The 47,234-nt window shown below is 58.2% G+C and carries 31 protein-coding genes and 1 pseudogene; 25 read left to right on the forward strand and 7 right to left on the reverse strand.

Going from position 1 to position 47,234, the window contains the following annotated elements:
* Positions 1-52: 52 nt before the first annotated feature.
* Entirely contained in the window at positions 53-304 is a 252-nt protein-coding gene (gene tusA, locus NPS56_RS28185; protein WP_274077684.1) for a sulfurtransferase TusA, read from the reverse strand.
* 196 nt (positions 305-500) lie between these two features.
* Positions 501-1,574, reverse strand: a complete 1,074-nt coding sequence (rlmM, locus tag NPS56_RS28190) for a 23S rRNA (cytidine(2498)-2'-O)-methyltransferase RlmM (RefSeq protein WP_274077685.1) — start codon at positions 1,572-1,574, stop codon at positions 501-503.
* A gap of 222 nt (positions 1,575-1,796) precedes the next feature.
* Here rlmM and acnA point away from each other — a divergent pair, with 222 nt between their 5' ends.
* The 6 genes from acnA (at position 1,797) to NPS56_RS28220 (ending at position 10,176) form a co-directional block, all read left to right on the forward strand.
* Complete coding sequence (gene acnA, locus NPS56_RS28195) at positions 1,797-4,538, forward strand: aconitate hydratase AcnA (protein WP_274077686.1); 2,742 nt, start codon at positions 1,797-1,799, stop codon at positions 4,536-4,538.
* A gap of 888 nt (positions 4,539-5,426) precedes the next feature.
* Positions 5,427-6,218 carry a CPBP family intramembrane glutamic endopeptidase gene (locus tag NPS56_RS28200; protein WP_274077687.1) on the forward strand — a complete coding sequence of 264 codons (792 nt, stop codon included), beginning with the start codon at positions 5,427-5,429 and terminating at the stop codon, positions 6,216-6,218.
* Positions 6,219-6,559: 341 nt separating this feature from the next.
* Entirely contained in the window at positions 6,560-7,252 is a 693-nt protein-coding gene (locus NPS56_RS28205) for an ABC transporter permease (protein WP_274077712.1), read from the forward strand.
* 13 nt (positions 7,253-7,265) lie between these two features.
* Complete coding sequence (locus tag NPS56_RS28210; RefSeq protein WP_274077688.1) at positions 7,266-7,919, forward strand: ABC transporter ATP-binding protein; 654 nt, start codon at positions 7,266-7,268, stop codon at positions 7,917-7,919.
* 48 nt (positions 7,920-7,967) lie between these two features.
* On the forward strand, positions 7,968-9,074 hold the full coding sequence (locus NPS56_RS28215) for an ABC transporter permease (protein WP_274077689.1): 1,107 nt from the start codon (positions 7,968-7,970) through the stop codon (positions 9,072-9,074).
* A 40-nt stretch (positions 9,075-9,114) separates the two neighbouring features.
* Positions 9,115-10,176, forward strand: a complete 1,062-nt coding sequence (locus tag NPS56_RS28220) for a polysaccharide biosynthesis/export family protein (protein WP_274077713.1) — start codon at positions 9,115-9,117, stop codon at positions 10,174-10,176.
* A gap of 218 nt (positions 10,177-10,394) precedes the next feature.
* Here NPS56_RS28220 and NPS56_RS28225 read toward each other — a convergent pair whose 3' ends face one another.
* Positions 10,395-11,501 (reverse strand): right-handed parallel beta-helix repeat-containing protein, encoded by a 1,107-nt coding sequence (locus tag NPS56_RS28225; RefSeq protein WP_274077690.1) that lies wholly within the window; start codon positions 11,499-11,501, stop codon positions 10,395-10,397.
* A gap of 582 nt (positions 11,502-12,083) precedes the next feature.
* On the opposite strand from NPS56_RS28225, the gene NPS56_RS31450 reads away from it, so the two are divergent.
* From NPS56_RS31450 to kdsB, 6 genes are all read left to right on the forward strand, one after another.
* Positions 12,084-13,037, forward strand: coding sequence for a CatB-related O-acetyltransferase (locus NPS56_RS31450; RefSeq protein WP_274077691.1), 954 nt, complete (start codon positions 12,084-12,086; stop codon positions 13,035-13,037).
* 191 nt (positions 13,038-13,228) lie between these two features.
* Positions 13,229-13,624, forward strand: coding sequence for a pantoate--beta-alanine ligase (locus NPS56_RS28235; RefSeq protein ID WP_274077692.1), 396 nt, complete (start codon positions 13,229-13,231; stop codon positions 13,622-13,624).
* An 88-nt stretch (positions 13,625-13,712) separates the two neighbouring features.
* Positions 13,713-14,750 (forward strand): CDP-glycerol glycerophosphotransferase family protein, encoded by a 1,038-nt coding sequence (locus NPS56_RS28240; RefSeq protein WP_274077693.1) that lies wholly within the window; start codon positions 13,713-13,715, stop codon positions 14,748-14,750.
* The gene (locus NPS56_RS28245; protein ID WP_274077694.1) at positions 14,750-17,002 is read left to right on the forward strand and encodes a capsule biosynthesis protein; all 2,253 of its coding nucleotides are present in this window, start codon (positions 14,750-14,752) and stop codon (positions 17,000-17,002) included. Before NPS56_RS28240 ends, NPS56_RS28245 begins: the two co-directional genes overlap by 1 nt.
* A 112-nt stretch (positions 17,003-17,114) precedes the next feature.
* Positions 17,115-17,957 carry a 3-deoxy-8-phosphooctulonate synthase gene (gene kdsA / locus NPS56_RS28250; protein WP_274077695.1) on the forward strand — a complete coding sequence of 281 codons (843 nt, stop codon included), beginning with the start codon at positions 17,115-17,117 and terminating at the stop codon, positions 17,955-17,957.
* A 31-nt stretch (positions 17,958-17,988) separates the two neighbouring features.
* On the forward strand, positions 17,989-19,275 hold the full coding sequence (kdsB, locus tag NPS56_RS28255) for a 3-deoxy-manno-octulosonate cytidylyltransferase (protein WP_274077696.1): 1,287 nt from the start codon (positions 17,989-17,991) through the stop codon (positions 19,273-19,275).
* 406 nt (positions 19,276-19,681) lie between these two features.
* Here kdsB and NPS56_RS28260 read toward each other — a convergent pair whose 3' ends face one another.
* Positions 19,682-21,349, reverse strand: coding sequence for a glycosyltransferase (locus NPS56_RS28260; protein WP_274077697.1), 1,668 nt, complete (start codon positions 21,347-21,349; stop codon positions 19,682-19,684).
* A gap of 214 nt (positions 21,350-21,563) precedes the next feature.
* On the opposite strand from NPS56_RS28260, the pseudogene NPS56_RS28265 reads away from it, so the two are divergent.
* A pseudogene (locus NPS56_RS28265) lies at positions 21,564-21,763 on the forward strand (IS66 family transposase); the annotation flags it as partial.
* 261 nt (positions 21,764-22,024) lie between these two features.
* Here NPS56_RS28265 and NPS56_RS28270 read toward each other — a convergent pair.
* A complete protein-coding gene (locus NPS56_RS28270) occupies positions 22,025-22,957 on the reverse strand; it encodes a KpsF/GutQ family sugar-phosphate isomerase (protein WP_274077698.1) in 933 nt (310 codons plus the stop codon).
* Positions 22,958-23,212: 255 nt separating this feature from the next.
* Between NPS56_RS28270 and NPS56_RS28275 the strand changes: the two genes are divergently transcribed.
* The 8 genes from NPS56_RS28275 (at position 23,213) to NPS56_RS28310 (ending at position 33,299) form a co-directional block, all read left to right on the forward strand.
* Positions 23,213-24,274 carry a phosphotransferase family protein gene (locus tag NPS56_RS28275; protein ID WP_274077699.1) on the forward strand — a complete coding sequence of 354 codons (1,062 nt, stop codon included), beginning with the start codon at positions 23,213-23,215 and terminating at the stop codon, positions 24,272-24,274.
* A gap of 348 nt (positions 24,275-24,622) precedes the next feature.
* Complete coding sequence (locus NPS56_RS28280) at positions 24,623-26,650, forward strand: capsular polysaccharide biosynthesis protein (RefSeq protein WP_274077700.1); 2,028 nt, start codon at positions 24,623-24,625, stop codon at positions 26,648-26,650.
* On the forward strand, positions 26,587-27,909 hold the full coding sequence (locus tag NPS56_RS28285) for a capsule biosynthesis protein (RefSeq protein WP_274077701.1): 1,323 nt from the start codon (positions 26,587-26,589) through the stop codon (positions 27,907-27,909). Before NPS56_RS28280 ends, NPS56_RS28285 begins: the two co-directional genes overlap by 64 nt.
* Positions 27,906-28,682 carry an SDR family NAD(P)-dependent oxidoreductase gene (locus tag NPS56_RS28290; protein ID WP_274077702.1) on the forward strand — a complete coding sequence of 259 codons (777 nt, stop codon included), beginning with the start codon at positions 27,906-27,908 and terminating at the stop codon, positions 28,680-28,682. Before NPS56_RS28285 ends, NPS56_RS28290 begins: the two co-directional genes overlap by 4 nt.
* 4 nt (positions 28,683-28,686) lie before the next feature.
* The gene (locus NPS56_RS28295; RefSeq protein WP_274077703.1) at positions 28,687-30,195 is read left to right on the forward strand and encodes an LTA synthase family protein; all 1,509 of its coding nucleotides are present in this window, start codon (positions 28,687-28,689) and stop codon (positions 30,193-30,195) included.
* Positions 30,185-30,781 (forward strand): GNAT family N-acetyltransferase, encoded by a 597-nt coding sequence (locus NPS56_RS28300; RefSeq protein WP_274077704.1) that lies wholly within the window; start codon positions 30,185-30,187, stop codon positions 30,779-30,781. Before NPS56_RS28295 ends, NPS56_RS28300 begins: the two co-directional genes overlap by 11 nt.
* On the forward strand, positions 30,778-32,220 hold the full coding sequence (locus tag NPS56_RS28305) for a capsule biosynthesis protein (RefSeq protein WP_274077705.1): 1,443 nt from the start codon (positions 30,778-30,780) through the stop codon (positions 32,218-32,220). Before NPS56_RS28300 ends, NPS56_RS28305 begins: the two co-directional genes overlap by 4 nt.
* Positions 32,221-32,840: 620 nt before the next feature.
* Positions 32,841-33,299, forward strand: coding sequence for an REP-associated tyrosine transposase (locus NPS56_RS28310; RefSeq protein WP_274077706.1), 459 nt, complete (start codon positions 32,841-32,843; stop codon positions 33,297-33,299).
* Between the two features lie 1,185 nt (positions 33,300-34,484).
* Here NPS56_RS28310 and NPS56_RS28315 read toward each other — a convergent pair.
* Together NPS56_RS28315 and NPS56_RS28320 are read right to left on the reverse strand one after the other, a co-directional pair.
* A complete protein-coding gene (locus NPS56_RS28315) occupies positions 34,485-35,834 on the reverse strand; it encodes an aminotransferase class I/II-fold pyridoxal phosphate-dependent enzyme (protein WP_323609446.1) in 1,350 nt (449 codons plus the stop codon).
* A gap of 9 nt (positions 35,835-35,843) precedes the next feature.
* The gene (locus tag NPS56_RS28320; protein ID WP_274077708.1) at positions 35,844-43,391 is read right to left on the reverse strand and encodes a type I polyketide synthase; all 7,548 of its coding nucleotides are present in this window, start codon (positions 43,389-43,391) and stop codon (positions 35,844-35,846) included.
* Positions 43,392-43,752: 361 nt separating this feature from the next.
* Between NPS56_RS28320 and NPS56_RS28325 the strand changes: the two genes are divergently transcribed.
* The 4 genes from NPS56_RS28325 to NPS56_RS28340 all read left to right on the forward strand — a co-directional run.
* Positions 43,753-45,318: a methyl-accepting chemotaxis protein gene (locus tag NPS56_RS28325; protein WP_274077709.1), complete on the forward strand. Its 1,566-nt coding sequence runs from the start codon at positions 43,753-43,755 to the stop codon at positions 45,316-45,318.
* 326 nt (positions 45,319-45,644) lie between these two features.
* Positions 45,645-45,788, forward strand: a complete 144-nt coding sequence (locus NPS56_RS28330; RefSeq protein ID WP_272605283.1) for a hypothetical protein — start codon at positions 45,645-45,647, stop codon at positions 45,786-45,788.
* A 6-nt stretch (positions 45,789-45,794) separates the two neighbouring features.
* Entirely contained in the window at positions 45,795-46,214 is a 420-nt protein-coding gene (locus tag NPS56_RS28335; protein WP_274077710.1) for a type II toxin-antitoxin system YafO family toxin, read from the forward strand.
* A gap of 753 nt (positions 46,215-46,967) precedes the next feature.
* The coding region (locus tag NPS56_RS28340; protein ID WP_274077711.1) for a hypothetical protein at positions 46,968-47,234 on the forward strand (267 nt) is incomplete at its 3' end.

A 47,234-nucleotide genomic window follows, 5' to 3' on the forward strand; every position in this document is an offset into this window, starting at 1 on the left:
TGGCTGATAGGCCGTCTTCGCTGGCAAGCCAGCTTCTACAAGGTTTTGTGGCTCAATCGGATTTTTTGCGGATCCAGTAGAGGTAGGTGCCGGCGTCTTCATGCTGCCCCACCAGCTCATGGTCGAGAAACACGCAGAACTTGGGGATATCGCGGCGGGTCGACGGATCGGTGGCGATCACCTTGAGCAGGCCGCCGGGCACCAGGTCACGGATGTGCTGGTGCAGCATCATCACCGGCTCCGGGCAGTTGAGGCCGGTGGCGTCGAGGGTGCCGTCTACCGGCGTATCAAGCAATTCACTCATGATTCACTCCTGAAACTTACCGGCATTGTCGCCCATTGCCGGGTGTTCGGTCATCTGTGGCATTACGCCGCCCTTGTGGAATTACCACGGTCCTGTGGGAGCGGGCTTGCTCGCGAAAGCGGTGTGTCACCAGCGTTGATGTCGACTGACACGACGCCTTCGCGAGCAAGCCCGCTCCCACATGGGGCCGCGTGTATCAGCGGGATTTCGCTTTTTTCACGTCCAGGCGGCGCAGGTGGCAGGTCACTTCCTCACGGTCGTGGTACAGCTGTTTGCAGCCGATCTCGACCTTGATCCCCCGCGCCTTGAAACCATCGGCAATACGCTCCAGCAAACGCTTCACCTCGGCATACCGCTGCTTCATCGGCAACTTGAGGTTGACTACCGCCTCGCGGCAATGCCCCTCACCGATCCACTCCTCCAGCATCGCCGCGTTACGAGCCGGTTTTTCGACAATGTCGCAGACCATCCAATCCACCGGCTGCTTGGGCTTGAAGGTGAAACCGTCGGCCATAAGGTGCTGCACCAGGCCGGTGTCCATCAGGCTTTCAGCCATCGGGCCATTATCGATGGCGGTCACCAGCATGCCACGGTTGACCAGCTGCCAGGTCCAGCCGCCGGGCGCCGCGCCCAGGTCGACACCGGTCATGTCGCTGTGCAGGCGCTCGCCCCACTGGTCCCGCGGGATGAAATGGTGCCAGGCCTCTTCGAGCTTCAAGGTCGAACGGCTCGGCGCCTCACGGGGGAATTTCAGGCGCGGAATGCCCATCGGCCACATCGCCGAGTTGTTCGACTCCGCCAGGCCAACGAACACTTCACGGCCGCTCTTGAACGTCAGCAACAAGCGCGGCTTGGTCGCATCGTCCACCAGCTTGCCGGCGCCGGTCAGCGCCTTACGCAGCGGGCCTTCGAACTTCTTGCAGAAATTCGACAGCTCCTTGCCATCATTGGTGTCGACCACTTCCAGCCACAGGCTGCCGCAGGTCGGGAAATCCGCCAGGTGCGCGAGGATCACGCTGATGCGATCGCTCTCCGGCAGGTCGATGAAGATCCCCCGGGCCCACTGGCGCGGGAAGATCAGGTTGGTAAAACGCTGCCCGCGCATCAGGCGCTCGGCGCCGTCTTCCTCGGTGCAGACAAACTCGGCGCAGGCGCTGGCCGCCTTGGCCTTGGCATAACCGGCCACGTTCAGTTGTGCGGCGAGGTCGGAAATCTCGGAACAGACTTCACCTTCGAAGCCCGGCCGGCAATGCATGAAAAGGGTGTTCATTCTTACTCCTGGGCAGATGGCGAGACATTCAACCACTGCGCGATGCCCAGACTTGCGCTAACGCAAAGCCTGTCACGAAAACCGGCGCATGATAGCCGACTTCGGAACCTCGGACTTGCCCATAGAGTCCAGTTATTAGCCAGCTACTTAAAACAGGGCTAGGTTTAGTGCTCTGCCCGTTCCCTCAGTCCGTACCCGTGCGGACTCCAAGGAGTGACCGTAATGCCGTCCCTCGATAGCCTGAAGACCCTTAAAACACTGCAAATCGACGACAAGACCTACCACTATTACAGCCTGCCTGAGGCCGCCAGGAGCCTCGGCGACCTCGACGCGCTGCCCATGTCGCTCAAGGTGCTGCTGGAAAACCTGCTGCGCTGGGAAGACGCCAAGACCGTCACCGGCGCCGACCTCAAGGCCATTGCCGCGTGGCTCAAGGAGCGCCGCTCCGACCGCGAGATCCAATACCGCCCGGCGCGGGTGCTGATGCAGGACTTCACCGGCGTGCCCGCCGTGGTCGACCTGGCCGCCATGCGCGCGGCCATGGCCAAGGCCGGCGGCGACCCGCAGCGCATCAACCCGCTGTCGCCGGTGGACCTGGTGATCGACCACTCGGTGATGGTCGACAAATTCGCCACCAGCAGCGCCTTCGAACAGAACGTCGACATCGAAATGCAGCGCAACGGCGAGCGATACGCCTTCCTGCGCTGGGGCCAGAGCGCCTTCGACAACTTCAGCGTGGTGCCGCCCGGCACCGGCATCTGTCACCAGGTCAACCTGGAATACCTGGGCCGCACCGTCTGGACCAAGGACGAAGACGGCCGCACCTACGCCTTCCCCGACACCCTGGTCGGCACCGACTCCCACACCACCATGATCAACGGCCTTGGCGTACTCGGCTGGGGCGTCGGCGGCATCGAAGCCGAAGCGGCGATGCTCGGCCAACCGGTGTCGATGCTGATTCCCGAAGTGATCGGTTTCAAGCTCACCGGCAAACTCAAGGAAGGCATCACCGCCACCGACCTGGTGCTGACCGTCACCCAGATGCTGCGCAAGAAAGGTGTGGTCGGCAAATTCGTCGAGTTCTACGGCGACGGCCTGGCCGACCTGCCCCTGGCCGACCGCGCGACCATCGCCAACATGGCGCCGGAATACGGCGCCACCTGCGGCTTCTTCCCGGTGGACGACGTGACCTTGAGCTACCTGCGCCTGTCCGGCCGCCCCGACGCCACGGTCAAACTGGTCGAGGCCTACAGCAAGGCCCAGGGCCTGTGGCGCCTGCCGGGCAAGGAACCGCAATTCACCGACAGCCTGGCCCTGGACCTGGCCAGCGTCGAAGCCAGCCTCGCCGGGCCCAAGCGCCCGCAAGACCGCGTCTCGCTGCCGAACGTCGCGCAAGCCTTCAGCGACTTCATCGGCCTGCAACTCAAACCCACCAGCAAGGAAGAAGGCCGCCTGGAAAGCGAAGGCGGCGGCGGTGTGGCGGTGGGCAATGCGGACATGGCCGGCGAAGTGGACTACGAATTCGAAGGCCAGACCATTCGCCTGAAAAACGGCGCGGTGGTGATCGCCGCCATCACCTCCTGCACCAACACCTCCAACCCGAGCGTGATGATGGCGGCCGGGCTGCTGGCGAAAAAAGCCGTGGAAAAAGGCCTGCGGCGCAAACCCTGGGTGAAAAGCTCGCTGGCCCCAGGCTCGAAAGTGGTTACCGACTACTACAAGGCCGCCGACCTGACGCAGTACCTCGATACCCTGGGTTTTGCCCTGGTCGGTTATGGCTGCACCACCTGCATCGGCAATTCCGGGCCACTGCCGGAGCCCATCGAAAAAGCCATCCAGAAAGCCGACCTGACCGTGGCCTCGGTGCTGTCGGGCAACCGCAACTTCGAGGGCCGGGTCCATCCCCTGGTGAAAACCAACTGGCTGGCCTCGCCGCCGCTGGTGGTCGCCTATGCCCTGGCCGGCACCGTACGCATCGACCTCAGCCGCGAGCCCCTGGGCGTAGACCAGAACGGCAACCCGGTGTACCTGCGCGACGTCTGGCCCAGCAGCCAGGAAATCGCCGAAGCGGTCGAACGGGTCAACACCGCCATGTTCCACAAGGAATATGCCGAAGTGTTCGCCGGCGACGAACAATGGCAAGCCATCGAAGTGCCGCAAGCGGCCACCTACGTCTGGCAGGACGACTCGACCTACATCCAGCATCCACCGTTCTTCGACGACATCGGCGGCCCGCCACCGGTGGTCAAGGACGTCAGCAGCGCACGCATCCTCGCCCTGCTCGGCGACTCGGTGACCACCGACCACATCTCCCCCGCCGGCAACATCAAGGCCGACAGCCCCGCAGGCCAGTACCTGCGGGAAAAAGGCGTGGAACCGCGCGACTTCAACTCCTACGGCTCACGCCGCGGCAACCACCAGGTGATGATGCGCGGCACCTTCGCCAACATCCGCATTCGCAACGAAATGCTGCACGGCGAAGAAGGCGGCAACACCTACTACATCCCCACCGGCGAAAAACTGCCGATCTACGACGCCGCCATGCGCTACCAAGCCTCCGCCACCCCACTGGTGGTCATCGCCGGCCAGGAATACGGCACCGGTTCCAGCCGCGACTGGGCCGCCAAGGGCACCAACCTGCTGGGCATCAAGGCCGTCATCGCCGAAAGCTTCGAGCGCATCCACCGCTCCAACCTGGTGGGCATGGGCGTGCTGCCGCTGCAGTTCAAACTCGACCAGAACCGCAAGAGCCTGAACCTGACCGGCCGCGAAACCCTGGACATCCTCGGCCTGACCGGCGTCGAACTGACCCCTCGGATGAACCTGACACTGGTCATCACCCGGGAGAATGGCAGCCGGGAAAAAATCGAAGTGTTGTGCAGGATTGATACGCTCAATGAGGTGGAGTACTTCAAGTCGGGAGGAATCTTGCACTACGTGTTGCGGCAGTTGATTGCGTCGTAAGCGCGGGACAATCAGTGTTGAGGCTTCAGGCGCTGTTGCATCGGTAACGGCGCCTGAAGCCCTCCCTTACAACCTGCCATCCAAGCACCTTGCCGGCGAAGGCATCCTTACAACCAACTAATTACTTGCGAATGCACTCAATCCACTGTGGGAGCCAGCCTGCTGGCGATAGCGCCCTAACAGCCCACCATTCACTCGCGACTGCACCAAATCCCCTGCAGGAGCCGGCTTGCCAGCGATGGCACCCTCAAAGCCGACCATTCCCTCACGACTGCACCCAACCCCCTGTAGGAGCTGGCTTGCCAGCGAAGGCGCCCTCACAGCCAACCATTCCCTCGCGACTGTACCCAAAACCACTGTAGGAGCTGGCTTGCCAGCGATGGCGCCCTCACAGCCAACCATTCGCCCCCGGATGCACCCGATCCACTGTGGGAGCCAGCCTGCTGGCGATAGCCGCCTGAAAGCCAACAACAATGGCCAAGCCATATTCTGAAAGACCGTATTTGCGGGGGGACCACATCCCTGTGCTCAGTGTTCGCGCTAATGAAAGGACCGGAGCTTCGTCAAACCGCGACTAGTACTCGGTATCGCCTTCGATTTTGAAATGTTGAACCCAACCTTGTATCGATGTAGCAAGAACCATCAACGGTACCAGCATCAACAATGTCACGGTAATCATGGGCCAAGTAGTCATGTGCGTTCCCTGATTCAGGATAATCCGCCAGCTCGCCTTCCAAGTGAATGTCAGGCACCTATAAACATAGTCACAGCCACAGTTCTACACAGCCCATGTTAAGGAAAAAAGTCTGGTGGTTTCTTGCTGCTCCTCGGGTAAATCTGCCTAAATGCACCACTAAAGGTAGTTTCGCCAGTCAACAGGATGACCCCATGCTCGTACTGCCCTGGCCGTACCTGACATTACTCTCTGCCGGTTATGTTCTCGCGCTCACCTACGGTTACCTGACAGCTCAGGCGATCATTGCAATTATTCTGTTGGGACTCGCCGGATACGCCGTTCGGCAACACCGCTTTCGTTATGGCCCCTACCTCGGCCACGCCCTGTTCATCCTCGTGGCACTCGCCTTGGCCCTCCATTGGTGGCCGGGATTTCATAACGCCCGGATGATCGACCAGCAACGCTTCACCGAGAACGCCATACCCTTCTCGATGAACCTCAATCTGGATAAGCCGCTGATAGGCTTCTGGCTGTTGCTCGTATGCCCATGGATCATCGGCCGCCACTCGTTGTTGCAAGCATTAAATGTTGGAGCTTTGACACTTAGCCTGACGGTACTCGTCACGCTTGGAAGCGCATGGCTGCTAGGGATTGTCGAGTGGTCACCGAAATGGCCGCCGCAGGCCTGGCTGTGGATAAACAACAATCTGCTGCTAGTGACGCTGGTAGAAGAAGCGCTGTTTCGCGGCTACCTGCAAGGCGGCCTGAGCCGACGCTTCCAGCATCTCCCCTACGGCGAACACCTTGCACTGCTGATCGCTTCTATATTATTTGGGTTGGCACATTGGAGCGCGGGTTGGGAATGGGTATTACTGGCGACCCTGGCAGGCGCTGGCTATGGCGTAGCCTATCGATTCGGTGGATTGGCAACCGCCATTGCTACCCACTTCGGGTTGAATCTGCTGCATTTCGGACTGTTCAGTTACCCGATGCTGGCCAGCTGAACCATCATTCGTCGAACAAACCGAGCCGCCACCGAATGGTTGAACTCCGACAAAACACCCTGAACGTTGGCAAGAACAACCGACTATCGGTAGGGAACTACACAGCTTGACTCCTGTCGGGCCCAGCGTTTACCCTCCCGCCCCACGAATGGAAGCGATCTGTCCTACATCGACAGTTAGTCCTCTGAAAATGAATTCAAGCAACGCGTTTACCGCGTCGTTGTGCTGTGCGGTAAACCATCTTGAAGCCTCGTTCCTCTCTGCAAATCAAAAAATCGGTCATCTTTGCCCTGGTGTTGCGCGAAGCGCGCGCGCGTATAGGCGCGAGCCGTTTGGGCGCAGTGTGGACGCTGCTGGAACCGATCGCTCACCTTTTAGTCTTGAGTGTTCTGTTTGCACTGGTTCGCGGTAGATCGGTAGCCGGCCTCGAATTTCCTGTCTTCGTCCTGGTTGGACTCGCACCCTTCCTGCTGTTTCGCAACACAGCGTTGCGCTTGATGGACAGCCCCAAGGAAAACCGCTCGCTGTTTGCCTACAAGCAAATCAAACCCCTCGACACCTTCATCGCCCGGGTCCTGGTGGAATTCAGCATCTCCGCCCTGGTCTACGCCATCCTGGTATTCGGCTTTGCCTGGTATGGCTTCGACATGTCGATAAAGTCACCTATCCAATGGGTACTGACTATCCTGCTCGGCCTGCTGTTTGCCTTCGGCCTGGGCATGCTGCTGGCGCTGATTGCCCATGCGATCCCAGGCAGCAAGATATTCATCCGCATGATGTTCTTCCCGCTGTATTTCATTTCCGGCGTTCTGTTACCCGCGGCCTATCTGCCTCACGCCATGCTGCCACTGCTATTGCTCAATCCGTTCCTGCACTTGCTGGAACTGATCCGCGCCGAGATCTTCCCCTACTACGTGCCCGTCGATGGCGTCTCTCTTGAGTACGTAATCGCTGTCACCCTGGTTTTGTTGTTCGTATCGCTCGGCACATACCGGGTTCGTCGACTGCATTTGATCTCCACCAAGAACGGCTAACCGCAGGCTTACCGTGTTCGAGCTCAGAAATATCACCAAGTCGTACCTGACCCCCAAAGGGCGTCGCCACGTGTTTCGTGACCTGTCACTGAAGATCCCCGCCGATAAAAACATCGGCCTGATCGGCCGTAATGGCGCGGGCAAATCGACCCTGGTTCGTCTGTTGGGCGGTGCCGACGTGCCGGACTCCGGCACCATTGCCACCAACAAGAGCATCTCCTGGCCCGTCGGTTTGTCCGGTGGTTTCCAGGGCAGCATGACCGGCCGCGAAAACATCAAGTTCGTCAGCCGCGTCTACGGCGCGGTCGGCGACGCCATGCGTGCAAAGGTCGCCTACGTCGAAGACTTTGCCGAGATCGGCAGCTGGATCGACGAACCCGTAAAGACCTACTCCTCAGGCATGCGTTCGCGCCTGGCGTTCGGCCTGAGCATGGCCTTTGACTTCGACTACTACCTGATCGACGAAGTGATGTCGGTAGGTGACGCGCACTTCAAACGCAAGTGCGCCAACGTCTTCGAAGAGCGCCTGCAGAAATCCAAGGTCGTGCTGGTTTCCCACAACATGAATGAAATTCAGAAGCTCTGCGACGTCGTACTGCTGGTGCGTAATGGCGGAGTGCAGATCTATGACGATGTCGCCGAAGGCATCAAGGCCTACAACACCTGATCGCCCTGACCGTGGCGTGATTGTTTTATTTCAAGGATGCGTGTGCATATGAGCAGTACGGGTAAATTCAAGGGCTGGCGCCTGACACTGGGGCTGATCGTGCTTCCAATGGTACTGGCCATCGTCTACTACAGCTTCTTTGCCGTGGACCGCTATGTCAGCTCCGCGCAAGTGGTGGTGCGCCAGGATGGCAACAATCCAGCCGCCCAAATGCCGGGCCTGGGCATGCTGCTCAGCGGCGCCAACCCGGCCTCCCGCGAAGAAACCCTGTACCTGCGCGAATACATCGTGTCGATGGACATGATGCAGCTGCTGGAAGACCGCCTGCACTGGGTCGAGCAATACAGCAAGCAACGCAACGACCCGTTCTTCTGGCTGAGCACCGACACCGAGCGCGAAGACTTGCTCAAGTACTACCAGCGCATGGTCACCGCGCACTATGACGAAACCACCGGCCTGCTAAAAGTTGAAGTACAAGCCTTCAGCCCGGAACTTGCCGAGCAAATGGTCCAGGTCATTCTCGAAGCCAGCGAGCACTTCGTGAACGAAGTCTCCCACAGCATCGCCCGCGAGCAGATGCGCTTCTCCCAAGGCGAACTGGAAGGCGCGAAAGCCAACTACACCCTGCGCAAGGAAGAGCTGCTGAGCTTCCAGAACCGCAACAAGGTACTGGATGGCAAAAGCTCGGCCCAAGGCCGCGCTAGCATCATCGACACCCTCGAAGGCGAGCACTCCAAAGAGCGCGCCGTGCTCACCCAGATGCTCTACAAGCTTCGTGCGGACTCACCGCAGGTCAAGCAGCAGCAACAACGCGTGAGCGCCATTCGCGAACAGCTGAATGCCGAAAAACGCCTGCTGGTATCCGCACCCGATGGCGACCAACTCAACGTTGTTGCCTCGAGCTTCCAGCAATTGACCCTGGACGCCGGCATCGCTGAAGAAACCTACAAGACTGCCGTCGCCGCACTCGACAATGCCCGTATCGAAGCCAGCAAGAAGATTCGCACCCTGGTCACCGTGGTCAGCCCGAACACTCCACAGCTGGCCATCTACCCGGAACGTCTCTACAACCTGGCAACCATCTTCCTGGCACTGCTGCTGCTCTACGGCATCACCCGCTTCCTAATTGCATCGATCGAGGATCATCGTGATTAAATCCATTACTGGCCTGCCCCTTCGCCCCCTGAACGTGAGCATGCGAAACAGCGCTGTAGCGGGTTTGATCCTCGCGGCCCTGACCCTGGCAGGTTGCGGCGGCACCCTGTCCGGCGCCGGTCCTTACAAAGGCGATATCGAAAGCAAAAACCAGCCATACAACCTGGTCGAGATCAACGCCAACACCATCGCCCCGTACATGCGCGGCGCGGTGCGTCCGGTACAGGCCAGCATCGCCAAGCCGGTCGCCCCTTCGGCGCGACTGATGGCCGGTGACATCCTCAACGTGCTGATCACCGACAACGCACCAGAAGGCTCGGCGCTGTTCGCCCCGCTGTCCGCTGGTGGCACCCAACTCAAGACCCGCATCGACGATCAGGGCATGATATCCCTGCCCTACGTCGGCCGTCAGTTCGTCGCCGGCATGACGCTCAACGAAGTTGAGAACATGATCCGCAAACAGCTCAAAGGCGTGACCACTGACGTGCAGACTCACGTTGAACTGGTCGGTGATCTTTCGGGCTCGGTACTGGTAGCAGGCGCAGTTAAAGCCCCTGGCCGTTTTAGCACCTTGCAAGGACCATTGACGCTGCTTGATGCCATTAACCAGGCCGGTGGACCTGTGCTGGAACCACACTTGGTCAACGTCACAGTACGTACTGGTAGTCAGGTTCAGCAGTTCAACTATGAAGACATACTGGCCGGCAACAATATGGTTCTGCGTCCGAACTCGGAAGTAGTACTGGACCGGGCACGCCAGCGCTTCGTGGCAATGGGTGCTGTTGCCGAACCTGGCTTAAAAGACATGCCAGCGCAATATACAAGTCTACTGGACGCCCTGAGCAGCGTAGGAGGACTTAAAGAAGGTAGCGCGAATCCGGAAGGCGTCTTTGTATTCCGCATGGGAACTGATGGCAATCCAAAGCCGACAGTCATGCGACTGGATATGCGTGATCCGGCGGCCATTTTTTATGCCCGTCAGATAATGATCAAGCCGGACGATACGATTTATGTAACCAATGCCGCAGTATACGAATGGCAAAAAGTCATTAGTCCAATTGTTCAAACAATGTTGCTAGGGCGCGCCACTGGCATTCAGTAATGTAACGAAACCAGACTTGCGAACCAATCAAAATGCAGTCTGAGAAGCTGAACGCAACACCGCTACCAGGACCGTCCTGCACGCCCGTACGTGCAGGACCATCCTCCTGCATAATTTACCGAGGAGCAAATACCAAATAGGATCTCAACTCTCGACAAATTCAGCTCCAATGAAAGATACATTCAAGAGAGATATCGAAGGAAATTCACAAGTACGACTTAAGGAGCGCACTTATATAGAGTATTGCCCTTAACAATGTTACCTTGAGTTTTTTGCCCATCGGGTTTATTTAGATTTTGGTATGGCTCAAATACACGTCTACGACTGGCGCTATCAATACGATTTTTCATAATTGTATTATTATCCCCTTCAACACGTATCGCAGTGTTTGTACCACAAAAATCATTCCTCTGAACAACATTGTTATTGGCATGGTCCGCGTAGAACCGACCACTCTCATCTACAGAGGGATCACCACACCCCCACTTACTCAAATCCCTGCTTTGTCGCGACGCGATCCAGACACCCACGGACTCACCCATAAAGATATTTTCCTCTATAATATTAAAGTCACTTGACTGCCAACGAAGCGCCGACTTCCCTGACAAAAAATTCTCTCCACAGTTCTTATAAATAAAAATTCCACCCGCAGCATTATTGATAAAATGATTGCCCTTGATTGTATTATACGCAGACGAATCGATGGCCAATCCTTCACGGCGCCTATCCATACCACTAGTGCGAATTGTATTATTAATAACCTTAATACGCTGTGATCCTTGCTCCAAGTAGACCCCCACCTTGCCAGAACTCTCAATTATCGAATTACTAAGAGACGAGTCCGTTACGTAACTGTCAAAATAAACACCGCCGCGCCCGCTCCCCGATACCGTAACACCATCAATAAGAATTTTTTTCGGCGCCAATACGTAGTTCGCATCTTTATCCGCGGAAAAATCGTGTAATCGAAACCCTGACGTTATATTGATGCCGCGATTTTTAAAATTCTGGATTCGGCAGTTTTCTACCGTCACATTCTCAATAAGCTTTTTTTTACCATCAATCTGAATTCCAACCGCCCGCTTACCTTCGCCCTCCAGCGTCGCACCATTACAATCGAGATGCGTATTACTCTCAACGATCCGTACACTTTGAAAATAGGTACACGCAGAGTTCAACTTTACGTTACCACGAAGCACACCCTGATGCGGCAACACACACACACCATCATCAACGGCCGATGCAACCAAAGGGAAAATAGTCAACAAAAAAAATAAGCTAGGAACACGCGAAGACAACCGTTCATTATTTTTAACTTTCAACATTTCTAATCTCTTTTAAATGCTTCCAATATCTCATCGACCACTAGACCACACCAAGGTTCAAGCATTCATAAAAAGAGTGAGCGTTTAGACTTGCACTCGCCAGCGGTGCGATTATCGCCAAAGAAAACCTGAGCAGCCTAACTCCCTGCAACGAACAATAGCGATAGTGCGCCTCATAAATTCGAATCTCTATTTTGCCAATGCGCGGAGCTCCCCCCTTACACAATGATTAGAGGTGGACGCCTCCCATCATCTGAATTTTGACGTCAATAATCCATTACTCGCATTTACCTCACCTCACAATCCTAAAAGCCGTAAAAATCGTAAAAAAAGCACCTAACATCGAACATTAAATCAAAAATTGACGCCAACTATCCCTACTCAAACCAACGCGCAATGTAAGAAGCACAACTTATTTTCAGCGAAGTCACCTATCTAGCCGCTTGACACAATTTTGACATATAGCTAAAATCGCTGGTTTGATTGACACTGCACTGAAAAACGCGTGACCAGCATAAATCTGACGACTTGTGCTGCTACAAATTTAGTGATTGCATAATGACATCATGGAGCGTTGTAATCTTGGACGACACATTAGTATCGAAACTCGCGAGCGTTTCTAAAGACGCTGTCTTGATGAGCCCTGTAAAGTTGTATGGCGCGGTTACAGTCAACGCCAAAGCGCAAATCGGCAAATATACATATCTTGGTCGCGATGGTTATGTCGGAAAGGGCGCCATTATTGGAAACTATTGCTCCATTGCACGCAACGTGGATATCAGCCCTATTAATCATCCGACAGATTATCTGAGTTGCCATCCCTTCCAATACAATACAAATCATTTTACTGATGTTGAAGGATATCAGACACATCAACGAGTTAACGGTCCTACTTCCAATCCAGCGGTGATTGGTCACGATGTCTGGATTGGCGCAGGCGCGATGATTTGTCAAGGAGTTACAGTAGGTACCGGAGCAGTGATCGCTGGCGGTGCCGTGGTTACAAAGGATGTTCCCCCTTACGCTATCGTTGGCGGCATTCCCGCTCAAATCATTCGCCACAGATTTGACGACGAAACCATTGAAAGACTCCTGGCCAGCCAATGGTGGGAACTCGAACCGCAGGACATGACAGGCGTTGACTTCGCAGACGTATCTGAAGCGCTTGACAAGATCAATGCCATCAAACTGCATATGGGACTGAAAAATCGTACGGCCTTGTCCGGCACAGTTACCAACGCAGCAAGCGGCACCAACTCTGGCATCGTATGGTTTACCACGCCTACCGCCCATGCTGACATGAATGCCTTGGATCGCTTCACATCCATTGAAGTAGTCGCTCATGAGACAGGCCCACACGACAACTCTCCACTCGTGGCACCAGGGATTTATCCAATTCTAAGTTCCTCGTTCGACGCCAAGCGCGGCTGGTATCGACTGGTATTCACGGTAGATGGCGCACCTTACAAAGGTAAGCTTTTCAAGAAAAAATTCAGCTTCAAGCTCGGTACAGCTCAACCTCGGGCAAATGCCTGACAACGCGCTCATAGACAACTGTGAAGCCCTCTCGCACTAGATGGGCTTTACGGTTTGCACAAGCGACAAGCCGGAAAATCGACGTCCAATCAGATCTAACGCAGCGTACACCAGCCACCCGCTATCGGGTCTGAGCTGAACCCCAAGCTCGACTTTCATACAGCGCAAGCATTCAAAAATAGGGATATTTCATGAGAACCATCATCACCTTCGGCACTTTCGACGTCCTTCACATTGGCCACGTCAAAATCCTGCAACGTGCCCGCGCACAGGGTGACAGACTGGTGGTAGGTGTCTCGTCCGACGCGCTGAACTTCTCGAAGAAGCAACGTAACCCGGTTTATCCGGAAACCGAGCGTCGCGACATCATCGCGTCACTTGCCTGCGTTGACGAAGTATTCATTGAGGAATCGCTTGAACTCAAAGGTCAATACATCCAGGAATTCGGCGCCGACGCACTGGTCATGGGTAACGACTGGGAAGGCCGTTTTGATGAGTTCAAGTCGTTGTGCGAAGTCATTTATCTTCCTCGCACCGAAGGCATTTCCACTACCCAACTGATTGCAGAGATCAAAAAGTATGGGTAATACACCCAGGATAGGTTTTGTTGGATGGAACCCTTTTCAGTTCCTCCATATACAAAAGTTAGCCAGCACTTTTCCTGGTGCCTGCTTCGTGATTGAAAAGCGCCAGGACTTCATTTCCGAGTTCAGCGATGACATCCTGAAGAATCCCGGCACCCCGATCATGGTGTGGGACCGCGCGCAAATGGCCAATCTTGATGGCGTCTTCGACATCATCGTGTGCCAGACACCCTTCTCTCGCATTGAAGCTTTCGAAAAGTCGAAAATAGCCATGATCCAATATGGTTATGCCAAGGAACCCCATAATTATGGCCCGTGGCGTGCTTTTGCAGACCTGTGCCTGACTTATGGCCCTTATGCTTCGGAAAGGATCGACTACTTCAGCCCGACCGCTTCCGTTGGAAATCCGCGTTACGATGACTGGCACTCCGACGCTTTTCACGAGGCAGCCAAAAGCAAGCATGCCGCCAAATTGAATCCGAATCGCAAAACGGTACTGTATCTGCCGACCTGGGGCGATCTATCCAGCGTCGATCAGTATGTGAACGCGATTTACGATCTGGCGGAAAACTTCAACGTTCTGATGAAAATGCACCACAACACAGAGCTTCTTGAAAGTGCTCGCAAAGATAAAATGGACATGGGCGCAATTTGTCACTTCGGTGCGAATGATGACCTGCTGGAGCTACTGTCCATAAGCGACGTGGTCATCTCGGATTACAGCGGCGCCATCTTTGATGCCATGTACTGCAGAAAGCCCATCGCACTGCTCGACACAGACCTGGCTGAGCAGATGGGTGGCAAGAAAATCGACGAGTACAGCCTGGAATATTCTCGACGCAGCGAACTGGGCCTGTCGATTAAAACTCCGGTAGCCCTGGCTGATGGAATCGCCGAACTGGCTGACAATTCGCAAAAATATGTCGACTTGTATGAGCCTCTGCGAAGCTCTCTGTTTACCGACACCAAAGACTCGTTAAGCCTGGCCCATGAAGCGCTGGTAAAGCTGTGGAAAGGGGAGTTTGTGCCGAACCAGCCTCAGTCTTACGTACGCAAAGAATTGAAAGAGTATTACAAGACGAAGCGTCAGCTGGCAATTGCCAAGAAAAAGCAGAGCGTAAAAAAATAATGCTATCCATCCAGCGACACATCATTGTAAAAGCGATTTTTCTGCTTTCTAAATTTGGTGCACATCGCGCAAGCCTGGCTTGTACAGATAGACTGCTGCGGCTGAATGTATCACTAGGTCAGCTGCGCCAGGCCGTTAGTGCCGCCAATGCCCATAATAACCATGAGTCAGCACTACGCTACTCAAATTACGCAATTGAAAAATACCCATCAAATTCTTTCGGCTACATTGAGGCGGCCAAGATCCTTGCTGCGCGAGGCGCCAAGGAAGAAGCCGTTGAGACGCTGCTACGGGCCCCATCCTGCAGTCAAGTGTCGGAAGTCCTGGCTCTTTTTCGTCCGGCCAAATCACCACAACAAAAACCGACACTCTCCAAGCCAAAGGCCAAACCACTGGTATCAAGCAGCGAGCTTGAGCAGGCTTTCCTGATGGCGGGCAACGACTCTTCCTGGCTTAACATTATCGTTGACCAGGCACACCAGGCGATCAAGACCGACCCGAGCAATCTGACAAACTTCAACATCCTGGCACGCGTTTACAGTCAGCTGGATCAACACCATAAGGTCATCGAAACTATTAATTCGTTTCCGGTAGAAATCTCATCACTACTGAACTACCGCCTGATGCTATCAAAAGCCTATCAGACGACTCGCAACCAGGAGGCTGCGCTCGAGGTTCTGCTGGCCGCACAAGTTGATTTTCCATCCGAACGCAAACTGCTCATGCGGATCAGTGATATGTTGCGCGATGATGCTCAGGTTGCCAGAGCCTACTCTTACCTCTGTGCGGCTCAGGCTTGCTACCCTGTATTTGGCTCCGTAAAGCGCCTGTCCTTTGAGATTGATAATGCGCTGTACAATGACGCGCGCAACACCTTATTGCATATCTTGAACTTTCCGCGCGAGACGCTGATGAAGTTCATGCCAATGATCAATCGCGCAACGCCGTTCTTCCCGGACTTGCATGAAAAGACTCAAACCGCACGCAATCAGGCACGTGAACTTATCGCATCCGAAAAGGGTAAAAAAGGCATCAATCCGGACGATCAAGTCAAAGTCGCCGTGAAGTGTCGCTGGCTTCACGAAGCGCAGCAAATCATCAACCGGAACAGAACCGGTACTCAGCCTGTATCGGAAGATAACCAGCGCTGGCTGGAAACCGTCATTCGCAATCTTGGTAAAGCCCGCGCGTTAGTAGAAGTCGCCAGCGCCAATGAGATTTCATCTCACCTTTGCGGATTGCGTAATGGAGCGATCGTAGACATTGACCTCAATCATGTCGATCTGTCTAAAACCGTGGAGGTTTTCATCCCTACGGTATTTTTTGCAGCCCCCAATGAAGAAAAACCCAGCTATGCCACCGTTCGCGAGTTTCTTTCGAACGTGTACAGCTATTTGATTGATCGTAGCGATCTGATACTGGTGCCTAGACATCAATGGAACTGGAGGAACTGCGATCCACGAATTCCAGGTGCACGCGTCGTCAGTTACCACACCAATGCCCCACTGAACAGTAACCACCTGCACATCCAGGAAGTCCCCTTGGCTGGCCGCTGCAGCATGGATCACCAAGGTTTTGCAGGGTATTCCTCGCTTGCTACCATTCATGAGCCGATTGAACGCTCTAGCGAAAATTTCTCCTGCGAAGCATTAGCAGAGAATGAACGCGAACTGCGTGATACTTACATTCATAACAATATCTCCAAGTATTCGCAAAAAGCAGAACGTATTACATTCCAGGATGACTACGTCTTCGTCGCACTGCAAATACCAACTGACACTGTAGCTGCCCTGGCAGAAATTACCGGCATCGAACTGGTCCGCACTGTTGCAGAGCACTACTTCGGCAGCTCGACTAAAGTCCGCGTCAAGCGTCACCCCTACTGCAACAGCATGTCCGTGCAAAAAACACTAAATTCGCTTACCGCCTCCGGCGCTATCGAGATGTCCGATGCCTCGGTACATGACCTGATTGCCGGTGCAAAAGCAGTTTTTACTGTGAACTCCGGTGTGGGTCTGGAAGCATTACTACATGGTCGACCTGTGATTGTGACGGGCGAGTGCGACTATTCGTATGCAGTTCACGCCTATCCGCGCACTGTTAGCGAACTTCAAACCCGCCTCGATGAAGAATTTGTTTTTGATCAACAACGCACACAGAAACTTCTGCATTACTACGTAAATTCGTATTCGATGGCAGCAAATGACGATGTCGCAATTCAAAAAAGACTTGCGACATGGCTTAATGAATAACGACACTCAACACGTAACTGGATAAGAAAAGCGGATGATGCCACTACGCACCTATCGCGATGCGGCATCGACAAAACGCGCTTTTCATTATTTACAAAGAGGACTTGTAGACATGATTAAAATCACTCCCAACATTGAATGCTCTAACACCAAACCTTTCGTCCTCTTTGGCGGCGTCAATGTCCTCGAATCCTTGGACCTGGCCCTGACTGCCTGCGCCGAATACGTGCGCGTGACCGACAAGCTGGGCATTCCTTACGTCTTCAAGGCCAGCTTCGACAAAGCCAACCGTTCGTCCATCCACTCCTATCGTGGCCCAGGCATGGAAGAAGGTCTGCGGATCTTCGAAAAAGTAAAAGCTGAATTCGGCGTGCCGGTGATTACCGATGTCCACGAGATTTATCAGTGCGCGCCTGTCGCCGAAGTGGTCGATGTCCTGCAGCTGCCTGCGTTCCTGGCTCGCCAGACTGACCTAGTGATGGCTCTCGCCAAAACCGGCAAGCCAGTGAACATCAAGAAACCCCAGTTTCTGAGCCCATCTCAAGTGCAGAACATCGTGCACAAGTTCAAGGAAGCCGGTAACGACCAGTTGATCCTGTGCGATCGCGGCACATGCCTGGGTTACGACAACCTGGTAGTAGACATGCTGGGCTTCGGCGTGATGAAGCGTACCTGCGCGAATCTGCCGATCATTTTCGACGTAACCCACGCCCTGCAACAGCGTGATCCGTCGGGCGCTGCATCGGGCGGTCGCCGTGAGCAGGTCGTTGAACTGGCACGCGCCGGTATGGGCGTTGGCCTGGCTGGCCTGTTCCTGGAAGCTCACCCGAACCCGGATCAAGCCAAGTGCGATGGCCCAAGCGCCCTGCCGCTGGATCAACTGGAGCCGTTCCTGGCGCAGATCAAGGCACTGGATGACTTGGTCAAATCGTTCCCGCCATTGAACATTGCGTGAAGCCAAGTCTGTTGAAACAAGGATTGTGAACATGGCAAGTACAGAACAACGGGTCGCGATTGTCATTCCGGCTCGCTACGGCTCGACTCGCCTGCCGGGCAAGCCGCTGGCTGATATTGCCGGCAAGCCGATGGTGCAACACGTTTATGAACGCGCCCTGCAAGTTGCCAATGCCCATGTGGTGGTGATCGCCACTGACGACGAGCGCGTTGCAAAAGCAGTGCGGGCGTTCGGTGGTGAGTGCGTCATGACCTCGCCGGATCACCCCTCCGGCACCGACCGCCTGGCCGAAGTCATGGCGCAGATCGACGCCGACATCTACATCAACCTGCAGGGTGATGAGCCACTGGTGCGTCCGGCGGACATCGAAGCGCTGGCTGCGGGCATGCTCGCTGATGCGAGCGTGAAGGTTGGCACTTTGTGCCACCCGATCGAAGCGCACGAAGCTGGCAACCCCAACACCGTGAAGGTGGTGCTGGCCAATAACGGTAACGCGCTGTACTTCAGCCGTTCGCCGATCCCCTACCCTCGGGATGGCGAAGTCGCTCACTACCTCAAGCATGTCGGTGTCTATGGCTATCGTCGTGACGTGCTGGCCGATTACAGCAGCCTGCCACAGCCGATGCTTGAGCACGCGGAGAAACTCGAGCAACTGAGGCTGATGGCCGCGGGTTACTGCATTCGGGCCTACCAGGTCGAACCGACTGGCCCGGGCGTGGACACCCCAGAATGCCTGGAGCAGGTGCGGGCGTTGATGAGCGGCCAGGCCCCTGCCCCTCGGCCGACCCTTAACGACATTCGCTTGGTGATCACCGATGTGGATGGCGTACTCACCGACGGCGGCATCTATTACGATGCTACCGGCGAATGCCTGAAGCGCTTCCATGTGCGTGATGGCATGGGCATGCGGCTGCTGGAAGAAAATGGTGTGCGGGTGGCAGTGTTGTCCGGGCGTGATTCGGCAACGTTGCGCAAGCGTGTGGCCGACTTGGGTATTACTCTTTGCCAGTTCGGCGTGAAGGACAAGCAGGCGGCCTGCAACCAGTTGATGGCGGAAGCCGGTGTCAGCGCTGAGCAAACGGCGTGCATTGGTGACGATTGCATTGACCTGCCGGCCTTTGCAGCGTGTGCCCTGTCCTTTGCCGTGGCGGATGCGCCGGCGTATGTGAAAGCGGCGGCCACTCATATGCTGAATGCAGCGGGCGGTACCGGTGCGTTCCGTGAAGTGGCGGACAGTATTCTGTTTGCTCAGGGCAAGGATGCGGTACTGGGCACTGCGGCGGGTTATGCGCAGGTGATGGCGAAGATGGCGCAGTAAGCCGACGAGTCGTTCATCGAAGAGAGAAACGGGGCCAATGTTGGGCCCGTTTCTCTCTTCGATGAACGATATTTGACCGATCTTTTTCACGAGCAGTCATGACTTCTCCAGGCACAAAAAACACGTGCGCGGCGAGCTAGATGCTGAATTTAAATATTGGACGACCACGATATGTTCGCTACCCACAAAGGGGCATTTTGCTAATCTTAATTTTATGGCTTGGTCATCTCCCGGCGGTAGCAGGCGCCGCTCCAGAGACGTGCCGTAGTAGGGTGACTAAAAAAGCATGGCTCTATGGCAAATCGGAAGCTACGTCACGACAGTTCATTAAATTCTATTTGCACATCAGCGACAAAAAAGTTAATTAAGGATCCGCATTACGAACCCTTAAGCTAATTAATGACAATCAAGCAAGAACAAACTTAACCGCCCCACCGGCAACCACACCCTTGTAAGTAGATCCATTCCTCATAAGCCTAAACCTAAATACTTCTTTCGGCGCATCAAAAACCATTTCGTCAACTTCGTATATATTAGAAGCCAGATCGGTTGACTCACCCAAAAACTTTCTATCAGCGGAAACTCCAATGATCGCCGCCACCTTTGCTTGCTTATAAAAATCTACAACTTTTGGATCGTTTGTAGCAGGAAGATAAATCCAGCCAAATTTGCTTGCAGCGGTATTGTGGATTGTTGGCCCGTTCGGGACCGCATAATCCAGCCGGTTAGAGCCCGTACTTTCTAGCCGCTCGAAGAGTTCAAGCCATAGCCTTGTGATGGACTCGTTAGAGAATCGCTGCACATTTGCCTTCCCCTTTGCCCCCATGGAAATTACTAAATCTTTTTGATTGAGCAGCAATGTTGTTTTCTCAACGAACTCCTTCTCTGATTCAACAATAAAACCATCCTCTCCATTGGTTACGATCTCCCTAGGGCCGTAGTTGGTGTTAATGGATACCAAGGGGGTACCGTACGCGAGAGATTCTGCAAAGCTGACACCAAATCCTTCAGTAGCAGACATGGCGAGGCTTACGCTTGCGCGCCTGAAAATACTGGAAACGTCTGTGGCGAAACCCATCAATTTTATGGATTCTTGCATTCCGAGGCAATTGATCTCATTTTTCAATTCTTCTTCCTGCTCGCCCGACCCCCAAATTTCTAGGCATGCGTCTTGCTTTTTTTCCACAACCTTCGCAAAGGCACGAATTATGTTTTTAATCCGTTTGACTGAGTGAAGTCTCGCAACAACCACAGCTAAATTTTCTTCGCGAGCAACATCCTCGCCACCTGAATCGACGCTTACAGGATTGCCAATGGCTGTATATCGGTCGAAGGGGAATTGCTCGTTTAGATCCTTCAACTGAGCCTCAGTCAGAACCACAAGGCTGTCACAGTGTGGTATGCCACGAATAACACCATCATATTTTGGCGCAACAGAAGAGCCTACAGTGTGCGGCCTCATCAGATGATTACTGTGCATCATTAAGATTCTATAAGTTCGATCAGAGTCAACCATACAAACGGTATCTGCGCTTTGAATAGCATCAGCAATCAAAAAAGAAGGGAGGCATTCCTCAGAGAGCAACTTCAACCAGTACGCATGAGCAGATTCGAGCGAGTTAAACTTCAGAACCGGCTTCCCAGGACAAAGTATAGTTACCATGGCGACCGTATCATCCCCATTATAGAACTCTTCAAGAAACACATAATCAGTAGCGGTCAGATACCTAACAACCTTAACTCCAAGGTTATTTATATAGTCCACTCGCTTCTTTACCTTAACTTTCAAGTGCTCGAGGGTGCTTTGCGTCTTTTCTTCGATCTGAAATTTAGCGACTTCAGCTTTATGAGCAAACCACCTTTGAAAGTTAACAATATTTGTTTCGCTAGAAATTCGACCCTGAGCCACAAGGTTTTCGTAGGTCCTGTCAAGCTTGTCATCATTCAAAAACAGCGCGATTCGCGACAAGGTCCTTGTACTGGCTAAGGCCTGGGTTCTTGCCAGCGAAACTCGTGTAACCCCGCCGCCTTGCTCAAAAAGGTTATACATAACAGAAATGACTTGCTTCAACACGGAGTCGCGCCCTTCTTCAGGTTGGCGGTATTTTTCCCAATTGTTGCATGAAGTGCCTCATTGGGCCAGACGAGATAGTCAGTTACAGCACCAACGCCAAAAATCGCAAAATTTCGGGCTATTCGTTCTTGTCACGCTGCAGCCTTAGGTACGGGATTTTCCTACAGAATATCCTTACTGATTGACCCACGCGTCTAGAGAACACCTAGCGGATGACGTCAGCTACCTGGCAAACAACTGGAACAAACTTGAACGGTACGCCGAAGAAGGCCACTTGCGCATCGACAATAATGCCGCCAAATGCGTAGTACCGCCATTCCTTATCGGAAGAAAAAACTGGCTGTTTAGCGAAGCGCCAAAAGGGCAACGGCAAGTGGTCAACTTTATAGCCTGCTCGAGGCCGCCAATGCCAACGATTAAAATGCGAATCCTTGTTGCCGCGGAACTGCTCGCCGCTAACACCTAGCTGAGCGCGCTGCCTATCCTGAAGTGAGTAGGCATATGACTGCTTACTTTGAACTAATGAAGGTATAGCGCTCCCACGCCGTTGGGTAAGAGCATCATGATGACGAAGGCGCCCTTGCGGGCGCTTTCGTTGAGAAGCTGGGCCCCCTACTGAGATCGTCGGGGATCGCATGGGACCTCAAGAGCTGGCGGAGTCCGTAGGTGGCAGTATCAGTCGAAGATCTCGACGATACCCACGACAACGTTGTCGCTGTTGGTGACAGCCAGGGCACGAATCTTGTTGTCAAGCATGTAGGTTTCCGCTTCGGAAAGCTGCGCATCATCCTTAATGGTGTGCGGGTTGGCGGTCATGAAGTGGGCAACGGTGGTGTGGATCACACCTTCGTCTTCGAGCAGTGCGCGACGCAAGTCGCCGTCGGTAACTATACCGACAAGGACGCCCTCTTCCATGACCACGGTCAGGCCCATGCGGCTTTGAGTCATCACCAGCAGGCAATCGTGGAAGCTGGTGGCCGGGGTGACGATGGGTGCCGGGGAGTGCATGACGTCGCTGACGCGAGTCAGCAGTTTACGACCCAGGCTGCCCCCGGGGTGGTAGCGGGCGAAGTCCATCGGCTTGAATTGAATGGCTTCGATCAAAGCTACGGCCAAGGCATCACCCATGGCCATGGTCGCCAGGGTGGAAGTAGTCGGTGCCAGGTTGTTTGGGCACACTTCTCGCTCGACGGAGATGTCCAGCCAGATGTCCGCGTGCTTGGCCAGGGTCGACTTTCCGTTGCCGGTCATGGCGATGATTTTGTTGCCGAAGGATTTCAGGCTCGGAATCAGCTTGATGAGTTCTTCTGTCTCGCCGCTGTAGCTGATCAGGATCAGCACGTCAATCGGCTTGAGCATGCCCAGGTCGCCGTGGAAGGCTTCAGCCGGGTGCAGGAAGAAACTCGGGGTACCGGTAGAGGCGAAGGTCGCGACCATCTTTTGCCCGATCAGGCCGGATTTGCCCATGCCGCACACGACGGTGCGACCTTTGCAACCGAGGATCAGCTCGACTGCACGCTGGAATTCGCCATCCAGGCGCTCCGCCAGCTGACTGATTGCTTGCGCCTGCGCATAGAGCGCTTCTTTGGCAATTGGAAGGTGATTCATGGGGACCTTATCGCTCCTTGATTTTGAAGGCGCGTATGGTAACGGCTCAATGTCAGGGAGGGAACGAGGAAGTCCCTCAGTCTGTAGGAAATTTCCCAAATCAGGCGCGTTGCGCGCCACATAATTGGCAATCAGTGGACGGAATCCGTACTATCGCGCCCCTTCTGGTCAACTGTTACGGAAAGTGGGCAAGGATTGCGACGCCTTCACTTATGTGTCAGGCAGAAAATGGATTATTGCTTACAGTTGGAACGCATGGGTACCGAATCGAATAGCACAACACTCGCCAGCAGCAGGAATACCTTCTGGTTAAGTCGCTCCACGCTGGAAAAACGCTTGAGCTTTTCCCTGCCTGTTTACCAAGCTGATGATTTCAGCATCGTCACCACCGACCTGGCATCCAATGCATCGTTCGTGAATTACGTTCGCCATCACCGGCTGACGCATCTCGCTACCGGGGCCACGGTGGATGTGATCGAGAAATCGATTCGCAAAATTCTCTTTATCACCAGCCTCGAGTCGCGCTTCTATCGGGAGCGCTACGTACTGAGCGAAAGCGTTCACTTCAAGCATCCAACGTGCCTGGGCGTGATTGAGACGCCGTGGGAAAGTCTAATATTTACCAGCTACATACAGGGCCGCCCGCCCCGCATGTCGTCTATCGCAAAGACCGTGGCACCGGGCATTGCCGAGATCGAAGCACTGTCCAGTCTTCATCTGAACCTTGCTTCCTCGTGGCAGGCACCCAAGTTTTGGACCATGGATTTCTTTCGGCCCTGGTATATGCTGCGGTCGCGCTTCAATTACGAGCGCTATTTGCATTCCCTTGAAGAACTGGCCCGAGACGATGACCGTTTTGCCGACCTGCCCCGCCGACTTCGCGCGTTGCGGCCAATATTGCGCCGTGAGGCCAATGGGGCAAAAAGGGGTCAGCGCTGTTTTTGCCACATGGATTATTTGCGCAAGAACTTTTTCCTGTCGCCTCAGGGTCTACAAATGATCGACTGGAGCGAGTTCAAGGTTGGGCGTGTCGGATTTGACGGTGGCTCCTATCTCAGCGCGGTGTTTAGACGCAGTGACATGGAACGCTTTATGACAGTGCGCGAGGAGTTCCTCGCGACCTATCTAGAGGTACTGGACACTCGATTCGACCAGCAGCAGGCATTGCGCAACCTCAATTATTTTTTCCTGCAGAATTCCCTTTGGCATTTCCTACGCCCCAAAACGATTGCTGACTATCAGCGACGGGGCAAGTTGGATCTGTTGCATGAGAAGTATGAATATTTGTTGGCGATGCCAGTGACATCGGGCCGTTAGGCGATTCGGTACGCACGCTCTAGGTTCCACGTTCGTCGTTTGACGTGAAGACGCCTCCGCTGGCAAGCCCGCTCATACAAGGTAGGAAATTGATTTTCTGCGGTTGTCAATCGCGCTGTGAGTGCCACGAATGCCGCTCATCGGGCGGATGGTTAGCGGGCCTGCAGGCGTTGAGCGCAATTTCAATCTATGTACAAAAGCGATCAGAAATTACCTACATTTTTGTGAATGCCACCCTCCATTTGTATTATCATTCGCGCCAAATTTCATTGAGCATTTCCTGCAGGCACACGCAATGATGCATGCCTGACTGATGAGTGCGCCCGATATGGATATCCGCTGTTTTTTATGGACTATACCGCTCCACCGCGTCGCTCTTTGCTGATTTTGTCCAAAGGTGCACAACAGATCCCTACCCTCCCCGCCTTGCTGCCCGAGTATCGGCTGCTGTGTGGAACGGTCGGCGACATTGCCCGGGCCGATGACGTGTTGGCGTGGGGACGCAAACCCAGCGCGCTACGTGCAAAGGCGGCTGCCGACGCTGCCGGGTTGCCGCTGATTACGGTCGAAGACGGTTTTTTGCGCTCGGTGGGCCTGGGTGCTGAAGATCCGCCGCTGTCGCTGATCGTCGATCCGCTGGGCATCTACTACGACGCCAGCGGTCCTTCTCGTCTCGAACAATTGATTCCGCTGCCGCTGACCCAGGCACAGGTGCTGCGTGCCCGCTCCTTGCAGGCGGGCTGGTGCGAAGAGCGTGTGTCGAAGTATAACGGGGCGCGGATCGAGGCCTGTGTATTGCCGCAGCCATGCGTGCTGGTCGCTGATCAGACCCACGGCGATGCCTCGTTGCAAGGTGCCAGCGCCGCCGATTTCCAGCGCATGCTCGACGCCGCGCTGACCCGCCACCCGCAGAGTACGGTGATGGTCAAGGTCCATCCGGACGTGGTGGCCGGGCGCAAGCAGGGGCACTTCGACCTTGCGGCGTTGCGCAAGCAGCCACGGGTGCAGGTGATCAGCGATAACGTGCACCCCGCTGAGCTGCTCTCAGCCGTCCAGGCGGTGTATGTGATGACCTCGCAATTGGGCTTCGACGCCCTGTTGTGGAACGTGCCGGTGCACACTTTTGGCATGCCGTTCTATGCCGGCTGGGGTTTGACCCTTGATGCGCTGCCCGCCCCTGAGCGACGCCGACCAGTCAGTCTTGAGCAATTGCTGCATGCCGCGCTGGTGGAATACCCGCGTTACGTCGACCCGGAGACAGGCACGCCGTGCCAGGTCGAGACGGTGCTGGCGTGGCTGGGTCTGCAGCGACGGATGCGCAGTCGCTTGCCGCAAAGCCTGCACATGGTCGGGTTCAGCAAGTGGAAACATCCGTTGGTGGAGGACTTCTTCAACGGATCACTCACTCAGTTTGCTCCACTGCCCGCAGACTCGAATGCGGACGTGGTGACCTGGGGCTGTCAGCATGACCTGGCAATTGCCCAACAGAACAACGTCAGCCACCTCGGCCGCGTCGAAGACGGCTTCCTGCGCTCCGTCGGCCTCGGCGCGAAAAAAACCCGCCCGTTGTCCTGGGTGTTCGACGACCTGGGTATCTACTACGACGCCACCCGTCCTTCCCGTCTGGAACACATCTTGCAAAACGAGCCGTGTGAACCGGGCTTGTTGCAGCGCGCAGCGGCCTTGCGCGAAGCGATCTGCGTGGCCGGCGTGACCAAGTACAACCTGCCCGGCACCCCGTGGAAACGCCCCGCCGGGGTCGAACGGGTGATTCTGGTGCCGGGCCAGGTGGAGTCCGACGCGTCGATTCGTTATGGCGCGCACCGGATCCGCCGCAATCTGGATTTGCTCAAGGCGGTGCGCAAGCGTCATCCGCTGGCGTGGCTGTTGTACAAGCCGCACCCCGAAGTACTGGCCGGCACCCGCGAGGCCGGCGAAGACGAAGAACGCACCAGCGACTGGTGCAACCAGGTGGTGGGCGATGTGCCTTTCCACTCACTGTTGTCCGAGGTCGACGAGGTGCATGTGCTGACTTCGCAATCGGGATTCGAAGCTTTGTTGCGCGGCGTGCCGGTGACCACTTACGGCCAGCCGTTTTATGCCGGTTGGGGGTTGACCGTGGATCGCGACCTGAGCCCGGACGTCCAGGCGCGCCGCACCCGGCGCCTGAGCCTGGATGAGCTGGTGGCCGCGACCCTGATCCGCTACCCGACTTATGTCAGCCGCATCACCCGAAAATTTACCACTCCTGAACGTACGTTAATCGAGATCCAGAACTGGGATGAAGTACCAACGCAAGGAAGAACTCCAACATGGCGAGAGATGATTCAGCGTTTGCTCCTTACGGTTTTGAAACCACGCCTCAGGAAATCCTAGTTCCCCGTCAGCGCTCCCTGCGCCCGGTGCCGGCCAAACCGCGCAACTCGTTCCTGTTTTTGCAGGGCGTCAGTTCGCCGTTTTTCGCGCGACTGGCCCAAGCCCTGCGCAACGAAGGACAACGGGTCAAGTCCGTCAGTTTCAACATGGGCGATACCCTGTACAGCAGCGGTGCGCTGGAGTTTTATTCGGCGCGCCCCGAGCAGCTGGCGGATTTCTATAGCCACTGCTTCAAGACGGAGAACATCACTGATGTTGTGCTGTTCGGCGATTGCCGTCCGGTGCATCAACCGGCGGTGGAGCTGGCCAGGTCGCTGGGCATTCGCGTGCACGTGTTCGAGGAAGGTTACTTCCGCCCCTACTGGATCACCCTTGAGCGCAACGGCGTGAACAATCACTCGCTGCTGCCCCGGGATCCGGAGTGGTATCGGGAGGTGGGCAAGTACATCCCGCGTTATCACAACGGCAATGCATTTCGCCTGTCCTTTGCCTCCCGGGCCCTGCACGACGTGATGTATCACGTCGGCGGCGCGCTGAACAAAGTGGTGTTCCCCCATTACAAGACCCATGCGCCGTTCAACGCGGCGGTGGAGTATGCGGGATACATTCGCCAGGGCATTCGCCTTTTGAGTGCCAAGGGCCGCGACTCCGAGGTGATCAGTGAGGTGGCGCGCAACCGCCACCGCACCTTCCTGTTGCCCCTGCAACTGGACAGCGATGCGCAGATCCGCGACCACTCGCCGTTCCGGCACATGAAGGATGTGCTCAAACACGTGATGGGTTCGTTCGCCCGCCATGCCGGCAGCGATGCGCGGCTGGTGGTGAAGAACCATCCGCTGACCCCCGGCATCGTCAATTACCAGCGCATCACCCGGCGCATTGCCCACAAGCTGGGCATCGCCGACCGCGTGGACTTCATCGAAAGCGGGCACATGCCGACGCTGCTGTCCCATGTCGCCGGCGTGGTCACGGTCAACAGCACCGTGGGTGGCTCGTCGCTGATGCACAACGTGCCGACTATCGCCCTCAGCGACCCGATCTACAACCTCAAGGGGCTGACCCACCAGGGCGGCCTCGACGAATTCTGGAACCACCCGGAACCACCTGACTCCACGCTCTTTCAACGCTTCCGCAGCACGGTGATTCACACCACGCAGGTCAACGGCGGCTTCTATACCCGCTGTGGCATCGACATGGCGGTGAACAACTCCCTGGAAGTGTTGATGGCCAAAACCTCGAAAATCGAACAGTACCTATGACGCTGCACAAGTCTCCACGCTGCATTCTCATCACCGGTGCCACAGGCGGCATCGGCGGTGCCCTGGCGCCGGCCTATGCGGCGCCGGGAGTGACCCTGATCCTGCAAGGCCGGCGCCTGGATCGCCTGGAAGAAATGGCCGCGCAATGCCGCGCCCTTGGCGCCCGGGTGTTGCTGCAACCGCTCGACGTGCAGGACCTGAAGGCGTTGCGGCGCTGGATCGGCGAGATCAGCGTGAGCGAGGCACCGGACCTGATCATCGTCGGCGCCGGGGTCAACACCTCCACCGGCGACAATGGCGAGGGCGAAGTCTGGGAGTTGTCCCAGGCGCTGATCGAAATCAACGTGCTGGCGGCATTGGCCACGGTGCAGGCCGCGCTGCCGTTCATGCGTGCGCGCAAGTCCGGGCAGATCGCCCTGTTCAGTTCGCTGGCGGGCTGGCGCGGGCTCCCCGCGACCCCGAGCTACAGCGCCAGCAAGGCAGCGATCAAGGCCTACGGCGAAGCCATGCGCGACCTGGTGGCGGCGGACGGGGTGAAGATCAACGTGATCATGCCCGGCTACGTCGAATCGAAAATGTGCTTTGAAATGCCCGGGCCCAAACCCTTGCTCTGGGCCCCGGATAAAGCCGCGCGACGGATTCAGCGTGGCCTGGCGGCGAACCAGGCGCGGATCAGTTTTCCGTTCCCGCTGAACCTTGGATGCTGGGCCCTGGGGGTTATCCCGCCACGGCTGTCGTCGATCATTTTGCGGTGGCTGGATTACGGTGCCTGATGTGTTGAGTAGTGCGTTTGGTCTGGTGCTGGTGTTCGGATTTGTCCTGTCGTGCGCCTTCGAAAAACTCCTGGTGCCCTGCCCCGGCTGGCGTCGCCCGTTGCGCGCCTGGCTGTTGCATGCCGGCGCCTGGGCGTTCGCCGTCGGCTTGCTGTACCTGATCACCGGCCGCGCCTGGTTCAGCGCGGTGAACGTGCTGGCCCTGTGGCTGTTGATCGTGCTGGTGAGCAATGCCAAATACCATTCGCTGCGCGAGCCCTTCGTCTGCGCCGACTTCGAATACTTCAGCGATGCGGTGCGCTATCCGCGCCTGTACCTGCCGTTCTTCGGTATTGGTAAAGCTATTGGCCTGGCCTTGCTGTTTGTCGTCTATCTGGCTTGCGGGCTGTATTTCGAACCGGTTGGCGCCAACGCCCGCGCCGTGGCGACGGGCACTTTGCTGGGCGGGTTGGCACTGCTCTGGCTGGGCGGATTGAAACCTCTGCAACCGACCTTCGACGCTGCACTTGACCTGGGGCGCTGGGGCCTGGCGGGCAGTTTGTGGACGTACTTTTTTGCTGCCCGGCGTCCGGTGGCGCTGGCGTCATTGAACTCGCCGTTTCTTGGCGAGGAGGCACTCCCCATGGCCGATGCCACCCTGGCGGACCTGGTGTCGGTACAGAGCGAGTCGTTTTTCGATGCGCGCCGACTGTGGCCCGGCATTCGTGGGCAGGTCCTCAGCCAGTTCGACACCTTGCGCGATGAAGCGCTGGCCCAGGGACGGTTGCAAGTGGCGGCCTGGGGGGCGAATACGGTGCGTACCGAGTTTGCTTTCCTGACCGGGATCAAGGTCGACCAGCTCGGTGTCCACCGTTTCAACCCTTATCGCCATCTGGCGCGCCAGGGCGTTGCCAGTATCGCCCTGGAACTCAAGAGCCGTGGTTACCGCACGGTATGCGTGCATCCTTATGTGGGCAGTTTCTACGGTCGAGACAAGGTGTTGCCGGCGCTGGGCTTCGACGAATTCATCGATGTGCGCAGCTTCACAGAGCAGCAGAAGGCCGGGCCGTTTATCGGTGACTGCGCGGTGGCCGACAAGATCAGCGAACTGCTCGATGCCCCGGACCGCACGCAACCGTTGTACATCCATGCCATCACCATGGAGAACCACGGGCCGCTGCACCTGGAAAGCGTGGCGGCAGCCGATCTCGGGCAATGGTTCGACCGCCCTCTGCCGGAAGACCTGCGCGACCTCGCCCCGTATGTGCGCCACCTGAGCAATGCCGACCGCATGCTCGGCCAATTGCGCGAGCATATGCTGGCGCGCGGCACCCCGACCGGGCTGTGTTTCTTCGGTGATCACGTGCCGATCCTGCCCGACGTCTATGGCGCTCTGGGTGAGCCGGATGGCGATACCGAGTACTTCATCTGGTCCAATACCGCGCGTAGCGGTAGTGCCCCTGCGGACCTGGGTGTCGAGCACCTGGCCAAGGCGTTCATCGACCACCTGGCGGCGGCGCGCGATGCAGCGTGAGCCGGTGCAGATCGTCCTTGCCTCCAGTACCTCGGAGCGCACGCCTGCGATTGCACGGTGGATCAGCTCCGGGCGCGGCTCGCTGGCGTTCATCCTTGGCGACGAAGATTGCCGTTTCCGCCTATTGGCGGACGGGATCAATTGGGACCGGGTGTTGCTTGCCTATCGCAGTGATGGCGCCGTCGGTTATGCGACGTTCAAACACCATCGACGCGGGCCGTTTTCACCTGGGTTGCGGCCCTTCGTGCGTGAGTTCGGCCGGTTGGGCGGCACGCTGCGCTACGGGCTGTTCATGATCAGCGAGTGCCGCGAGTGGTCCTATGGGTTTTACCTGTACGGCTTGCGCGTGCACAAAGTCGCCCGCCGCCAGGGCGTCGCCAGCACCTTGTTGCAGGCGGTGTTCAAGCAGGCGCTGGGCAGCGGCCATGAAAAGATCGAGCTGGAAGTGCAGGCGAAAAACCTCGCCGCCCGGGCGTTTTATGTCCACCACGGCTTTGTGTCGATACGTACCAAGAGCTGGCTCAGCCGCCTGATGCCCATCCCCACGGTCATCAATCTGCGCCGCAGGTTGTCGCCCCGCCCATGAGTGCCCACGAAATGCATCGACCCGTCGCCCTTGAGTCTCTGGTGGAAGGCCCCGGCTGGGTGGGCATCATGTCGCAGTGGGTGATGTGGAAGGTCTTTCACCTTAGCGAATTCCTGGACCCTGAAGGGACGCCGCAGTGGCTGTGGCGACGCGGTCAAGAGCGGCCGGCGGGATTGAAGGCGATTTCCGGGATCGGCTACAAAAGCTCGTCCGACCATGCCCGGGTGTTGTGCAAGCGCTGGGGTATTCCCTATGTGGCGCTGGAGGACGGCTTCTTGCGTTCTTCGTCGCTGGGGGTGGAAGGCGATACGCCGATGTCGATGGTGGTCGATCCGATCGGTATTCACTACCTGGCCGATCGGCCTTCGTTGCTGGAAAACATTCTGCAGGCGCCTCACAGCCTGAGCGCAGAGGACCTGGCCACCGCGCAGGAGTTGATTGCGCTGATGCGCAGCAGTGGCATCGGCAAGTACAACAATGCGCCGGACCTGGGCGATGACGATCCGCTGGGTCGGGATCGACCGTTGGTGCTGGTGGTGGATCAGACCTACGGCGATTTTTCGATTCCCGGTGGCGGGCTGTGTGAAGCGGATTTTGTTCGGATGCTCGATGCGGCCCTGGCGGAAAATCCCGAGGCGGATGTGCGGGTGCGGATTCACCCGGATTGCGTCAACGGCCATAAGAAGAGCTGCCTGCTCGATGCCGCGCTCGAGCGCGGTCTGGTGCTGGAGAGTCGTCATGTGTCCTGGGCCTCCCTGGCGCGCCGGGCCCAGCGGGTGTATGTCGGCACCAGCCAGGCTGGGCTTGAGGCCTTAATCCAGGGCATCCCGGTGACCTGTTTTGGCTTGCCGTTCTATGCCGGCTGGGGTTTGACCGATGACCGCCTGGCCATCCACCGGCGCCAGGCACGCCCGACCCTGGAGCAATTGGTGGCAGCGGCGTATATCCGCTATTGCCGTTATGTCGACCCTTTGACCGACCAGCGCTGCGACGTCATGACTGTGGCCCGGCAATTGGCTCGGCAGAAGCAGCAGGACAGCCGGTTTGCCGGGAGCGTGACGGTGGTTGGCGTGCCTCGGCGTGAGCGGTCGGCGATGCGCAGGTTGCTGAATAGCCGCTGGGGGGTGTTGACGTTTGCTCGCGATAACGCCGAGTTGCTCCCGGCGGTGGCTCGTGAAACGGGCAAGTTGTTGGTGTGGCATACCTTTGAATCGAGCGACCTGAAAGCCCGGGCCGAGGTCCATGGCGTGCCATTGTGGCGTATTCGACCGGACTCGCTGCAGTTGCCGTGCGGTAATGAACAATCCCTGGCACAGATCCGTGGATTGCCTTGCAGCCCGCAACAGGCTCAAGCTCACAACGCCCGCCCAAAAACCAGCCTGCTCGAGGGCTGTGCACGGTATCGACAGGTTCGTCGGTACCTCAAGGGTATGCTCTGACGATTGTCGGCTGTCTTGATTCTTGTATCGGGCTTGAGGGCCCCTTCGCTGGCAAGCCAGCTCCAATTACAAAAACATCGTGGCAATGCCCGGGACCTGTAGGAGCCGGCTTGCCGGCGAAGGCGGTCTTGAATTTTGTATTTGGCTTGAGGGCCCCTTCGCTGGCAAGCCAGCTCCTACAAAAAAAATCGTGGCATTGGCCGGGATTTGTAGGAGCCGGCTTGCCGGCGAAGGCGGTCTGGAATTTTGTGTTGGGCTTGAGGGCCCCTTCGCTGGCAAGCCAGCTCCTACAAAAAAATCGTGGCATTGCCTGGGATTTGTAGGAGCCGGCTTGCCGGCGAAGGCGGTCTGGAATTTTGTGTTGGGCTTGAGGGACCCTTCGCTGGCAAGCCAGCTCCTACAAAAACATCGTGGCATTGCACGGGACTTGTAGGAGCCGGCTTGCCGGCGAAGGCGGTTTTGAATTTTGTGTTGGGCTTGAGGGACCCTTCGCTGGCAAGCCAGCTCCTACAAAAACATCGTGGCATCTGGCTTAGTCATATCCGGAACCAAACCTTTTCAATGGCAAATTTCCCGCGCACTAGCCTTACCCTTTTCGACCGAGAAAGGAGGGCAAGGGATTGTCCATTCGATCACATGCCAACCATCTGCGCTCCGGGCGCTACTCGCAGTCCGGACAGATATACCTGCTCACCGCCGTTACCCGCCTGCGCGAACCGCTCTTCAGCGATTGGCGTGTCGGACGGTTGGTGGTCGAGCAATTTCGTCAGGCCCAGACAGAGGAGCAGGCCAATTCCCTGGCCTGGGTGGTGATGCCTGACCACTTTCACTGGCTGATCGAGCTCCAGAACAACACGCTGGCTGGCTTGATGAGGGCGACCAAATCCCGCTGCGCGAGGGCCGTGAATGCCCGCTTGGGCCGCACCGGGCAGATGTGGCAGAAAGGTTTCCATGACCGGGCGATTCGTCGCGAAGAGGATTTACGGGCCGTGGCGCGTTACATCATTGCCAATCCATTGCGGGCTGGCCTGGTCAGGCGGGTACACGATTATCCATTGTGGGACGCCATTTGGTTGTAGGAGCCGGCTTGCCGGCGAAGGCGGTTTTGAATTTTGTGTTGGGCTTGAGGGACCCTTCGCTGGCAAGCCAGCTCCTACAAAAAACATCGTGGCATTGCCCGGGATTTGTAGGAGCCGGCTTGCCGGCGAAGGCGGTCTGGAATTTTGTGTTGGGCTTGAGGGACCCTTCGCTGGCAAGCCAGCTCCTACAAAAACATCGTGGCATTGGCCGGGATTTGTAGGAGCCGGCTTGCCGGCGAAGGCGGTCTGGAATTTTGTGTTGGGCTTGAGGGACCCTTCGCTGGCAAGCCAGCTCCTACAAAAACATCGTGGCATTGCCTGGGACTTGTAGGAGCCGGCTTGCCGGCGAAGGCGGTTTTGAATTTTGTGTTGAGCTTGAGGGACCCTTCGCTGGCAAGCCAGCTCCTACAAAAACATCGTGGCATTGCCCGGGACTTGTAGGAGCCGGCTTGCCGGCGAAGGCGGTTTTGAATTTTGTGTTGGGCTTGAGGGACCCTTCGCTGGCAAGCCAGCTCCTACAAAAAAATAGTGGCATTGGCCGGGATTTGTAGGAGCCGGCTTGCCGGCGAAAGCGGTCTTGAATTTTGTGTTGGGCTTGAGGGACCCTTCGCTGGCAAGCCAGCTCCTACAAAAACATCGTGGCATTGGCCGGGATTTGTAGGAGCCGGCTTGCCGGCGAAGGCGGTTTTGAATTTTGTGTTGGGCTTGAGGGACCCTTCGCTGGCAAGCCAGCTCCTACAAAAAATCGTGGCATTGCACGGGACTTGTAGGAGCCGGCTTGCCGGCGAAGGCGGTTTTGAATTTTGTGTTGGGCTTGAGGGACCCTTCGCTGGCAAGCCAGCTCCTACAAAAAAATCGTGGCATTGCACGGGATTTGTAGGAGCCGGCTTGCCGGCGAAGGTGGTTTTGAATTTTGTGTTGGGCTTGAGGGACCCTTCGCTGGCAAGCCAGCTCCTACAAAAAATCGTGGCATTGCACGGGACTTGTAGGAGCCGGCTTGCCGGCGAAGGCGGTTTTGAATTTTGTGTTGGGCTTGAGGGACCCTTCGCTGGCAAGCCAGCTCCTACAAAAAAATCGTGGCATTGGCCGGGATTTGTAGGAGCCGGCTTGCCGGCGAAGGCGGTCTGGAATTTTGTGTTGGGCTTGAGGGACCCTTCGCTGGCAAGCCAGCTCCTACAAGGGGCGTTAGAGCTTTTGCAGTTCCTGCGCGACGATGGCCACGGTCTCGGCGATTTGCTCTGGGGTGTGCAGGCACGAGACGAAGAAGCGCACGCGGGCGGCTTTTTCCGGGACGGCCGGGTGCAGGATCGGTTGGGCGTTGATTCCGCGTTTGGCCAGGGCGCCGGACAATTGCGTGGCCTTGAGTGAACTGCCGGTGATCACCGGAATCACCGCAAGCCCGGTGCTGGTGCCGGTGTCCAGCCCCGCCTCGCGGGCCAGGGCGAGGAACTGTTGGCCGCGCGCCTGCAAGGTCGCCACGCGTTCGGCGTCGTGGGCCAGACAGCGTACGGCGGCCAGTGCCGCTGCCGCCACCGAGGCCGGCATGCCGACGCTGTAGAGAAATCCCGGCGCCATGAACTTCAGGTGTTCGACCAGGGCCGATTCACCGGCAATGTAGCCGCCGCAGCTGGCCAGGGTCTTGCTCAGGGTGCCCATCCAGATGTCGACGTCCTTGCCCGCCAGGCCGAAGTGCTCGCGAATGCCCTTGCCGTTGGCCCCCATGACGCCCAACGAGTGGGCCTCGTCGACCATCAGGAACACCTTGTGCTTGTTCTTCAGCTCGACGAAACGCGGCAGGTCCGGGTAGTCGCCGTCCATGCTGTAGATGCCTTCCAGCACCACCAGCACCCGCTCGAAATGCTGGCGCTGATCGCCGAGCAGACGGTCGAGTGCTTCATGGTCGTTGTGGGCAAAACTCAAGCGCCGCGCGCCGGACAACTGGATACCTTGCAGCACGCTGTTGTGGATAAGTTCGTCGTGGATCACCAGGTCCCGCGGGCCGAACAGGTAGCCGATGGTGGTGACGTTGGTGGCATGCCCACTGACGAAGGTCACCGCGTCATCCACCTCGTACAGCCGGGCCAGTTCGGCCTCCAGCTCGCGATGGATCGGCCGGTCGCCGGACACCAGGCGACTGGCCGACACCGACGTGCCGTAGTGATCGATGGCCGCCTTGGCCGCCTCGGCCACCACCGGATGCCCGGAGTAACCCAAGTAGTTGTAGCTGGCGAAGTTGACGAAGCGCTGACCCCCGATCGTGGTTTCGGCGCCCGCCAGGCTTTCGTGCAGCTTGAAGAACGGATTGGCCAGGCCAAAGCGCGCCGCGCCGTCATGCATGATCCGCAGTTGCTGGTAACCGGGATGCTGGTCGAAGCGGTAGAACTGCTCCGGCACCGACCGGGCATTACGACTCACGTCCGCCAGCGAGGCCGGCGGCGCGCCGTCGCCGGTCTGCCGCAGGCGCCGTTCCAGGGCTTGCTGGATCAGCTTGTCTTTCATCGAAGCGCCAAGCCCTGGTGAACTTTTAGAGGTCATAGTCGGTGGTCAATTGATCAAACGGGAGGGTTGGGAATCAGGGTCACGCGCGTCCTCGCGGACCTGGGCCAGCTCGGCTGCGGACAGCTCGGCGCCATGGCGCGCCAGGGTCAGCGCCTGCAAGTTGTCTTCGGCAACGGGGGCGGCCTCGGCATCCTGGTTGCCGCGCAGCAGTTCAAGAATGCGCACGGTCAACTTGGCAATGCTCGAGGTTTCGCTCAGTTCCATCACCGGCAGGCGAATGCCGAAGCGCTCCTCGACCGCCACCACCAGTTCCACACTCATCAACGAGTCCAGCCCCAGTTCCTGCAGGGGTCGGCTGCTATCGAGCTTGCTGGTCGGCATGCGCAGGATCTCGCTGATTTCCTGCTTGAGCATCTCGGCAAACAACTCGGTGAGTTCCTCGTCGTTCATTTCCAGCAACAGGCGCTGGATGTCATCGACATTGCTCTCTTCCTCCTGCTCGCCGCTGTGCAGGCGCGCCAGTTCACTGAACTTCGGCGAGCCGGCGGCCGGCAGGAAGCGCGACAGGGCTTTCCAGTCGAGTTCCAGCACACCCAGCCCGGAGCGCTGTTGCAGCAGCAGGCGTTCCAGGGTGTCGAGGGCCGTCTGCGACTGCAAGGCCGCGCCGCCCATGCGGCTTTGCAGGGCGTCCTTGACGTCCTGGTTGCGCGCGAGGAAACCGGCATCGTCGATGGCGCCCCACAGCACGGCAGTGGCCGGCAAACCTTGCAGCAGGCGATGACGGGCCAGGGCTTCGAGCCAATGGTTGGCCGCCACGTAGTTGGCCTGCCCCGGGTTGCCGAACAGGGTGGTCGCCGAGGAGAACAGCACGAAGAAGTCCAGCGCCAGGTGCGCGGTCAGTTCGTGCAGGTACTGCGCGCCCTTGGCCTTGGGTTCGAGCACCCGTTGCAGTTGCGCCTGGGTCAGGTTGCGGATCAGTCCGTCTTCGAACACGGTGGCGGCATGCACCACGCCTCGTAGCGGTGCCTGGGAGGCTTCGATGCTGGCCAGCACGCTGCGCAGTTGGGCGCTGTCGGTGATGTCGCAGGCCAGCGCCTGCACTTCGATGCCCTGCTCGCGCCAGGCCGCCAGCGCCGGTTGCGCTTCTTCGGTGGCCGCGCCGCGACGACCCAGCAACGCCAGGTGACGAGCGCCCTTGTCCACCAGCCATTGCGCGGTGCGCAGACCGAAACCGCTGAGCCCGCCAGTGACCAGGTAGGTGCCGTCGGCCGCCAGTTGCAATGCCTGCGCCTGTGTCTGCGGTGCGCGGAACACCTGCTGGATCGGCGTGCGGTAGGTGACGACGATCTTGCCGATCTGCCGCGCCTGCTGCATGTAGCGGAACGACTCGACGACATCGTTGGCATCGAACTCGCGGTACGGCAACGGGCTGAGAATGCCGTCGCGGAACAGCTGCATCATGTCGCCGAACAGGCGGCGGGTCAGGTCCGGGCGCTCGCTCATCAGCTGGTCGGCGTCGATGCCGAAGTAACTGATGTTGTTGCGGAACGGGCGCAGGCCGATCTTGGTGTTCTGGTAGAAGTCACGCTTGCCGAGTTCGAGGAAGCGCCCGAAAGGCTTGAGCACCTGCAGGTTGCGGTTGATCGCCTCGCCAGCCAGGGAATTGAGCACCACGTCGACGCCACGGCCGGCGGTGATCGCCAGGATCTCGTCGGCAAACGCCAGGGAGCGCGAATCGAACACGTGCTCAACCCCGAGCAGGCGCAGGAAGTCGCGTTTTTCGTCGCTGCCGGCGGTGGCGTAGATCTCGGCCCCGCACCATTTGGCGATCTGGATCGCGGCAATGCCGACACCGCCCGCAGCGCCGTGGATGAGGATTTTCTCGCCCGGTTCCAGGCGCGCCAGGTGGTGCAGCGCGTAGTACACGGTGAAGAAGGTGCTCGGAATGGTCGCCGCCGCCTCGAAGGACATGCCCTCGGGGATCCGCGCCACCGCGTTGGCATTGGTGATCAGGCGATTGGCGAAGCTTGACGGGCCAAAGCCGACAACCCGGTCACCCGGCTCGAAGTCGCCCTGCACCTGCGCACCCTTGCCGCGCACGACACCGGCGAATTCGAAGCCCAGGGTCGGGCCGGAGAAGCCGTTCTCGATGGCTTCGTCGGACAACAGGCCGAGCGCGTACATGACGTCGCGGAAGTTCAGGCCGGTGGCCTGGACCTCGATGTCCAGATCATCTCCGGACGGCAGCAACGGTTCGTGGGCTTCCCAGCGCAGGTTGCGCAACTGGCCCGGCAGTTCGAAACCCAGGCTGACCTGGGTCGGTGCCTGTTGCTCGGCGCTTGTATCCAGCTGATCAGGGCGTACCCGCAGGCGGGCCACGTAGCGATCGCCCTCGGCGCTGATGGCCAGTTCGGTTTCGTCATCGGCATTGAGCAAGGCCGGCAGCAACGCTTCGACCCCAGCCCCTTCGGCCAGGTCCAGCAGGCGCACGCGGCAACCCACGGCTTCGTTGGCCAGGGTGCGACCAAAGCCCCACAACGCCGCATCGGCGAGGGATGAGAGGTGACCGGCGACCTGCGCAGCGGGCGGCAGCAGATGCACCGCCGCACCACGGGTCAGCAGCCAGCAATCGGGACTGATGCCCGCCTGCTCGCACGCCTGGGTCAGTGCCGCGGCCAGCATGCAGCGCCGCGCCTGGTCGTCCAGCCCCTCGTTGCCGAACAGGCCGCTGAGCAACAGCAGGTGCTGCGGCACGGACGCAGCGCGCAGTTGCGCAGCAAGATCCTGGGCCGACGCCGGCGCCAGCCAGTCAACGTTTTGCCCCTGCTCGCGCAGGGCGGCGGCCAGTTGCTGGGCGAAGGCGTGTTCCGCGCCCTGCTCATCGGCCACCAGCAACCAGTGCTGGGCCGGCAGCGGTTGCGCTTCGAATGTCGCCGCCGCTTCCGCCGAACCCACCAGCACGTAGCTACCGCTGGACATAGCCGGGCTCAATTCGAGCGCCTCGCTAACGTTCAGGCCGTGGCGGCGCAGTTCCTGTTGCCAGAAGCCCGGGCGCTGTTGCACCGACAGGCTGCCCTGGCCCTGCCCGGCCAGCCACCACGAAGGTTGCGCGCCGAACACGAAATCTGCCCAACGGGCCGGGTGCTGCGCCAGCAACATCAGCTGGCCACCGGCGGACAAGCGCGCCGTGGCCTGACCCAGGCCAGCGCTGATGGCTTGCAGCGGCGCCAGGTCGGTGGCGACCAGCACCAGGTCAAAACCATCGGCCGGCAATTGCGCGGCGTCGCTCAGGCTGAGCAGGCGCAAGTCCGGGAAGTCGACTTGCAGCAAGCTGGCCGGGTCGAGGTCGTCGGCACTGTACTGGTAGTCGACTCGGTCGAAATCCAGCTGCGCACAGAGTTGCGCGGCGAAAGGCGAACCACCGAAGCCGAGCTCGAGAATGCGCAGCCGCTGGCCGGCCGGAAGAACCGCCAGGCGTTGTTCGATGTGGCGTTTGATCGCATCCAGCACGGCGTGGTAGCCGCTGGCGCCCAGCACCTGGCGGGCGAGTTGCGCCGGCGAGGTTTCCCGGGGCAGCAACGCGTCGATCTGCACCGTGCCGCTGAGCAGGTCCAGCAGGTGGATGCCGATCCGGCCCACCGAGTGAATGATCTGGAAGTGCTCGGGATAACTGCGGAACAGTTCCTGCCAGATGTCCTGGGCACTGGGCCGCTCGTCCTGATCGGCCAGCAGCCAGGCATCGCCGCTGGCAATCAGGCTGCCGTCGTCCAGCGCCTGTTGAAGTAGATGATCGAGGTAGCCCGAGAAGCCTTGTGCTTCTGCCTGCCAGGTTGCCCGTTGCGCCGCGCTGAGCTGGCCGCCGAGGGACGCGATGGCCTCCAGCACGAAGCTTGCGCACAGGCTGTCCAGCAGTGGATCGACTTCCTGGCTGTAACGCACCAGGGTCGGTTCATCGATCACCGATGCCAGGCTTTGCGCCAGGACGCTGTGCAATGGCGAGGCCGGTTGCGGCAACTCACGCGCGGCCAGCGGCCAGGGTTTGGCAACGCCGGCAAAATCCACCAGTTTCAGGTCGCCGCTGCGGTCCTTGTGCAACTTGACGGCACGGAAACGCGCGTCCTTGATGCACACCACGGCGCGCCCCTGGGCGTCGTACAGGGTGAAGTCGGCCAGCAGCGAGTGCTCCGAACGGCGCACCAGGCGCACCTTGGCCAGCGTCGGTGGCAGGCTGCCCGCGGCAAAGTTGATGCGCCCCAGTTTCACCGGAATGAACGCCAGGCCATTACGTGCCAGGGGATCACGACTGAGCAATTGGGTGATCAGCTGGAACGCGCTGTCCAGCAGTGCCGGATGCAGGTGCAGGGCCGCCAGTTCCGACTCAATCACGCTCGGGACGCTGAGCTGCGCCAGCACCTGGTCACCGTCGATCCAGCCGGCTTCAATGGCCTGGTAGGCCGGGCCGTAATTCAGGCCGACTGCAGAGGTCAGTTGCAAATGCTCGGCACGGCTGAAATCGGCGGCGCGGGTTGGCAGTGCTGGTGCCGGTTCGTTGAGCAGCACACCACGGGCCTCGCCGGGCAGGCGGGCAACCACGTGGCGGGCCCAGGGTTCTTCCTGGGAGGTGCTGCGCGAAACGATCGACACGGTGCCGTCGCTGCTGTCGATCTGCACGCGCACGCGCTTGCTCGACTCGGCGTGCAGCACCAGCGGGCTGTGAATTTCGAGCTCTTCGATGTCGACGAACTCACCCGGCTGGTAGCACTGCGCGGCCGCCAGCACCAGCTCGGTGAAACCGGCGCCGGGGAACAGCACGGCGTCGCCGACCTTGTGGTCTTCAAGGGACGGGAACAGTTGCGTGTCGAGGCGACTGTCCCAGGTCAATTCGTGGCCGGGTACCGCATGACCCAGCAGTGGATGCACACGGTCCAGGTACAGCGTGCGCGCCGATTCCGGTGTATCGGCATGCCAGTGGCGCTCGCGCTGCCAGGCATAGTTGGGCAAGCGCACGAAGCGACCGGTGCTCGGGAACAGGCACGCCAGGTCGGTCCCGGCGCCACTGATCAGCACCTTGGCCACCGCGCGGGTGACCATCGGCGGCGCGTCGTCATGGCGCTTGAGCGTGGCGATCACTACGCCCTGTTGCTCGCGTGTCGCCAGGGCATCGCTGACATAGCTGCGCAGGATCGGGTGCGGTCCGACTTCGACGAAGACGTTGTAACCCTCCTCGCACAGGGTCTCGCTGGCGGACTGGAACAGCACCGGGAAACGGATGTTCTGCCACCAATATTCGGCGTCCAGGCGCTCGCCATCGAGCAAGCCACCGGTGACCGTGGAATACATCGGGATCTGGCTGGCGCGCGGCGCGATGTCACGCAAGGCCTCGACCACCTGCTCGGCGATGACGTTCATCGCCGGCGAATGGAAGGCGTAGTCCAGGCCAAGGCGGCGCACGAACACCTGGCGCTCGGTGAGTGCCTGTTCCAGACGTTCAAGACCGGCCACGGAACCGGCCACGGTGGCGCCCTTGAAGCTGTTTTCGCCGGCCACGACCACGTCGTCCAGACCCAGCTCCAGCAACAGGTTCGCGGTGTCGCTGCCCGACAGGCCCACGGCGGACATTTGCCCGGAACCGGCGGTCAGCCCCTGCAGACGACTGCGGTGGTAGATCACGCGGGTCGCGTCGCCAAGGGTCAACGCGCCACAGGCCCAGGCGGCCGCCACTTCGCCAACGCTGTGGCCCATGACCACCTGCGGCACCACGCCCTGGCTGGCCAGCATGCGGGTCACGCCCACTTGCAGGGCGAACAGCGCCGGCTGGGCCAGTTCGGTCAGGTGATAACGCTCCTGGCCATACTCGCCCGCCAGTTCGGCGATCAGCGAATAGCCGGCCAGTGGCTGGAACAGCGTGTCGATTTCAGTCACGGCGGCATGGAACACCGCATCGGCGAGCAGCGCCTTGCCCATGCCCTGCCACTGCGAGCCATTGCCGGAGTAGACGAATACCGGGCCCTGGGCCTGATCCAGCGCGCGACCGCTTTCGACCACCGCGCTCAAGGCCGGGGCGGCCGGGTCCAGGGCGAAATCCAACAGCGCCTGGGCGCTTTGCTGTTGATCGGCCTCGAACACCACCACGCGTTGTGGGTGCAGGTCGCGACGCAGCATCGCCTGGTACGCCACGTCATAAAGGCCGGCTGCCGGGTGATCGTCCAGGTGTTGGGCAATGCTTTCGGCCATGGCCGCCAATCCAGCGCTGTCCTTGGCCGTGATCATTAGCGGCACGGCGCCTGTCTGGGCAACGGGCGGTACAACTTGCGGGGTATGGCTTTGCAGGATGACGTGGGCGTTGGCGCCGCCGAAACCGAACGAGTTGACCCCCACCACCAGCGTGCCGTCCGACTTGAGGGCGTGGTTGCGGGTGGCGACGTTGAGGTTGAGCTCGGCGAACGGAATACGCGGGTTGAGGTTCTTGATGCCGATGGTGGCCGGCACCTGGCGCTCGGTGACGCAGTACAGCGCCTTCATCAAGCCGGCCACGCCGGACGCGGCCTCCAGGTGACCGATGTTGCTCTTGACCGAACCGATCAACAACGGCTTGTCCGCGCCGCGTGCCTGGCCCAGGGCCAGACCGATCGCCCGGCTTTCGATCGGATCGCCCACCGGGGTACCGGTGCCGTGGGCTTCCAGGTAGTCGATGTCGGCCGGCGAGATCCCGGCGCTGGCGTAGGCCTGGGTCATCAGCGCTGCTTGCGCATCGGCGCTGGGCACGGTCAGCCCGGACTTGCGCCCGTCGGTATTGACCGCACTGCCGGCGACGACGGCGAGGATCTGGTTGCCATCGGCCACCGCCTTGTCGTAATCCTTGAGGTAGAACAGCCCTGCCCCTTCGGAACGCACGTAACCGTCACCGGCTTCGTCGAAGACGTTGCAGCGCCCTTTGCGCGACAGCATCGAGGCCTTGGAGAAGATCAGGAAACCGAACGGGTGCAGGTGCAGGCTGATACCGCCGGCCAGCGCCTGGTCGATATCGCCGCTTTGAATGGCCTGGCAGGCCTGGTGGAACGCGACCAGCGACGAGGAACACGCGGTATCGACCGCCATGCTCGGGCCGTGCAGGTCATAGAAATACGACAGGCGATTGGCCGCGATGCTGAAGGTGTTGCCCGTGGCCGTGGAAGCGTCCACCAGCGACAGGTCATGGGACAGGCGATAGGCATAGTCGGTGCTGGCAATGCCCAGGTACACCCCGCAGTTGCTGCCGCGCACGCTCGACGGTTTTACCCCGGCGTTCTCGAACACTTCCCAGCCCAGTTCCAGCAACAGGCGCTGTTGGGGGTCCATGATCGCCGCTTCCCGGGGCGAAATGCTGAAGAAGCCGGCATCGAAGGTGGAAATGTCACCCAGCGTGCCAGCCGCCAGGGTGTAGGCGGTGCCAGGGTTGGCCTTGTCCGGGTGGAAAAACGCATCGCGGGACCAGCGGGACGGGTCGACCTGAGTGATGAAGTCGTGACCTTCCAGCAGGTTCTGCCAAAAAGTTGCGGAAGTGGAGCCGGGAAAACGAAACGAAGCCCCAATTATTGCAACTTTTTTACGCATGACTTTCTCCACCTTTTTATATTCTCAACGGTACCGCCATCGCTTCGTGCGATGGGTGCGTCGAACACCCTCATGGGTCCGACATAACCTTGAGAAACTTGCTGAATTCCGTTGGGTAGTGACTCTGTATTTATTATTAGGAGTACTTTTCTCCCCGGCATCGGCCACTGAAGCGCCAGCGCTGGGGGCGCAAAATCATACGCTGAGCGCCTCCCGAGGGAAACCCTTACAAACCGTTACAGTACGACCCGTCGTCGCCTATCCGCCTTGATCGACGCAGAGCTCCCGGCAAAAAAAAATAAATTCAATAAAGCCACTGCACGGCCGACACCCTGTCAAAGCCTTGCGGATTAAATAAGCCATGCGTAATAACCAGCCCATTACACAACGCGAACGGACCTTCCCGGCTCAGCAACGGTTGATTTCCACCACGGATGCCAAGGGCATGATCACCTACTGCAACGACGATTTCGTCGAGATCAGCGGGTTTTCTCGTGAGGAACTGATCCGGGCGCCGCATAACCTGGTGCGTCACCCCGACGTGCCCGCCGCGGTCTTCGCGCACATGTGGGGCACTCTCAAACAAGGCTTGCCATGGATGGGCATTGTCAAGAATCGCTGCAAGAGCGGTGACCACTACTGGGTTAACGCCTATGTGACACCGATCTTCGAAGGCAACCAGGTGATCGGCTACGAGTCGGTGCGGGTCAAGCCCACCGCCGAACAGATTCGCCGCGCCGAAGCGCTTTACCAACGCATCAACCAGGGCAAGTCGGCCATTCCTTCGACGGATAAATGGCTGCCGGTCCTGCAGGACTGGCTGCCCTTCATCCTGGTCAGCCAGTTGAGCTTCATGATCGGTGCGACGCTGAACTCCCAGTGGGGCTTTGCCCTGGCGGCCGGCCTTTCGGTGCCATTGGGTCTGCTGGGCCTGAGCTGGCAGCAACGCGGCCTCAAGCGCTTGCTGCGCCTGGCCGAGCAGACCACGTCCGACCCGCTGATCGCGCAGATGTACACCGACAGCCGCGGCGCCCAGGCACGCCTGGAGATGTCGATCCTCAGCCAGGAAGCACGCCTGAGAACCTGCCTGACTCGCCTGCAGGACACCGCCGAGCACCTGACCGACCAAGCCAGGCAGTCCGATGCCCTGGCGCACGACAGCTCCACCGGCCTGGAGCGCCAACGCGTCGAAACCGAACAAGTGGCCACCGCCGTCAATCAGATGGCCGCCACCACCCAGGAAGTCGCCAGCCACGTACAGCGCACCGCCGACGCTACCCAGCAAGCCAATCGCCTGACCGGCCGCGGCCGCGACATCGCCGGGGAAACCCGCGAAGCCATCCAGCGCCTGTCGGTGGTGGTGGGGGAAACCGGTGCGACCGTGACCCAACTGGCCAAGGACAGCAACGAAATCGGCGGCGTGGTCGACGTGATCAAGGGCATCGCCGACCAGACCAACCTGCTGGCACTGAACGCCGCCATCGAAGCGGCGCGCGCCGGCGAGATGGGGCGTGGTTTTGCGGTCGTGGCCGACGAAGTTCGCCAGCTGGCGCAACGCACCAGCGAATCCACCGGGCAGATCCACGCCCTGATCGCCAAGCTCCAGCAAACCGCAGGCACTGCGGTGCAGACCATGGAAGCCGGGCATCGCCAGGCCGAAGAAGGCGTGGCGCGGGTAATGGAAGCGGACCAGGCCTTGGTGGGGATCAGCGAAGCGGTGGCCAACATCACCGACATGACCACCCAGATCGCTGCCGCGACCGAAGAACAAAGCGCAGTGGCCGAAGAAATCAGCCGCAACATCAGCAACATCTCGGCACTGGCGGACCAGACTTCGGAACAGGCGCAGAATTCGGCGTTGTTGAGTGAAGAGCTGACCAAGACGGCGAATACGCAGTATTCGTTGGTGGAGCGGTTCAACCGCTGATCGATGCTGGCTGATACAGAACCCGGACAGTGAAAGCTTCCGGGTTTTTTGTTGCATCAGTGAAAGCCAAGTTGCCTGACAGGGCCTCTTCGCTGGCAAGCCAGCTCCTACAGGGGGCTGCGCTGCACACAAAACGTGAGCTGGCTTACCAGCGAAGCTGCCATGATTGTTGGCGATGATATTCAGGCTGTACACCTTTGAGCTCTTTCCTACAAATACGCCAGAAGCCGCCGACTTGTCCCCCTCGGGGCCGGGATCTATCGTTGCCGGAAAAAACTTATTCACATAAGCTGGTCAGTATGAATACACACCCTTCGGAGGCTCCGATGGCCACCACCAAAAAGGACAAACCCAACAAAAAGGCTGTTCGTGATGAACTGACATTCCTTGATGTTCGGCAAGCCGCGCGTGATGGGCAGAAAGTGTTCGATAAATTTGTGATCACTGGCAGGCTACCTATTACAAAGTAGGCCTGGATGCCAGCCGTCAAAATCTCCGCGCTTTTTGAACAAATAGGCAACTGGCAGAACTTCGCTGCACACTTTTACAACTACAAAGTGTGTAATGAATTACCTGCAATTTTCGGACGGGACGAACGACTCGATCTGTGCGATATGTATCACATCCACTTGGCGAGTACCCAAGCGATTCAAGAGCGATGGGCGAAAATCAACCGCCAGTACTACCGCACAGCCTTGGTCAACGATCCTGACAATGATTTTTGGCTGATCTATGCCTATGACGCCTTTCGGGACGAGTACCTTTTGCTTACAGTCACCGGCCCGGACGCCCACAACCGACGTGAATGGGGATCATTTCTACGCTCGGTGCATTACGAGATTGTTGAGCCTTGGGTGATCGGGAAAATAATCTTTCCCGATCTGGACGAACTGTGATCTGAAAAGGTCGTTACTGCGAAAAATCACCGCAGATACGCAGCCAACCCGGACAGTGAAAGCTTCCGGGTTTTTTGTTGTATCAGTGAAAGCCAAGTTGCCTGACAGGGCCTCTTCGCCGGCAAGCCAGCTCCTACAGTGGTTTGCGGTGTTCATGAATTCGCGTTACGCCTCAAATCATGCATCCGGGTTTTTTGTTGCATCAGTGAACGCCAAGTTGCCTGACAGGGCCTCTTCGCTGGCAAGCCAGCTCCTACAGGGGTTTGCGGTGTTCATGAATTCGCGTTTCGCCTCAAATCATGCATCCGGGTTTTTTGTTGCATCAGTGAAAGCCAAGTTGCCTGACAGGGCCTCTTCGCTGGCAAGCCAGCTCCTACAGTGGTTTGCGGTGTTCATGAATTCGCGTTACGCCTCAAATTATGCATCCGGTTTTTTGTTGCATCAGTGAAAGCCAAGTTGCCTGACAGGGCCTCTTCGCTGGCAAGCCAGCTCCTACAGTGGTTTGCGGTGTTGATGAATTCGCGTTACGCCTCAAATCATGCATCCGGGTTTTTTGTTGTATCAGTGAAAGCCAAGTTGCCTGACAGGGCCTCTTCGCTGGCAAGCCAGCTCCTACAGGGGTTTGCGGTGTTCATGAATTCGCGTTACGCCTCAAATCATGCATCCGGGTTTTTTGTTGCATCAGTGAAAGCCAAGTTGCCTGACAGGGCCTCTTCGCTGGCAAGCTAGGTCCTACAGGGGTTTGCGGTATTCATGAATTCGCGTTACGCCTCAAATCATGCATCCGGGTTTTTTGTTGCATCAGTGAAAGCCAAGTTGCCTGACAGGGCCTCTTCGCTGGCAAGCCAGCTCCTACAGGGGTTTGCGGTGTTCATGAATTCGAATTACGCCTCAAATCATGCATCCGGGTTTTTTGTTGCATCAGTGAAAGCCAAGTTGCCTGACAGGGCCTCTTCGCTGGCAAGCCAGCTCCTACAGGGGTTTGCGGTGTTCATGAATTCGCGTCACACCTCAAATCAT

It is taken from the genome of Pseudomonas putida (assembly GCF_028682635.1).
Classification (GTDB): Bacteria; Pseudomonadota; Gammaproteobacteria; order Pseudomonadales; family Pseudomonadaceae; genus Aquipseudomonas; species Aquipseudomonas putida_AE.

What these genes read in the sequence shown, in the direction of transcription:
- tusA (WP_274077684.1), bottom strand. Translation starts at nt 304, where the DNA reads ATGAGTGAATTGCTTGATACGCCGGTAGACGGCACCCTCGACGCCACC.
- rlmM (WP_274077685.1), bottom strand. Translation starts at nt 1,574, where the DNA reads ATGAACACCCTTTTCATGCATTGCCGGCCGGGCTTCGAAGGTGAAGTC.
- acnA (WP_274077686.1), top strand. Translation starts at nt 1,797, where the DNA reads ATGCCGTCCCTCGATAGCCTGAAGACCCTTAAAACACTGCAAATCGAC.
- NPS56_RS28200 (WP_274077687.1), top strand. Translation starts at nt 5,427, where the DNA reads ATGCTCGTACTGCCCTGGCCGTACCTGACATTACTCTCTGCCGGTTAT.
- NPS56_RS28215 (WP_274077689.1), top strand. Translation starts at nt 7,968, where the DNA reads ATGAGCAGTACGGGTAAATTCAAGGGCTGGCGCCTGACACTGGGGCTG.
- NPS56_RS28220 (WP_274077713.1), top strand. Translation starts at nt 9,115, where the DNA reads ATGCGAAACAGCGCTGTAGCGGGTTTGATCCTCGCGGCCCTGACCCTG.
- NPS56_RS28225 (WP_274077690.1), bottom strand. Translation starts at nt 11,501, where the DNA reads ATGTTGAAAGTTAAAAATAATGAACGGTTGTCTTCGCGTGTTCCTAGC.
- NPS56_RS28235 (WP_274077692.1), top strand. Translation starts at nt 13,229, where the DNA reads ATGAGAACCATCATCACCTTCGGCACTTTCGACGTCCTTCACATTGGC.
- NPS56_RS28245 (WP_274077694.1), top strand. Translation starts at nt 14,750, where the DNA reads ATGCTATCCATCCAGCGACACATCATTGTAAAAGCGATTTTTCTGCTT.
- kdsA (WP_274077695.1), top strand. Translation starts at nt 17,115, where the DNA reads ATGATTAAAATCACTCCCAACATTGAATGCTCTAACACCAAACCTTTC.
- kdsB (WP_274077696.1), top strand. Translation starts at nt 17,989, where the DNA reads ATGGCAAGTACAGAACAACGGGTCGCGATTGTCATTCCGGCTCGCTAC.
- NPS56_RS28270 (WP_274077698.1), bottom strand. Translation starts at nt 22,957, where the DNA reads ATGAATCACCTTCCAATTGCCAAAGAAGCGCTCTATGCGCAGGCGCAA.
- NPS56_RS28275 (WP_274077699.1), top strand. Translation starts at nt 23,213, where the DNA reads ATGGGTACCGAATCGAATAGCACAACACTCGCCAGCAGCAGGAATACC.
- NPS56_RS28280 (WP_274077700.1), top strand. Translation starts at nt 24,623, where the DNA reads ATGGACTATACCGCTCCACCGCGTCGCTCTTTGCTGATTTTGTCCAAA.
- NPS56_RS28285 (WP_274077701.1), top strand. Translation starts at nt 26,587, where the DNA reads ATGGCGAGAGATGATTCAGCGTTTGCTCCTTACGGTTTTGAAACCACG.
- NPS56_RS28290 (WP_274077702.1), top strand. Translation starts at nt 27,906, where the DNA reads ATGACGCTGCACAAGTCTCCACGCTGCATTCTCATCACCGGTGCCACA.
- NPS56_RS28300 (WP_274077704.1), top strand. Translation starts at nt 30,185, where the DNA reads ATGCAGCGTGAGCCGGTGCAGATCGTCCTTGCCTCCAGTACCTCGGAG.
- NPS56_RS28305 (WP_274077705.1), top strand. Translation starts at nt 30,778, where the DNA reads ATGAGTGCCCACGAAATGCATCGACCCGTCGCCCTTGAGTCTCTGGTG.
- NPS56_RS28315 (WP_323609446.1), bottom strand. Translation starts at nt 35,834, where the DNA reads ATGACCTCTAAAAGTTCACCAGGGCTTGGCGCTTCGATGAAAGACAAG.
- NPS56_RS28320 (WP_274077708.1), bottom strand. Translation starts at nt 43,391, where the DNA reads ATGCGTAAAAAAGTTGCAATAATTGGGGCTTCGTTTCGTTTTCCCGGC.
- NPS56_RS28325 (WP_274077709.1), top strand. Translation starts at nt 43,753, where the DNA reads ATGCGTAATAACCAGCCCATTACACAACGCGAACGGACCTTCCCGGCT.
- NPS56_RS28330 (WP_272605283.1), top strand. Translation starts at nt 45,645, where the DNA reads ATGGCCACCACCAAAAAGGACAAACCCAACAAAAAGGCTGTTCGTGAT.
- NPS56_RS28335 (WP_274077710.1), top strand. Translation starts at nt 45,795, where the DNA reads ATGCCAGCCGTCAAAATCTCCGCGCTTTTTGAACAAATAGGCAACTGG.